The sequence below is a fragment of the Burkholderia sp. Tr-20355 genome (genome assembly GCF_017104685.1).
Taxonomy (GTDB): domain Bacteria; phylum Pseudomonadota; class Gammaproteobacteria; order Burkholderiales; family Burkholderiaceae; genus Burkholderia; species Burkholderia seminalis.
This window is the reverse complement of the sequence record NZ_JAAGPK010000017.1, coordinates 1-55,694: the sequence shown is the minus strand read 5'-3', so window position 1 is coordinate 55,694 and position 55,694 is coordinate 1. Positions and strand designations below refer to the sequence as shown.

Below are 55,694 nucleotides of genomic sequence, written 5' to 3'. Positions count from 1 at the left end.
GTGTGGACGGGCAGCGCGGGCCACCAGCGCAACCCGTTTCGGCGCGTCGGGCTCGAGCGCTATGCGGACGCGTTTCGCGGGATCGACGGCGTCGCGTTTTATTCGCTGCAGCCGGGCGCGTACGCGGATGTCGCGGCGGCGCGCGCGGCCGGTTTCGCGATCGAGGATTTCACGGCGGAGCTGACGAGCTTCGACGATACGGCCGCATTCATCGGCGCGCTGGATCTGGTGATGACCGTGTGCACGTCGGTCGCGCACCTGGCGGGCGCGCTCGGGGCGCGCACGTGGGTGCTGCTCGACGTGAATCCGCACTGGCCGTGGATGCTCGAACGCACGGACAGCCCGTGGTATCCGAGCGCGACGTTGTACCGGCAGCCGGCGTTCGACGCGTGGCAGCCGGTGATGGAGGCGGTGAGTCGCGACCTGCGCAGCCTCGTCGCGCAGCCGGATCGACCGGGTCAGCCGGCCCGGCAGGCCTGAACGGCCGGCAAGCGGTCACCGGCCGCCGCTTGCGTCATTCGGGTTGATCGCCGCCGTTGTTGCGGCCATTGCGCCGGCGCAGCCCCGGCCCGAACGTGAAGCCGAACGCGAGCAGCACGAACGACACCGCGAGCACGATGTTGTTGCCGCTCGTCACGTAAGGCGTGAAGCCGCTCGTGCCTTCGATCCGCACGTCGAGCGAGCCGATCGTGAACGGCTTCAATTGGCCGAGCACGCGCCCGTGCGCGTCGATCGCGGCGGTCATCCCCGTGTTGGTCGAGCGCAGCATCGGCCGGCCCGTTTCGAGCGAGCGCATCCGCGCGATCTGCAGGTGCTGGTCGAGCGCGATCGTGTCGCCGAACCACGCGAGGTTCGTCACGTTGACGAGCACGCCGGGCGGCTGCGGGTTGTCGCGGATCGTCGCGGCGATTTCCTCGCCGAACAAGTCCTCGTAGCAGATGTCGGCCATCACGGGCTGGTTGTGCACGAGGAACGGCTTCTGCACCGGCGCGCCGCGCGCGAAATCGCCGAGCGGCATCTTCATCAGGTCGACGAACCATCGGAAACCCCACGGGATGAATTCGCCGAAGGGCACGAGATGGTGCTTGTCGTAGTGATAGATGTCGCGCGAGTTCGGCGTCACGCCGTACAGGCTGTTCGTATAGTCGACGTAGTGGCCGTCCTCGGTCACCGACGCGCCGACTGCGCCGAACAGCACGGCCGAGCCCGTCGTGTCGCTGAACTTGCGGATCGCGACGGCGAACGGCTCGGGCAGTTCCTGGATCATCACGGCGATCGCGGTCTCCGGCGTGACGATCAGGTCGGCCGGCTTCTCGATGATCATCCGCTGGTACATCTTGATCGCCGCGTCGATGCCTTCCTGCTCGAACTTGATGTCCTGCTTCACGTTGCCCTGCAGCAGCCGCACGGTGAGCGGCGCATTCGCGGGCACCGTCCACGTGACCTGCGACAGCCCGAGGCCGGCCGCGACGAGCGCGACCGCCGCGCCGGCCGGCGCGGCGATGCGCACGCGCGGGTTGCCGCCGGCACTCCCGGCGCCGTTGTCACGCGCGGGCGCCGGGCGCGCGGCGACGAGCGCCTGCACGACCAGCGCCGCGAACAGCGCGAGTACCCACGCGATCCCGTATACGCCGACCACCGGCGCGAAGCCCGCGAACGGGCCGTCGACCTGCGGGTAGCCGCTGGCGAGCCACGGAAAGCCGGTAAACAGCGTGCCGCGCAGCCATTCGCCGAAGGCCCACGCGCTCGCGAACGCGAACGCGCCGTGCCAGGTCGGCGAGAACGGACGTGGATCGGGGGTACGGCGATGCCACGCATGGCCCGCGCAGAACGACCACAGCCCGGCCGAGAACGCCGGGTACAGCGACAGGTACAGCGCGAACAGCACGAGCGCGCCGCCCGCGAGCGGCGCGGCCATCTCGCCGTACACGTGCATGCTGATGTAGAGCCACCAGATGCCGCTGATGAAGTTGCCGAAGCCGAATGCGCCGCCGGTGAGCGCGGCGCCGCGCCAGCTCGACGTGCGCGTCAGTTGCGCGAAAAACCAGACGAATACGACGAGTTGCAGCCAGCCGCCGTGCGGCGTCGGTGCGAAGCTGAGCGTATTGGCCGCGCCCGCGAGCAGCGCGGCCGGGTAGTGCCAGCGCGGCAGCGCGCGACCGGGCGCCGGCGCGAGGAGGCCGCCAGCCGGGCGGGACGGGATCGGATCGTCCATGTGAAGCGGAAGTGGGCGAGCGGTTGAAGGAAACGCGGCTGGCGCGGAACGGTCAGTCTTCGTGCGAGGTTTCGGCGCGACGGCTGGCGAGCGGGTTGCGGCGCACCAGCAGCACATGCACCTGGCGTGCATCGCCGCGCTGGATCTCGAACACGAGGTTGCCGAGCTGCAGCTTCTCGCCGCGATGCGGCACGCGTCCGAAATGATGGGTGATCAGGCCGCCGATCGTGTCGACTTCGTCGTCGGGGAAATCGGTGCCGAACGCCTCGTTGAACTGTTCGATCTCGGTGAGCGCACGCACGCGGAAGCGGCCGTCCGGCCCCGAGATGATGTTGCCGGCTTCTTCGTCGAAGTCGTATTCGTCCTCGATGTCGCCGACGATCTGTTCGAGCACGTCCTCGATCGTGATCAGGCCCGCCACGCCGCCGTATTCGTCGACGACGATCGCGAGGTGGTTGCGGTTCACGCGGAAGTCGTGCAGCAGCACGTTCAGGCGCTTCGATTCCGGAATGAACACGGCCGGGCGCAGCATCCCGCGCACGTCGAACTCTTCTTCGGCATAGAAGCGCAGCAGATCCTTCGCGAGCAGCACGCCGATGACGTTGTCGCGGTTCTCCTCGTACACGGGGTAGCGCGAGTGCGCCTTTTCGAGGACGAACGGGATGAAATCCTCGGGCTTGTCGGCGATGTTGATCGCGTCCATCTGCGCGCGCGGCACCATGATGTCGCGGGCGCACAGATCGGAGACCTGGAACACGCCTTCGATCATCGACAGCGAGTCGGCGTCGATCAGGTTGCGTTCGTGGGCGTCCTGGAGGATTTCCAGCAGCTCGCCGCGGGATTCGGGCTCGGGCGAGATGAAGTCGGTCAGGCGCTCGAGCAGCGAGCGCTTTTCTTGCGGTTTGTCGGTTGGCTTACGACTGGGATACGAATCGTTCATGGTGGTGCGCCCGGGTCATGCCGGGGCGCGCTGTCACGGAGTAGGCAAGGATACACCAAGGGCACGACGCGACCGTGTCACCCCGGCCGCACGGCCAGGGCGGGCGGCTCGCGGGCCCCGCTCGCGGACGGCCGCGCCGGGCGCGACCTCGTCCTCGGGTCCATCCTATCCCAGAAAAGGGCGAAGGCGCAGCAGCGCAAAAAACAGGTTCGGGCAGGACGGGGCGGCGCAACGGGGAAAACGACCGGCCGGCCGGTTGGCATCGGCGGCAATCCGCCGCATGCGATCGCGGTCGAAGACGGGGGCGAAAGGGGGCTCAGAAGCGCATGCCGGCCGAGCAGCCGCCGGCGGCCGCTCCGTTGGTCGCGGCGCCGCCGCAGCCCAGGATCCCGCAGCCGGACAAGGCGACGCTCGCGGCGACGAGCAGCGCGGCGACCTTGCAGCGCGACCAGCGTGACGGTTTCATCGGTGGGCGCCTCGTTCGAATGCGCGGGCGGTGCGGGATCGCGTCACTTGCATCGTGCGAGCAACCCTTCCAGCGCGCGATCGGGAATGCCGCTCGCGCGCAGCGCGTCGACCGTGCGGCTCACGTAGTCGAGCGTCGTGCCGTAGCGGCCGGCCGCGCAGCTGAACACTTCCTTCACGACGGTGTCGGACAGCTTGCCCGTATAGGTCGGTACGTCGCGGCGCATCACGAACGCGAGCGCGTTCACGCGTTCGCCGCTCTCGAGCGTGCAGGGCAGCCACGCGGGCCGGTACGACCCCATCGGCATCTCGCGCTTCCACAGTGTCTCGAGGTGCGGCTGCGCGGTCGGGCCCGACAGCCGGAACGCGATGCCCGAGCACGAGCCGCCGCGATCGAGCGCGAGCACGAGGCCCGGGCGTTCGGGCGTGCCGCGGTTCACGCGCGACCACAGGTAGAGCCCGCGGTGGTAGCCGTGTACCTTGCCGCGCACGGCGGCGACGGTCGGGAGACCGGGGTTCCAGATCAGCGAGCCATAGCCGAACAGCCAGAGATCCTGCCGGCCGTCCCAGTCGCGCATCGTGTGCGCGAGCGAGGCCGCGAGCTCGTCTTCCGTCAGCAGGCGCCCGTCGCCGATCGACGGCGGGTAGGCGGGCGGGAGCATCGCGGCGTTGCGCATCGTGCGAAAGGCTTACTGGTACGGGTTCGGGAAGCCCAGCTTCGCGAGGATGTCGACTTCGAGCGCTTCCATTTCGGCCGCGTCCTCGTCGCTCGTCTCGTGGTCGTAGCCCTGCGCGTGCAGCGCGCCGTGCACCAGCAGGTGCGCGTAGTGGGCCAGGAGCGGCTTGCCCTGCTCGTGCGCTTCCTTCTCGATGACCGGGCAGCACAGCACGAGGTCGCCGATCACGGTGCCGTCGGGCGCCGCGTCGTACGCGAAGGTCAGCACGTTGGTCGGATAGTCCTTGTGGCGGTAGCCGGCGTTCAGCGTGCGCCCTTCGCCTTCGCCGACGAAGCGCACGGTGAGCTGCGCGCTCGCGAACAGCGCCGGCTCGATCCATTCGGCGATCAGCTTGCGCTTGGGCAGCGTCTTGCGCACGTCGCTCGTGATTTCGTCGCCATACTGCACGGACAGGTCGAGTTCCAGCGCGCGCGGTGCGTCGTCGTGGTCGTCCTCGCGCGGCGCGAGCTCGGCCCCCACGTGCAGCGTTACGCTGTCGTAGTGCTCCGGCTGCAGCGCGAGCTTCGCGCGCATCGCCGGATCGTTGTGCTGCGCGACGATCGCGACGGCCGCGTCGCCGGAGCTGCCCGACAGGTCGAACATCAGGCTGCGGCCGTCCGGGAAGTCGATCCGCAGGCCCTGTGCGTTGACGGTGCGGGCCTTGCCCTTCGCGTCGAACAGCGAAAGACGGGGGGATTCGGGCGCGGCGGACTGGGCGCGACCGGACTTGCGGGAACGGGAAGATTTCATGACGCGTACGGCGATTGGGACGCGTCGAGGATACACCAAACGGCCGATCCCACCCGAATTCGACCGGGCAAAAAAAGCCCGGCGCGCCGTGTGGCGGGCCGGGCCGGCAGGGTGGGGGCAGGGCAGGCTGCCGCTCAGCCGTCCTGATGCTGTGCGTGGAACTCGTCGTACGCCTCGACGATGCGGGCGACGAGCGGATGACGCACGACGTCCGCGCTCGTGAAGCGCGTGAGCGCGATGCCGCGCACGCCGCCGAGCACCTGCTGCGCCTCGACGAGGCCGCTCTTGTGGCCGCGCGGCAGGTCGACCTGGCTCGTGTCGCCGGTCACGACGGCCTTCGAGCCGAAGCCGATCCGCGTGAGGAACATCTTCATCTGCTCGGGCGTCGTGTTCTGCGCCTCGTCGAGGATGATGAACGCGTGGTTCAGCGTGCGGCCGCGCATGTACGCGAGCGGTGCGATCTCGATCATCTGGCGCTCGAACATCTTCGCGGTCTTGTCGAAGCCGAGCAGGTCGTACAGCGCGTCGTACAGCGGGCGCAGGTACGGGTCGACCTTCTGCGCGAGATCGCCCGGCAGGAAGCCGAGCCGCTCGCCGGCCTCGACGGCCGGGCGCGTCAGCACGATCCGCTTGACCTGGTCGCGCTCGAGCGCATCGACCGCGCACGCGACCGCGAGGTAGGTCTTGCCGGTGCCGGCCGGCCCGATGCCGAACGTCACGTCGTGCGACAGGATCTGCTTCAGGTACTCGCGCTGCGCGGGCGTGCGGCCGCGCAGGTCGGCGCGCCGCGTGTACAGCTTCGGCGCGGGTTCCTCGTCTGGCTCGCTGGCGTCGAGCTGCACGACGGGCTCGTCGAACGGATGGTCGGGGTCGCCGCGGAAGCGCACGTCGAGCGTGTCCTGGCGGCCGTTGCCGGTCGTGTGGCGCACCTCGACCAGCGCGAGCTGGATGTCGTCGACCGACAGCGGATCGCGCGCGCGGTTGTAGAAGTTCTCGAGCGCGGCGAGCGCGAGCTTCGCGCCGCGCCCGCGGATCGTGATCCGGTGGCCGCGCCGCGCGAGCGTGACGTCGAGCGCCTGTTCGATCTGCCGCAGGTTCTCGTCGAGCGGGCCGCAGAGGTTGGCGAGGCGCGCGTTGTCGTCGCGCGGGGCAGTGAATTCCAGTGCTTGGACGGTCTTCAAAGTAGCGTCGGGCTCCTGTTGAGCGTCAATCAGTGGGTGGCCGCGCTCGCATCGCCGCTGACGAGCACGAGCTCGCCGCGCAGCGAATGCGGGTACGCATGGTTGATCCGCACGTCGATCATCTGGCCGATCAGGCGCGGGTGCGCGGCGAGCGGCGCCGGGAAATTCACGACCCGGTTGTTCTCGGTGCGGCCCGCGAGTTCGTTCGGGTCCTTGCGCGACGGGCCCTCGACGAGGATCCGCTCGACCTTCCCGACCATCGACTGGCTGATGCGTGCGACGTTCTCCTCGATGGTCGCCTGCAGATGTTGCAGGCGTTTGAGCTTCACGTCGCGCGGCGTGTCGTCGTGCAGGTTCGCGGCCGGCGTGCCGGGGCGCGGGCTGTAGATGAACGAGAAGCTCGTGTCGTAGCTCATCTCGTGCACCAGGGCCATCATCTTGTCGAAATCGTCCTCGGTCTCGCCGGGGAAACCGACGATCATGTCGGTCGACAGCGACAGGTCGGGGCGGATCGCGCGCAGCTTGCGGATCACCGACTTGTATTCGAGCACCGTGTAGCCGCGCTTCATCGCCATCAGGATGCGGTCGGAGCCGTGCTGGACCGGCAGGTGCAGGTGGCTCACGAGCTTCGGCACCTTCGCGTAGGTGTCGATCAGGCGCTGCGTGAATTCCTTCGGGTGCGACGTCGTGTAGCGGATCCGCTCGATGCCCGGGATGTCGGCGACGTATTCGATCAGCGTCGCGAAATCGGCGATGTCGGACGAGCCGGCCGCCAGCGCGCCGCGGTACGCGTTCACGTTCTGGCCGAGCAGCGTGACTTCGCGCACGCCCTGGTCGGCGAGGCCGGCCACTTCGGTCAGCACGTCGTCGAGCGGGCGCGACACTTCATCGCCGCGCGTGTACGGCACCACGCAGTAGCTGCAGTACTTCGAGCACCCTTCCATGATCGACACGAACGCGCTCGGCCCCTCGACGCGCGCGGGCGGCAGGTGGTCGAACTTCTCGATTTCCGGGAACGTGATGTCGACCTGCGCGCGGCCGCTCGCGCGGCGCGCGTCGATCATCTGCGGCAGGCGGTGCAGGGTCTGCGGGCCGAACACGAGGTCGACGTACGGCGCGCGCGACACGATCGACGCGCCTTCCTGGCTCGCGACGCAGCCGCCGACGCCGATCAGCAGGCCGGGCTTCGCTTCCTTCAGCTCGCGCACGCGGCCGAGGTCGGAGAACACCTTCTCCTGCGCCTTTTCACGCACCGAGCAGGTGTTGAACAGGATGATGTCCGCGTCTTCGGGCGTATCGGTCTTCTCGAGGCCTTCGGCGGCGTTGAGCACGTCCACCATCTTGTCCGAGTCGTACTCGTTCATCTGGCAGCCGAAGGTCTTTACGTAAACTTTCTTGGTCATGGGGATTCGCCGTTCGCAGTGGTTGACCTGGGGGCGTCGTCAAGGGTGAATCGGGACGGCCGTGCGCGGCACGCGGATGCGCGCGGCGAGCAGGAAAGGCCGTCGGAAAAGCCTTCCATTATAGCTTTTCGCGCCGCCCCGGACGGGCGGCGGGTTGCGGCCGCGCGACGCCGGGTGTCAGGTTCCGACCCCTGAAAGGCCGGGAACCGGCCGTCAGCGGCACGCGTTCAGCAGGTCGTCGAGCGCGGTTTCCTCGCGCGCGAAGCGTTCGGCGAGGAAGTCGAGCAGCACGCGCACGCGCGGCGCCATGTAGCGCTTGCTGTGATAGATCGCGTGCAGCGGCGCGTCCTGGTGCCGCCAGTCGGGCAGCAGCACGCGCAGGCGGCCCGCGCGGACGTCGTCGGCGATGTCCCACAGCGACTTCAGCGCGATGCCGTGGCCGCGCAGCGTCCATTCGCGCGTGAGGCCGCCGTCGTTGGTCTCGAACGCGGTCGACACGGGCACCGTATGGATCTGCACCTCGTCGCCGCGCGTGAAATGCCAGGTGTTCATCGGCCCGGACGCGATCGTGATCACGTTGCATGGAAAACGGGCCAGATCGTGCGGATCGGCCGGCGAGCCGTGACGCTCGACGAACGACGGCGCTGCGCACAGCACGCGCCGGTTGGTGGCGAGCCGGCGGGCGATCAGCGCGCCGTCCGGCGGCGCGGCGAAGCGGATCGCGAGGTCGATCTCGTCCTGCCACAGGTTCGACGACGAATCGGATGCCGTCAGCGCGAACGTGACGTCGGGGTGCAGCGTCGTGAATTCGTCGAGCCAGTCGAGCAGCTGGTTGCGGCCGAAATCGGACGTCGACGACAGCCGCACCTTGCCGCCGACGACGTTGCGGCCTTCCTGCAGCATGGCGTCCGCGTCGTCGAGCGCCTGCAGCGCCTGGCGGCAGCAGTTCAGGTACAGCCTGCCCTCGTCGGTGAGCCGCAACTGCCGCGTCGAGCGTTCGAACAGCCGCGTCGCGATCTTCGCCTCGAGCTTCGCGAGGCGCGCGCTCGCGGCGGCCGGCGTGAGGTTCAGCTTGCGCCCGGCGGCCGACAGGCTGCCTAGCTCCGCGGCTTCGACGAACAGCCGGATATCGCCCAGTCGGTCCATGCGATTTTCCAGAAATTTTTGAAAATGGTTCAAATGTCACGCCAATTATCAAATATAGGCGTCTTCGGGACAATGCGCGCACATCCCGCTTCTTGTGCGGTGCGGCACCGATCGGGCGCCGCGGCCGCCGCCTTCCGGAGAACGTCATGCCCATCCCGTTACTGGCGCTCGCGATCAGCGCCTTCGCCATCGGCACCACCGAATTCATCATCATGGGCCTGCTGCCCGAAGTCGCGCACGACCTCGCCGTGTCGCTGCCGTCGGCCGGCCTGCTCGTCACGGGCTACGCGCTCGGCGTGGCGGTCGGCGCGCCGCTGCTCGCGGTGCTCACGAGCCGCATGCCGCGCAAGGCCGCGCTGCAACTGCTGATGGCGATCTTCATCGTCGGCAACGTGCTGTGCGCGACCGCATCCGGCTACGCGATGCTGATGGTCGCGCGCGTCGTCACGTCGTTCGCGCACGGCTCGTTCTTCGGGATCGGCGCGGTGGTCGCCGCGTCGCTCGTGCCGGCCGACAAGCGCGCGAGCGCGATCGCGCTGATGTTCACGGGGCTCACGCTGTCGAACGTGCTCGGCGTGCCGTTCGGCACCTTCGTCGGCCAGTTGCTCGGCTGGCGCGCGTCGTTCTGGATCGTCGCCGCGCTCGGCGTGCTGTCGCTCGGCGGCGTGGCCGCGCTGGTGCCGAACCGCCACGACAGCGGGCCGGTCGGCCTCGGCCACGAAGTGCGCGTGCTGAAGGAGCCGCAGGTGTGGCTCGCGCTGCTGATGACGGTGCTCGGCTTCGGCGGCGTGTTCGTCGTGTTCACGTACATCGCGCCGATTCTCGAAACCGTGTCGGGCTACGCGCCGCGTTCGGTCGCGCTGATCCTCGTGCTGTTCGGCGCCGGGCTGACGATCGGCAATACGCTCGGCGGCAAGCTCGCCGACCGCGCGCTGATGCCGTCGCTGATCGCGATCCTCGTCGCGCTGATGGCCGTGATGGCCGTGTTCGCGAAGACGAGCCACCTGCCGGTCGCGGCCGCCGTCACCGTATTCGTGTGGGGGATCGCCGCGTTCGCGACGGTGCCGCCGCTGCAGGCGCGCGTGGTCGAGAAGGCCGCGAGCGCGCCGCATCTCGCGTCGACGCTGAACATCGGCGCGTTCAACGTCGGCAACGCCGGCGGCGCGTGGCTCGGCGGCCTCGCGCTGGAGCACGGCCTCGCGCTCGACGCGCTGCCGTGGGTCGCCGTCGCGGTCACGTTCGCGGCGCTGGTCGTCACGTGGCTCGCGATGCGGCTCGACGCGCGCGGCCCGGCACGCGGCGCGGCGCCGGCAGCGCAGTGAGCGCGTCACGGGGCCGGGCGGCGACGCGATAGCGGCAGGAAAAGGTTCGCGAGAAACGCATTCCTCCGCAATGCTGATAACGGTGTGAAGATAACTTCGTTTGCCCGTGCCAGGCCGGGTGATAGCGTCTCGATACGCGCCATGGCTGGCGCAACCCGATTCCGATCCCGGCTTACCCCCTACGCAGGGCCGCACGGCGGCCCGGAGGCAATGCTATGTCTTCATCCCTGGCGCTCGTGCGCGACGTGTCTTCCTTCGAGTCCGGCAACGCGGCCGACCTGCACGCGTCCGCGTCGCTCGACGCCCTCGAGCAGGTCGTCGGCGTGAACCTCGCGCGTTTGCGCGCCGAGCGGCAATTGTCGCTCGATGCGCTCGCGCGGCTGTCCGGCGTATCCCGCGCGATGCTCGCGCAGATCGAGTCGGCGCGCAGCGTGCCGTCGATCAAGGTGCTTTGCAAGATCGCCGCGGCGCTGAAGGTGTCGGTCGCCGCGTTCCTGCGCCGCCACGCGGTAAACGGCTTCGAGCACCTGGCGGCGGAGCGCGCGTCGCGCGTCGTCAGTTCGAACGGGCGTTTCTCCGCACGCGCGCTGTATCCGGAAGGCGAGCCGGCCGCGGCCGAATTCCACGAACTGCGGATCGCGCCGCTGCATACGGAGCCCGGCGCGCGCCGTGCCCCCGGCACGACGATCAACCTCGTCGTCAGCGAAGGCACGCTCGAAGTCAGCGTGCATGACCGCCGTCAGTTGCTGGCGACCGGCGACGCGATCGTGTTCGATGCCGACCAGCCGTACAGCCTGCGCAACCCCGGCGACAGCGAAGCGCGCGCGTTTCGCGTGACGGTGAGCCCCGAGGTGCCGCCGCGCTGGCTCGTGCCCGATGCGGCGCATGCGGCCCACTGACCGCGCGGGCGCGACGCAACGGCCGCTTTGCCGTTGTCTCGCGGGCGTGCGGCCGGAGAGTCGGCCGTTCGGACGATGCCGTTAGACGGAGTCGTCAGTAAGGTTTTAGGTGTGGTGCGCTGCGCTTCGTGCGCAGCTGTTGTATGCTTGGCCCGCCGTTGACGGGGAACCCCCGTCCGGCAATCAGTGCGTCTTCAGGGCGGGGCGAAAATCCCCACCGGCGGTAGGCTGGCGTAAGCCGGCGAGCCCGCGAGCGCCCGCGCATCCGCGCGGGGTCAGCAGATCTGGTCGAATGCCAGAGCCGACGGTCATAGTCCGGATGAGAGAAGATGTGCAGATAGTCATGTCCGTCAGGGCCGCTTCGCGATGCGTGCGAAGCGGGTTGTCGTTCTGTCTGTTTGCAATGCCCTGGAACGTTTTTCGCCCAAATCGTATTTGCGAGGAGCGTTTCACATGTCCTTGATGTCCCGTTCGTCGGCACCGGCCGACGCCTTTGCCGATCTCCCATTGCTGGATTCCGAACCGGTGCCGCTGCGCATCGCCGCTGCGCTCGACGCGATGCGCGCCGGCCGCGCGGTCGTGCTGCAGGACGACCACGACCGCGAGAACGAAGCCGACCTGATCGTCGCCGCCGAGCGCATCACGCCCGAGACGATGGCGCTGCTGATCCGCGAGTGCAGCGGCATCGTGTGCCTGTGCCTGACCGACGACACGGTGCGCGCGCTCGAGCTGCCGCCGATGGTGCAGACCAACGAGAGCCGCAACGGCACCGCGTTCACGGTGTCGATCGAAGCGCGCGAAGGCGTGCATACCGGTGTGTCGGCGGCCGACCGCGTGACGACGATCCGCGCGGCGATCGCGGAAGGCGCGAAGCCGCACGACATCGTGCGCCCCGGCCACGTGTTTCCGTTGCGTGCGCAACCGGGCGGCGTGCTCGCGCGCCGCGGTCACACCGAAGGCACGGTCGACCTGTCGATCCTCGCGGGCCTGAAGCCGGCCGGCGTGCTGTGCGAGCTGATGAATCCCGACGGCACGATGACGCGCGGCGACGACGTCGAGCGTTTCGCGCAACGGCACGGGCTGCCGATGCTGACGATCGCGGAACTCGTCGAGTTCCGCGAGGCGCTGGCGGCCGCGCGCGAGCGCTGCTGCGAGCCGGCCTGAGTGACGGGAAAGCGGGTGCGTTCGCGCACCCGTAGCGGGCCGGATCGACCTGATCCGGCCTGCATGAATCTCAGGACTGCACGTCGCCGAATTCGCCGCGCATGCCGGCCTCGACGAGCGACGGCAGTTCGTCCATCTTGCGCATGATCCGTGTGATGCCCATCGCGCGCAGCGCGTCCGCGTAATTGTCGGGGATGTGGCTCGCGCCGACGAACGCGATCGTCTTCATCCCGGCCGCCCGCGCGGCATTCAACCCCGATACGCTGTCCTCGACGACGATGCAGCGCGCCGGCGCGACGCCGAGCGTCTGCGCCGCGTGCAGGTAGACGTCGGGGTAGGGTTTCGGTCGTGCCACCTGTTCCGAGCTGAACACGCGCTCGCCGAAGATCTCGGTGAGCGACGCGCGCTTCAGCGAATTGCGCACCCGCACGAGCCGGCTGTTCGAGACGACCGCCGCCGGCAGCGTGACCTTCAGCAGCGCATCGCGCACGCCGGAGATCGGTGCGAGCGATTGCGCGAGCGCGACCTCGATGTTGTGTTCGATGGTCTCGATGAAGTTCGCGGGCATCTCGATGCCGAAGCGGGATTCGATCCCGGTGAGGAAGCGCGACGTCTGCTGGCCGAATGCCGATTTCGCGGCGGCTTCGAAATCGAGGTTCGGGAACGTGGCGGACAGCGTGTCGAGCAGCACGCGGTCGGCAATGACTTCGCTGTCGACGAGCACGCCGTCGCAGTCGCAGATGAGGTGATCGAGCATGATGGTGAACAAGCGGACAATCGGCGACGCCGATCAATTCGCCATCATACGTGCTTTCATGCGCGCGCCGCGTGACGTTTCGGCAAATTTGCCCGATGCGGCCGGGTCGTGCCGATCGGTGCGGAGGCCCGCCTGTCAGGCGCGCGGCCGCCGTTGTCGAAGGGCGTGCCGACGGGCGGGCGCGTGCTCGACGAGGACGCGGAAATCCACTCCCATCCGATGCGCATCGCGCGGCTCGCCGCCGCAAGCGGCTTCGGGCGTGCATCGGGATTCGTCTGGGAAATGCGGCTGGAGAGAATGCCGGTCGAGCGCGTGATCGACGTGACGCCGGCCGTCGTCATGGAGACGAACGTGAAGCGGAAATCGCGGGTGACGGCCGCGAGCGACCGGTAGCAAAAAGGGGGGGCGGGGCGAGAGAAGGACGAAGCGCGCGGCGCCGAACGCCACGCGCTTCGTTCAGGCCGCGATCAGATCGTGGCGTGCAGGTGCAGATACAGGCCGGCTGCCGCGGCGCCGCCGAGCAGCGGGCCGACGACGGGCACCCACGCATAGCGCCAGTCGCTGTCGCGCTTGCCGGGGATCGGCAGCAGCGCGTGCATGATGCGCGGCGACAGGTCGCGCGCCGGGCTCATCGCATAGCCGGTCGGGCCGCCGAGCGAGATGCCGATGCCCAGCACGAGCAGGCCGACGGGCAGCGCGTCGAGTGCGCCGAGGCCGACCTGCGGCGACGCGAGGTACAGCACGCCGAGGATCAGCACGAACGTGCAGATCGCTTCGGTCAGTACGTTGTGCGTGACGCTGCGGATCGCCGGCGCCGTGCAGAACACCGCGAGCTTCAGGTCCGCATCGGCTTCCTTCGCGAAGTGCTGGCGATACGCGAGCCACACGAGCAGCGCGCCGGCCATCCCGCCGAGCATCTGCGCGAGGACGTAACCGCCGACTTTCGACCACGCGAACTTGCCCGCGAGCGCGAGGCTGATCGTGACGATCGGGTTAAGGTGCGCGCCGCTGAACGACGCGGTCACGTACACGGCGACGAACACGGCCATCGCCCAGCCCATCACGATCACGATCAGGTCCGCGCCCTTGCCCTTGGTCTTTGCAAGCAGCACGTTTGCGACCGCGCCGTTGCCGAGCAGCACGAGGATCGCCGTGCCGATGAATTCTGCAATATAAGGTGACATGTTGTCTCTCGTATGTCGCGGCGGACTCGCGCGTGGCGCGGTCCGCCGGTGTTGTTGTATTTCGTTGGGATACCGGAGGATTACTGGGCGTCGTCGGCCCATGCCTTCGCGGCGCGCACCGCGCGTTGCCAGCCGGACATGCAGCGATCGACCTGCTCCTTCGGCATCGACGGCGAGAAGCGGCGATCGAGCTGCCACTGGTCGCGCACTTCGTCGAGGTTCTTCCAGTAGCCGATCGCGAGGCCCGCGAGGTAGGCCGCGCCGAGCGCGGTCGTCTCGGTGATCTGCGGGCGCACCGCATCGACGCCGAGCAGGTCGGCCTGGAACTGCATCAGCAGGTTGTTCGCGCTTGCGCCGCCGTCGACGCGCAGCTCGCCGATGCTGATGCCCGAATCGGCTTCCATCGCGGCCAGCACGTCGAGCGACTGGTACGCGATCGCGTCGAGCGCCGCGCGCGCGAGATGCGCGGAGGTCGTGCCGCGCGTGACGCCGAATACCGAACCGCGCGCCCGTGCGTTCCAGTGCGGCGCGCCGAGGCCTGCGAACGCGGGTACAAGGTAGACGCCGTCGGTATGCGGCACGCTCGCGGCGAGCGCTTCGATTTCCGCGGCCGTCTTGATGATGCCGACGCCGTCGCGCAGCCACTGCACGACCGCGCCCGCGATGAAGATGCTGCCTTCGAGCGCGTACTGCACGTCGTCGCCGATCTGCCACGCGATCGTCGTGACGAGGTTGTTCTTCGACTCGATCGGCTTGTTGCCGGTGTTCATCATCAGGAAGCAGCCGGTGCCGTAGGTGTTCTTCACCATGCCCGACGTCGTGCACATCTGGCCGAACAGCGCCGCGTGCTGGTCGCCGGCGATGCCCGCGAGCGGGATCTTCGACGCGAACACGGTGGTCTTCGTGTGGCCGTAGATTTCCGACGACGCCTTCACTTCCGGCAGCATGCTGCGCGGGATGTCGAGCAGCTCGAGCAGCTCGCTGTCCCACTCGCGCGTGTGGATGTTGAACAGCATCGTGCGCGATGCGTTCGTCACGTCGGTCACGTGCAGTTCGTGCTTCGTGAAGTTCCACACGAGCCAGCTGTCGACGGTGCCGAACGCGAGCTTGCCCTGGCGCGCCTTCTCGCGTGCGCCCGGCACGTTGTCGAGGATCCAGCGGATCTTCGTCGCGGAGAAGTACGAGTCGATCGGCAGGCCGGTCTTCGCGCGCACCTTCGCCTCGAGCCCCTGCTTCTTCAGCGAGTCGCAGAAGTCGGCCGTGCGGCGGTCCTGCCAGACGATCGCGTTGTAGACGGGCTGGCCCGTCTCGCGATCCCAGACGATGGTCGTCTCGCGCTGGTTGGTGATGCCGATCGCGGCGATCGACGTGCCGTTCAGGCCCGTGCGCGTGACGGCTTCCGCGGCGACGCCGGCTTGCGTCGACCAGATTTCCTGCGGGTCGTGCTCGACCCAGCCGGGTTGCGGGTAGATCTGTTCGAATTCCTTCTGGGCGATCGAAACGATATTGCCCTGGCGATCGAACAGCATCGCGCGGGAACTCGTGGTGCCCTGGTCAAGCGCGAGGATGTACTGGTCCTGCATGTCTCTCATCTCCATCCGTGGATTGGCGTAGTTGTGATGCGCGCCGCATGTGGGGCGGCGCGTCGGTGAATCAACGTCGGTACGGCAACTGCAACAGCATCCGGATCACGCGTGCGGCGCGTGCGCGGCGGCGAACCATGCGTCGACCGCGGCCGTCACCGCGTCGAGCGTGCCCGGCGTCACGTGCAGGCCGAGCTTCGAGCGGCGCCACAGCACGTCCTGCGCGCAGGTCGCCCATTCGGCGTCGCGCAGGTAGCGCAGTTCGGCTTCGTGGATGCCCGGCGCGATCTCGGCGCCGAGGTCGGCGAGCGACTTCGCGCCGTCGACCACGCGCTCGGCACGCGTGCCGTACGCACGCGCATAGCGGCGGGCGAGCGCGGCGGGCAGCCACGGATGGCGTTTGGCGAACGCGTCGGCGAATACGTCGAACTTCGCGTCCGCGATGTCGCCGCCCGGCAGCGCGACGCCGGCGGTCCAGGTTTTCGCGTCGCGGCCGAGCGCGCGGCACAGCATGTCGCCGGCTTCTTCCGCGAGCTTGCGGAACGTCGTGATCTTGCCGCCGAACACCGACAGCAGCGGGGCGCCCGCGCCGTCGTCCAGCTCGAGGCGATAGTCGCGCGTGACGGCCGACGCGTTCGCCGCGTTCTCGTCCTCGAGTAGCGGGCGCACGCCCGAGTAGGTCCAGTGCACGTCGGCCGGCGAGATCTTGCGCTTGAAGTAGCGGTTGATCGAATCGCACAGGTACTGCGTCTCGTCGCGATCGATCGCGACTTTCGCGGGATCGTTCGTGTACTCGACGTCGGTCGTGCCGATCAGCGTGAAGTCGTGCTCGTACGGAATCGCGAAGATGATCCGCTTGTCCGGGTTCTGGAAGATGTATGCGTGATCGTGATCGAACAGGCGGCGCGTGATGATGTGGCTGCCCTTCACGAGCCGCACGCTGTGATGCGCGCCGCGGCCGAGCGCGCCGTGCAGCACTTCGCCGACCCACGGGCCGGCCGCGTTCGCGATCGCGCGCGCATGCACGACCTGGATCGAGCCGTCGGCGTGCTGCAGCCGCGCTTCCCATTCGTCGCCGCGGCGTTCGGCGGAGACGAGCCGGGTGCGCGTCAGGATCTCGGCGCCGCGCTCCTTCGCATCCATCGCGTTCAGCACGACGAGGCGCGCATCGTCGACCCAGCCGTCGGAATAGACGAAACCGCGCTTGATCGAGTCGATCAGCGGCGCGCCGGCCGCGTGGCGGCGCATGTCGATGCCGCGCGAGCCGGGCAGCAGTTCGCGTTTCGCGAGGTGATCGTAGAGGAACAGGCCGATGCGGATCAGCCAGGCCGGGCGCAGGTTCGGCATGTGCGGCATCACGAAGCGCAGCGGCCACATGATGTGCGGCGCCGCGCGCAGCAGCGTTTCGCGCTCCTGCAGCGCCTTGCGCACCAGCCCGAACTCGTTGTACTCGAGGTAACGCAGGCCGCCGTGAATCAGCTTCGTGCTGGACGACGACGTGTGCGACGCGAGGTCGTCCTGCTCGCAGAGCAGGACCGACAGGCCGCGGCCGGCCGCATCGCGCGCGATGCCCGCGCCGTTGATGCCGCCGCCGACGACGAGCAGATCGTAGCGATTCGGTTGGATCACCTGCTGTCCTTATCGTCTGTTGAAATAGAGTGAACACAAAAATGTTCGAATTCGAAATTTAACGAACGAAATCGAAAAAGTAAAGTTCGAAAAAGCGGGGCCAGTAGCGCGTGGCGCGATCCCGGACGATACTGGCGGAATCGACCGTTTCGCGAGGTGAATCATGCGTATTGGGATGTGGACCGGCGTGTGCGCCGTCCTTCTGGCGGGCTGCAGCGCCGGCACGCCGCCGCTCGCCGGCAACTGGCGGGCGCCGTCGTTCGTCGACCTGCAGACGTCGTGCGGCGGTCCGGCGCGCGACTGGGGCGCGGACGCGCAGCCGGTCTACTCGACGCTGTACGACGCGTATGTGGCGAAGCGGTATCGCGGGCTGACCGAGGCGAACTATTGTGCGTTCGTAAACGAACTTTCGACCCACTATGTGGCGCCTGACGCGGCGGCGCGCGCCGGCTGGATCGCATATTTCAACGGGGCGCGCGCGCAGGCCATCAGCTGGCGGGCGGCGGTCGATCCGACGCTGCGCGGCGGTTGAAGCCGGCCGCGGCGAACGGGCGGGGCAAGCGGAAACGACCGCGCGGCCGGAGTCGGCCGCGCGGACGGGTCAGGTCAGGAACAGCGGAATGTCACGAATAGCGGTACTTGATGGATCGCAGCGCGGCGTCGCCGGTCTCGGTCACGCAGTATTTGCGTCCCGAGCCGAGCCCTTCCAAGCGAACGAGCTGCTGTTCGAGCAGGATGTCCAGTTCATCCCGATCCATATCGCGCTGATCAGGCGCGTCCTTCACAAGCAATAGCGTGGCGAATTCATGCGGACTCAGCATCGTTCTCTCCATGGCAATCGGACTGCCCGCGCAGCCGGCGCAAACGCCGGCGCGCGATACCCCGCGGGGTATGGCTTGGGGGGAAAAGCTGCATTCGCCGGCCCTGCAGTTCGCACCGCCCTGGCACAGGCGGATCAGGCGAACGGGCCGGGGAACTGGAGTCTAGTCGAGCGCGCGGGCAACGACAAATCGTGCCCCGTTAATTTTCCGTTTGACAGGAACGGGGGCCGCAAGCGGTTCGCGCGCGGCGCCAACTTCTTGATTTCACTTGAAGTTTCAGGTGCGGTGCAGCATCGCGATCGTCATTCCGCGACGTACACCTGGGTGCCGGCCGCGGCCACCGTGTCGGCCATCTCGGGCGGCAGCGGCTTGTCGGTGAAGAGCGCGTGCACCTGGCTCAGGTGGCCCTGGCGCACGAGCGCCGGGCGGCCGACCTTCGAATGATCGGTCACGAGGTAGACCGTGCGCGCATGCTGCATGATCGCCTCGGCCACGCGCACCTCGCGCGTGTCGAAGTCGCGCAGCGTGCCGTCGGCCTCGATCGCCGACGTGCCGATGATCGCGTAGTCGACCTTGAACTGCCGGATGAAGTCGATCGCGAGCTCACCGACGATGCCCTTGTCCCACGGCCGCACGATGCCGCCCGTGATCAGTACCTCGCAGTCGGGATAGCCGCTCATCATCGACGCGACGTTCAGGTTGTTCGTGATCACGTGCAGCCCGTGATGGCGATTCAGCGCGCGGGCGACTTCCTCGGTCGTCGTGCCGAGGTTGATGAACAACGACGCCTGGTCGGGAATGTGCGACGCCGCGAGCGCCGCGATGCGCCGCTTCTCGTCGTGGAACATCCGCTGGCGCGCGGTGTATGACACGTTCTCCGAACTGGTCGGCAGGCTCGCGCCGCCGTGGTAGCGGCGCAGCAGGTTCAGGTCGGCGAGCCAGTTCACATCGCGGCGGATCGTCTGCGGCGTCACGGCGAAGTGCGCGGCGAGATCGTCGACGGTCACGAAGCCGTCGCGCTGCACCCATTCGAGCAATTCCTGCTGGCGCGCGTTGAGGGTGAGGCGGGGATCTCGGGTCATGGCTCGATGGTCGTGTCGTGAGACGGAGCGGGTATTGTAAGGGCGGCAACGGCATTCGGCCGGCGCGGCGGGCGTCGCGGCGCGTAATTCATGCGGGAATAGCATGGATTCATGTGACAAATGAATTTGTGCGATCGCGCTGATCGCGCTGCAATGGCGGATTGCCTGCGCACGCGGGCGGGCGTTCACTCAGCTTTCGACGAGGTGGCATCGATGACTGGCTTCAACTGGCACAACCCGTATCCGACGACCCGCATTCCGGTATTCGCGCGCAACGTCGTGTCGACGTCGCACCCGCTGGCCGCGCAGGCCGGCCTGCGGATGCTGTGGAAGGGCGGCAATGCGGTCGACGCGGCGCTGGCCGCCGCGGCCGCGATCACCGTCGTCGAACCGGTGTCGTGCGGCCTCGGCGGCGACGCGTTCGCGCTCGTGTGGGACGGCGAGCGGCTGTCCGGGCTGAATGCGTCGGGCGTCGCGCCGGCCGCATGGAACGTCGACTACTTCCGCAAGCGCCACGGCGAGAACGCGCACGGCTTCGCGAACAAGCCGACGCGCGGCTGGGATACCGTGACCGTGCCGGGCGTGATCGCGGGCTGGGAAGCGCTGCACGCGAAATTCGGCTCGCTGCCGTTCGCGGACCTGCTCGAACCGGCGATCGAGATCGCGGAGCGCGGTTATGCGGTGCCGCCGATCGTCGCGCACAAGTGGGCCGCGGCCGTGCCCGAACTGCAGGGCCTGCCGGGCTTCGCGGACACTTTCATGCCGCACGGCCGCGCGCCGCACGTCGGCGAACGCGTGTGCCTGCCCGGTCATGCGCAGACGCTGCGCACGCTGGCGAAGGACGGCGCCCGGGCGTTCTACGAAGGCGCGCTCGCCGAGCGCATCGCCGCGTTCGCGCGCGAAGGCGGCGGCGCGATGACCGAAGCCGACCTGCGTGCGTACCGGCCGGAATGGGTCGAGCCGATCGGCAAGCGCTTCGGCCGCCACACGATTCACGAGATCCCGCCGAACGGGCAGGGCATCGCCGCGCTGATCGCGCTCGGGATCGCCGAGCAGGCGGGCGTGACCGAATGGCCGCTCGATTCGGTCGACTCGCAGCATCTGCAGATCGAGGCGATGAAGCTCGCGTTCGCGGACGTCTATCGTTACGTCGCCGATCCGCGCGCGATGGACGTCACGCCCGAGCAGATGCTCGACGACGCGTATCTCGCCGAACGCGCGAAGCTGATCGATCCCGCGCGCGCGACGCACTTCGGCGCCGGCCGGCCGCATTCGGGCGGCACGATCTACCTGTCGGCCGCCGACGAGCGCGGGATGATGGTGAGCTTTATCCAGTCGAACTACATGGGCTTCGGTTCGGGGCTCGTCGTGCCGGGCACCGGCATCGCGCTGCAGAACCGCGGGCACGGCTTCTCGATGGATCCGGCGTCGCCGAACGTCGTCGCGGGCGGCAAGCGGCCATTCCACACGATCATCCCGGCGTTCGTCACGGAGGAAGTCGACGGCCGCACCGAGGCCGTGATGAGCTTCGGCGTGATGGGCGGCGACATGCAGCCGCAAGGCCATCTGCAGACCGTCGTGCGGATGCTCGGCTACGGGCAGCAGCCGCAGGCGGCGTGCGATGCGCCGCGCTGGAAGGTCAACCGCGACTTCACGCTCGACGTCGAATCGACGATGAACCGCGCGACCGTCGACGCCCTGGCCGCACGCGGCCATACGATCCAGTCGATCGACGATCCTTACATGGATTTCGGTTCGGGGCAGTTCATCTGGCGTCTCGACCGCGACGATCGCGAGCGCGGCTACGTGGCGGCGAGCGACAGCCGGCGCGACGGCCTGGCGGCCGGTTTCTGACGGATCGCCGCCGTTTTGCGTGCTCGACGGGCGGCCGAACGGCCGCCCGTTTCGTTTGGCGCGGCCCCGTACCGTCGACCGGGCGCAAGCGGTTTGAAGGACTCATCTAACGAACGGCAACGGACGTCGCGGAACTGCGCCTGTCGGGTATGGTCAGTGCTCTGGAGCACGAACCGCAAAGTCCGGCTAAGATGCCAGCATGGTTCGGCCGGACCAATTCACTATAAACGACGTAAAACGCCGCCTGCGGGAAGGCGGGCGCCTGTGCCGAAGGCATGGGCCGGCCCCCGCGCGACGACTGGGAGCGCACCACCATGGACACGAAAACGACGCATGTCATGCCGTGGCGTATCGAGGACATCGACCTGAACCGGATCGATCGTCAGCGTGCCGCCGCGAACGAGGATCTGCTGCTGCTGCTGTGCGCGTCGTCGTTCATCGAAAGCGGCTCGGATCTCTACACGAGCAATCTGAGCACCTTCTTCAATGACGATCCGGAAGTCTCCGCATGGCTCAACAATGCATGGGAGCACGAAGAATTGCAGCACGGCCGCGCGCTGAAGGCGTACATCGCGCACGTGTGGCCCGAGTTCGACTGGGATACCGCGTTCGCGAATTTCTTCGCCGAGTATTCGAAGACCTGCTCGGTCGAGGCGTTCGAGAAGACCCGCGCGCTCGAGATGGTCGCGCGCTGCGTCGTCGAGACGGGTACCGCCACGCTTTATCGCGCGATCAACGAGTGCTCGGACGAGCCGGTGCTGAAGGAAATCACCGACAACATCCGCACCGACGAAGTGCGTCACTACAAGCACTTCTTCAAGTTCTTCAAGAAGTACAACCAGGTCGAGGGCAACGGCCGGCTCGCCGTGCTCGGCGCGCTGGCGCGCCGCGTGATGGAAATCAAGAACGAGGATTCCGAGATCGCGCTGCGCCATGTGTTCGCGATCCGCTATCCCGATCGCGTCGGCGACAATCAGTACAACCGCGAGCGTGCCGCGCGCATCAATTCGCTCGTGCGTCGCAACCTGTCGGCCGACATGTGCGTGAAGATGCTGCTCAAGCCGCTCGACCTGCCCGCGAAGATCCAGCCGGGCGTCCACTATCCGCTCACGAAGATCACGCGGCACGTTTTCCTGCGCTGATCGACGCGGTACGGCCCGTCGCGCGTACGCTAGCGCTTCCTCGTCCGATCCGCTCCAGGGCCACGCCATCATGACCGATACCCATCGCCACGCACTCGAACAATGGACGTTCGATGCGTGGCCGTCCGCCATCGTGGCGCTGTTCGACGGCACCGCGCTCGAGCGTCATGCCGACCTCGCCGCGTCGCTGATCGTCGCGACCGACGACGGCCAGTTGCGCACGACGCTGCTCGGCGTCGGCGAGATCTATGCGCACGATGCGCGTACGCTGCTGATCGCGCTTTGGCCGCAGTCGCGGGCCGCGCGCGCGATCGCGCAGCGGCGCACGGCCGCGTTGACGCTCGTCGCGGACGGAGCGTTCTTTCAGGCGCAATTGAAGATGACGCCGCTCGAAGGAGACTTCGGCGGCCTCGCCGGATTCGCCGCGACGATCGCGCGGGGCGATGCGCAGCGGGTCGGCTATGCGCGACTGGCGACGGGTGTCACGTTCACGCTGGAAGGGGAGCGCGCCGCGGTGCTCGCACGCTGGCAACGCCAGGTCGAGCACCTGCGGCGCGCAGCCGCGCGGCTTCAGTGACCGCGCTGGCCGCTGCGCGACGAACGATTGCGGTTCGGGTGCGCGGCGTTGCCGTTCGCCGGGCGGGCGCTGTTGCCGCCGCCCGCCGGACGTCCGCCGGTACCGCCGGCGCCGCCTTGCGTGCGCGGCTTCGCGGCCTTCTGCTGCGAGGCTTTCGGTTGCGCGTTGCCGTCGCGTTTCGCGGCCGGCTGGCCTGACCCGCCCGCCCGCGGCTGGCGATTGCCGCCGCCACCGCCGCCGCCATTACCACCACCGCGCGGCTGTTGCCCGCGACGCTGCTGGATCGGCTCCGGCTTCGCGTTCGGATCGGGTTCGAAGCCCGCGATCACTTCCTGCGGAATCTCGCGCTTGATCAGCCGCTCGATGTCGCGCAGCAACTGCTTCTCGTCGACGCACACGAGCGACACGGCTTCGCCGGTCGCGCCCGCGCGGCCCGTGCGGCCGATCCGGTGCACGTAATCCTCGGGCACGTTCGGCAGGTCGAAGTTGACGACGTGCGGCAACTGGTCGATGTCGATCCCGCGCGCGGCGATATCGGTCGCGACGAGCACCTGCAGCGTGCTGTTCTTGAACTCGGCCAGCGCGCGCGTGCGGGCCGACTGGCTCTTGTTGCCGTGGATCGCCATCGCGCTGATGCCGTCCTTCGTCAACTGCTCGGCGAGCCGGTTCGCGCCGTGCTTGGTGCGCGTGAACACGAGTACCTGGAACCAGTTGTGTTCGCGGATCAGGTGCGTGAGCAGCTCGCGCTTGCGATCGCGGTCGACCGGGTGGATCTTCTGCGCGACGCTTTCGGCCGTCGTGTTGCGGCGTGCGACCTCGATCAGCGCGGGCGAATCGAGCAGGTTGTCCGCGAGCGCCTTGATTTCGTCGGAGAAGGTGGCGGAGAACAGCAGGTTCTGGCGCTCCGGCGGCAGCTTCGCGAGCACGCGCTTGATGTCGTGGATGAAGCCCATGTCGAGCATCCGGTCGGCTTCGTCGAGCACGAGGATGTCGAGATCCGACAGGTCGATGGTCTTCTGCTGCATGTGGTCGAGCAGGCGGCCCGGCGTCGCGACGACGATGTCGACGCCGCGCTTGAGCGCATCGATCTGCGGATTGATGCTGACGCCGCCGAACATCACGGTCGAGCGCAGCTTCAGGTACTTGCTGTACGCACGGACGCTTTCCTCGACCTGCGCGGCGAGTTCGCGCGTCGGCGTGAGGATCAGCGCGCGCACCGCGCGCTTCGCCCCGCGATTGTCCGCGTAGAACGTATGCAGGCGTTGCAGGATCGGCAGCGTGAAGCCGGCGGTCTTGCCGGTGCCCGTTTGCGCGCCGGCGAGCAGGTCGCCGCCGCCGAGGACGGCAGGGATCGCCTGCTGCTGGATCGGGGTCGGCGATGTGTAGCCGAGCTCGTTGACCGCCTTGACCAGCGGTTCGGCCAAGCCGAGAGATTCGAAAGACATAGATACCACTCTTGAGTTTTATGATCGGCGACACCTCGCGCGGCCCGCGCGGGGACTGGCGTCGCAAAAAGCAAAGGGGCGCGGCTGCGGTTTCCCGCAGCCGCGCCCCGTTTGCGTCACGCGTTATTTAGTCAAGCGGCGCGGAACGCAGGTCACTCACCTGTTGCGGCGAGATCGGCGTACCGTTGTTGCCCCACGACATCCGGATGTACGTTACTACAGCTGCGACTTCCTGGTTCGACAGCGACTGCGCGAACGGCGGCATGCCGTACGGACGCGGGTTCTTGAACGTGCTCGGCGGATAGCCGCCATTCAGCACCATGCGGATCGGGTTGACCGCCGATTCCATCATGATCGAGTGGTTGCCCGCGAGCGGCGGATAAGCAGGCGGCTTGCCCGCGCCGGTTTCGGCGTGGCAGGTCGCGCAGTTGTCTGCGTAGATCTTCTTGCCCTGGTCGAACAGCGCGTTGCCGAATTGCTTCGACGGCTCGTACTGCATGTTCTTCGGCGCTTCAGCCTTCTGCGGGATCGACTTCAGGTACGTCGACATCGCGCGCGTATCTTCGTCGGTCATGTACTGCAGGCTGTTGTGGACCACGTCCGCCATCGGGCCGAACACCGCGCCCTTCTGCGACACGCCGGCCTGCAGCAGGTCGGACAGCTCCTGCACGTGCCAGTCGCCGAGGCCGAGTTCCTTGTCGTTCGTCAGCGACGGCGCATACCAGTTCTGCAGCGGGATCAGGCCGCCGGCGAACGCCGACGAACTCACCGGGCCGCCCATCATGTTGATCGACGTGTGGCACATCGAGCAGTGGCCGAGGCCTTCGACGAGGTACGCGCCGCGGTTCCATTCGACCGACTTCGTCGGATCCGGCTTGTATTCGCCTTCCTTGAAGAACAGCGTGCGCCAGCCGATCAGCAGGTTGCGGTTGTTGAACGGGAACTTCAGTTCGTGCGGACGGCTCGGCACCGACACCGGCGCGACCGAGCGCAGGTACGCGTAGATCGCGTCCGAATCCGCGCGCGTGACCTTCGTGTAGCTCGCGAACGGGAAGCCCGGGTAGAGCAGGCTGCCGTCCTTCGAGCGACCCGTGTGCATCGCGCGGTAGAAGTCGTCCGACGTCCACTTGCCGATACCGTTCTGGTCGTCCGGCGTGATGTTCGGCGTGTACATCGTGCCGAACGGCGTCGCCATCGGCAGGCCGCCCGCGAACGACTTGCCGCCGCGCACGGTGTGGCACGCGATACAGTCGCCGACGCGCGCGAGGTATTCGCCCTTCTTGATCAGCGCGGCCTGGTCGGCCGGCGTGGCCGCGACGGCGGAAGCGCCGTGCAGCGTGTCGTTGCCCGGCCACAGGACCGGCACGAGGGCGGCGGCCGCGACGATCGCGGCGGCCGAGAGTGCAAACAGGGACTTGCGTTTCATTGTGTCTGTCTCCCTTGCCTTATTGCGGTTCGCTGCCGCAGGCGAGCGGAGTCTTCATCGAACGCGCCGGGGCCGGCACGGGGTTGGCGGGCGCCGGTTGCGCGGCGAGCCATGCGGTCACGGCCGTCACGTCTTCGTCGGAAAGCTTCGACGCGATGTCGTGCATGCAATCCGGTGCCTTCGCGTGACGGTTGCCCGAGCGCCAGGCGCCGAGCTGCGCGCTCAGGTAATCGGCGTGCAGGCCGACGAGGCCCGGGATCGCCGGCTGCATGCCGGTCAGCCCTGCGCCGTGGCAGGCCACGCAGGCCGGCAGCTTGCGGGACGGATCGCCCTGCGTGACGAGCTGCTTGCCGCGTGCGAGCGTCGCAGCCGGCAGCGTCGGCTTCGCCGGCGTCGGATACGGCGGACGTTCGGCCGAGAAGTGCTCGGCGATTTCGCGCAGGTAGTCGTCGTTCAGGTACGTCAGCAGGTAGTTCATCGGCGGGTACTTGCGCCGGCCGTCACGGAAGTTGACGAGCTGGTTGTACAGGTACTCGGCCGGCTTGCCGGCAAGACGCGGGAAATAGTCGTTGTCGGTGCCCTGGCCGTGGACGCCGTGGCATGCAGTACAGCCGCGCACACGCTCGGCCATGGTATCGGGTGCCTTGAGCGGCGCCTGCTGGGCGTGCGCTTGCTCCGTGGGCTTGGTCTGCGCTTGGGCAGCGCTCATAAGGCCCGCGCCGCCGATCATCAGAACGGCGAGCAGCGGACGGAAGAGGCGTCTTGAAGACACACGAGACTCCATGATTATTCGTCGGGGACCTTGTCCGGGCTACGATCGGCTCGGCGCATGGACGGCAGGACAGCCGGGCTGCTGCGACGCGGCATTCTATCATCGATGGGTAATGACGGCTATTTGGCAAAAGGACATCGGTTCCTGTCTGTTTGCGACTTGCGACAATTTGACGCGTATTGCGACGCCGCTGTGTGAACCGGCGTGCGTTTTCCCCATCGAAGACCGTACACTCGCGGGTCGCGCGGCGCCGCCTCCGCCGCTGGTCCAGTCATTTCTCCCGTTTCCGGATTCATCAATGACGTTTTCTACCGTGCAGTTGCCTTCCTCACGCCGTCCGTCCCGTTGCCGCCTCGCCGGCCCGTCGCTTTCGGGAGGGTGCGCGCGATGAAGTTCGACAGCTTGTGGATCGGTCAGGTCGCGCTCGCGGCGCTGATGGACGCCGCGTTCGCGATGGCGGTCGGCTCGGCGCTGCTCAAGGCGTGGCTCGGCAAGGACGGCGCACGGCCGGTCATCTCGCCGTCGCATCCGGCGTGGCTGCGCGCGCAACATTCGCTGGTCGCGGCGGCGCTGGCGCTGGTGCTCGCGGATCTCGGCTGGCTCGTCTACGAGGCCGCGACGATGAGCGGCGCGGGGCTTGGCGGCGCGTTCGCCGCGATCCCGGTCATGCTGATGCAGACGCATACGGGCTTTGCGTGGAGCGTCGCGTTCGCCGGCGCCCTGGTGCTCGCGATCGTCGCGCTCGCGAAGCCGGACGGCCCCGTCGCACACGCGGTGCTGTGGTTCGCGGTGATCGTGATCGCGGCCGGCAAGGCTTCCCTCGGCCATGCGGCCGATACGGGCGCACTGTCCGCGGCGGTCGGCGTACAGACGCTGCACCTGCTCGCGACGGCGGTGTGGGGCGGCCTCGTGCTCGCGGGCGGGCTCGCGGTGCTGCCGGCACTCGGCTCGTCGGTCGCGCGCGGCGCGCTGATCCGCATCGGCCAGCACCTGTCGCGCACGTCGATCGCCGCGGTCGTGTTCGTGCTCGGCACGGGCGCGCTCAACGCGATCCGCGGGCTCGGCGGCTCGCTCGCGCCGCTCGACGGCAGCACGTGGGGGCGCGTGCTGTTGCTGAAGCTGCTGCTCGTCGCGCTCGCGCTCGTGCTCGGCGGCCTGAACCGCTTCTCGGCGCTGCCGCGCCTGCGCCGCACCGCGTCGACCGAGGACGCGCACACGTTCCGCAATATCCTGCATCTCGAGGGGATGACGATGATCGGCGTGTTCGTCGCGGCAGCCGTGCTGTCGTTCAGCGTGCCGGGCTTCGCGGCGCTCGGCTGACGGCCCGTTGCGCGCGGCGCCACGCAACGGTGCCGCGCATGCAGGCACGGCCGCCTGTCGGGCGGCCGTGCCGACATCGGGGCGTACCGCGCGGGCCTCGGCCGCGCGCGGTGGGCGTCGCGCTTACCACTCGGCGACACTGCCGTCCGCATGGCGCCACACCGGATTGCGCCAGCGGTGGCCGGTCTTCGCCATCTCGCGCACCTTCTCCTCGTTCACGTCGATGCCGAGCCCCGGGCCCTGCGGGATCGCGACGAAGCCGTCCTCGTAGCGGAACACCTCGGGGTTGCGCAGGTAGTCGAGCAGGTCGTTGCCCTGGTTGTAGTGGATGCCGAGGCTTTGTTCCTGGATGAATGCGTTGTAGCTGACCGCGTCGAGCTGCAGGCACGCGGCGAGCGCGATCGGGCCGAGCGGGCAGTGCAGCGCGAGCGCGACGTCGTAGCTTTCCGCGAGCGTCGCGATCTTGCGGCACTCGGTGATGCCGCCCGCGTGCGATGCGTCGGGCTGGATGATGTCCACGTAGCCGCCCGCGAGGATGTGCTTGAAGTCCCAGCGCGAGTACAGCCGTTCGCCGAGCGCGATCGGCGTGTTGGTCTGGTTGACGATGTCGCGCAGCGCCTCGGCGTTCTCCGACAGCACCGGCTCCTCGATGAACATCAGCTTGTACGGGTCGAGCTCCTTCGCGAGCACCTTCGCCATCGGCTTGTGCACGCGGCCGTGGAAGTCGACGCCGATCCCGACGTGCGGGCCGACCGCGTCGCGCACGGCCGAGACGTTCGCGATCACCTGCTCGACCTTGTCGTAGGTATCGACGATCTGCAGTTCCTCGGAGCCGTTCATCTTGACGGCCTTGAAGCCGCGCTCGACGACCGCGCGCGCATTGTTCGCGACGTCGCTCGGCCGGTCGCCGCCGATCCACGAATACACCTTGATGCGGTCGCGCACCTGGCCGCCCAGCAGCGCGTGCACCGGCACGCCGTGATGCTTGCCCTTGATGTCCCACAGCGCCTGGTCGACGCCGGCGATCGCGCTCATCGTGATCGGGCCGCCGCGGTAGAAGCCCGCGCGGTACATCACCTGCCAGTGGTCTTCGATCAGCAGCGGGTCGCGGCCGACGAGGTAGTCGGCCAGCTCCTGCACGGCGGCCTCGACCGTGTGCGCGCGGCCTTCGACGACCGGCTCGCCCCAGCCGACGATGCCCTCGTCGGTTTCGATCTTGAGGAACAGCCAGCGCGGCGGGACGACAAAGGTTTCGAGGCGGGTGATTTTCATGACGCGAGTCTCCATGGTTGACCGGCGCGGCCGCTCGGGCGCGGCGCACGGTCGCGTGCTTTCACGGTTATCCTAGCGTAGCCCGATAAAAAATAGTATTAATAGCATTATTGTGCAGATAGTGGGCAGCCGGCCTGCCGGATCAACGGAGAACGACCATTCAACGCGACCTGCATGGACAGACGGCCTTCCAGCTGGCGACGGCGATCCTGCGCGGCGACCATCCGCCCGAATCGCTGCTGCCGAGGGAGCCCGACCTGATGGAGAGGTACGGCGTGAGCCGCACGGTGATGCGCGAGGCGTTGCGCACGCTGACGTCGAAGGGGCTCGTCGAGTCGCGGCCGAAGGTCGGCACGCGCGTGCGGCCGCGCCGTGCGTGGAACCTGCTCGATGCCGACCTGCTCGACTGGTATGCGCGCGTCGCGCCGCCGCTCGCCTTCGCGCTGAAGCTGCAGGAGATGCGCGAGATGATCGAGCCGTACGCGGCCGCGCTGGCCGCGCGCGCGCATACGCCGGAAGCGTTCGCCGCGATCGACGGCGCGGCGCGCGCGATGGCCGCCGCACGCACCGTCGACGAATGGGTGCGCGCCGACCTGCGCTTTCACCTGAGCGTGCTCGAGGCCGGCGGCAACGAACTGCTGGTGCCGCTCGGCACGCTGATCGACCGCACGCTCGAGGCGCAACTGCACCTGAATGCGCGCCGGGCCGACGTCTACAACGCGTCGCTCGCCGAGCACCTGGCCGTCAGCGACGCGATCCGCGTGCGCGACGAGGACGGTGCGCGCCGCGCGATGGCGTCGCTGCTCGCGGTGACGCGCGCGCGGATCGAGATGTCGTGACGGAAAGAGGCGGGCGGCGCGGCGCCGTCAGGCGTTCGCGCAGCCGCCCGGCTTGACGACGCGTTCCGTCGACGCCGGGTATTTCGCGAGCAGGCTCGCCGGCCGGCGCGGGCGCGCGACCAGGTCGCCGCCGCAGTTCGGGCAGCGACCCTTCAGCACGTCGTCGGCGCAGGTCGCGCAGAACGTACATTCGAACGTACAGATGCGCGCCTCCGCCGAATCGGGCGGCAGGTCCTTGTCGCAGCATTCGCAGCCGGGACGCAGTTCGAGCATGATGGTTTTTCCTGGGTCGACGAGGGGCGGGACGCGTGCCGCCCGACGTCGCGGGCGGCGCATGCGAGCGCTACTGTACGCGTTTGGATCGGCCTGGCCAACGGTGTTCGCCCTGATGTCGTGCGAGGCGCGCGCCGCTCCGGGAGACGGACGTGCTGGATCGCGGAAACCGCCGCCGTGCGGCGGCGGCCAACGTCTGCCGTCTCGAGAATGTCTACCTCGACGCGCCGCCCGCCGGGCACGACGATGGCCGCCCGCGCCGAGCTGCGCGCGGCGGCGCGACCGGTCGTGCAGTCATCGGGAATCAGGACGGTTGCGCCGACGCGGCGTCCGGCGCGGGCGTTTCCGCTTGCGGCGCCGGGCCGGCCGTCCGCGTGCCGGTGCCGGCCGGGCGCTCGATCAGCGGCGCGAGCGCCGGTGCCATCGACTTCAGCAACTGAACGGCCATCGCGCTCGTGAAGTCGTAGCGGGCCGCGTACGGCTCGTGCGCGGTTGCCGTCAGGACCCCGAAGAACCGGTCGCCGATCACGAACACGAACGTGCCGCTGCGGTTGACCTTGCGCGACTCGATCAGCCGCGCGCCGCGCGCGTAGACGTTGAAGCGCTGGTCGCCCGTCCCCGTCTTGCCGTACACCGGGAGCGTCTTGCCGTCGGGTAGCGTGAGGCCGCCCGCGAGGCGGCGCGCGGTGCCGTTCAGCACGACGTCGCGCAGCAGCGTGTGCGCCACGTTGACGACCTCCGGCGGCAGCATCGGCTGCGGTTGCGCGGCCGCGCGCACGAAGCGCGTTTCGTACGGCGTGCCCTTCGCGAAGTCGAGCCGCGTGATCGTCTCGGTCGGCGCCTTCTGGCCGCCGTTCGCGATCAGGCCGATCAGTTTCGCGAGTGCGTCGGGCTGGTCGCCCGACGCGCCGATCGCCGCCGCATAGGACGGCGTGACTTCCGCGAACGGGTAGCCGAGGGCGCGCCACGACTTCGTGATCTCCGCGTACGCGCGCAGCTCGACCATGCGGCGGATGCGCCGATCCTGTGTCGCGTGGTAGCGCGTCTTGTACAGCCACGAGTACGTGTAGAAACGCGCATCGCGGCTGTCGCGCTGGACCTCGGCGAGCGACGCCGCCGGGTGCGCGCGCAGGTAGTTGAGCGTCCACAGCGCGAGCGGATGCACGCTTGCGATATAACCGCGGTCGTTGAGGTTGAAGCGGCCGATCGCGTACTTCGCGTAGAGCGCGGCAAGATCGTCGTCGGACAGCGTCGCGGCCGGCGTGCCCTTCAGCTGCGCGCGCATCTGCGCATCGAACCAGGCGAGCGATTCGTTCGGCGCGACGCTGCGCAGTACGGTCGCGATCTTCGGCGGCGACTTGCGCACGTCGCGCAGCAGCAGCGCGAGCGCATCGTCGGGTGCCTTGCCCGCGTAGCGCGTGTAATAGCGCCTCACGTAGACCTGGCTTTCGCCGTCGACGAACTGCTGCAGGTAACGCCGGCGCTGGTCGGGATCGCCGAGCCACGACGACGAGGGGCCGGCCGCCTGCAGCATCTCGTAGTGGACGATGTCGCGCATCAGCCGCACGAACACGAGGTTGACCGAGTGCTCGAACGCCGCGTGCAGCGTCAGGATGCGGCCGTTGTCCGACTTTTCGAAGTTCGAGAACACCTGCGCGCCGCCACCCGTGTAGAACACGTCGGGGCTCGCCGAGTACTTGCGTTCGACGGCCGCGTCGAGCATCGCCTGCAGCGAGCGGTCGCGCGTATGCGACAGGTAGTCGAGCGCCCAGCGCGACAACTGGTCGATCGGGTCGGGCTTCACGCGCGCGAGCTCGGCGTTCGACAGGCTCGCGTAACGCGCATGCAGGTCGGACACGATCTGCAGGTACGTGATCAGCGTGCGCAGCTTCGCGGTCGAGCCGAGGTTGATGCGGCCGCCGCGATTCACGTCGAACGGCTGGTTCACGCTGTCGGTCTGCACGCGCAGCAGGTTCGCGCCGTTGCGGTGTTCGTACAGCGTGAAGCTGTACGTGAGGTGCGACGGGTCGTCCTTCGGCGCGAGCATCTCGAAACCGTACAGGCCGGCGGCCTGCGCGCCGTCGCGCGTCGACGCCTGCGCGAGCCGTTCGGCGACGGCCTGCTGCACGCCGTTGTCGAGCGTGCTGGTCGCCTGCAGGTCGAGCTGGTCGAGCTGGTACAGGTCGCTGATGCCGAGCGCCGACAGCAGCGATGCGCGCGCGGACGTCACGGCCTTGCGCGACACGAACGACTGCACGTGCGCGGCGGCGGGCGGCGCGCTGCGCTCGATCTGCGCGGCGAGCGCGGCATCGCGCAGCGCGGGAGAAATCACGCCGCCGTTCGACAGCAGCCGCAGATAGCTGTCGGTCAGCTTCTGCAGCGCCGGATAACCGCGGTTGAGGAAATACGACGGCGCGCGCTGCGCGATGATCAGCGACAGCACCTCGCGGAACGTCTTGCCCTGTTCGTCGATGTTGTCGCCGGTCGTCGGCGCGGACAGGATCCGGTTCACGTCGTTGAAGTCGCGGCCGTACCACGCGGCGAGACCGTCGCCGATGCCGGTGATTTCGCCGACATGCGGCCGGGCGGCGAGCGGCACCGAGTTCAGGTAGCGCACGACGATCGTGCGGCGCGCGAGCATCGTCTGCGGGCCGTTCAGGTACGCGCGCACCGACGCGGACGCGATCTGCCGCAGCTTTTCGGGCGGCGTCGCGGTGCGGCCTTCGGGCGAATGGCGGAACTTCTCGATCTGCGTCGCGAGCGTGCTGCCGCCCGGGCGCGCCTGGTGACGGTTGACGACGTGCAGCGCCTGGTCGGCGAGCGCGCGGCTGAAGCGGCCCCAGTCGATCGCCGGGTTGCGGTTCGGCTCGTTCGCGTCGAGCAGATAGCGATCCTCGATGAACAGCAGCGAATCGACGACCACACGCGGCACCGTGTCGAAGTCGGCGTACACGCGCTGCGGGAACACGGTCGCGAACAGCGGTGCGCCGGTCGAATCGAACAGCATCAGGCCGGCCTGGTCCTTCTCTTCGTAAGGGAGGAACAACCCGCGATCGCCGAGCGACAGCATCCGCTGCGAATCGCGCGCCTGCTTGCCGACGACGAAACCGCGCGCGAGCAGCCGCTGCTGGAATGCCGGAAGCAGCGCGTAGCCGAGGCGCTGGTCGTAGGGGCCGTTCGCGGGGAAGCGGATGTGATCGCTCGGGCCCGTTTCGATCGTGTAGCCGACGTCGCGGGTGAGTTCGGACAGGTAATGCGCCTGCATCCGGGACGTTTCGATCTCGGTCTGCACGAGCCGCGCAACGATCGCCACCGCGATCAGCAGTGCGGCGAGCAAAGACCACTTGACCCACGTCCAGACCGATGCGGGACCGGTCACGCGCGGCAGGATACGATTCAGCGGCCGATTCATGGCGGCGTCTCCCTGAGGGCGCGGTTGTCCGGCCGCACCCCATTAAGGATTAGTGTAGTCCTCCGCAGCGGGCTGCCAAGGGCGTCGACTACCGAGATGCGCCGATGCAACGCGCGTGCCCGCGAGGCGCGGCAACGGGCGCCGCGCCGCGATGGTGCGCGCCACCGCGGCGTAACGTTTGCGCGTGGCGCGCGGCGCAGCCCGCGCGGCAGGAAGCGGCGGCGGGCAGGCCCGCGTGGCCGGGCCGCCGGACGATGCACGGATTTCGTGCGTTGCGGTGCCGCTGCAATTCGGGCCGGAACCCGCGTGTGGAACGCGCGCCGTCGCCCGGCGACGCTACGGGTTTCCGCGATAGCCGCGCGCGCCGGCGGCGAGTACGATCGCCGGAGGTACGGCGCATTTCCGCTTACGCCCGGCGTCCCATGACGATCCATCCCGTCCGCCCGTGTGCGCGGCCATCCTCGGGCTACTGCCGTTCGGCGGGCTCGGGCTCGTCGTGTCCGTCACGCGCTTTCGGCACACCCATTGGAGCCGGGTATGCGCCCGACCCGACGAACGGGCTCCACAAGGTCGCGCGCGCATGGCAAGACAGCCGAATATGCGCCGTTTCTCCATGTCGGCGCGCATGATCCGTCGCGCGTGATCCTCGCGCTGATCGTCGCGGCAACCGTGTGCCGCTGCCTGCTGGTCGTCTTATTGCTCGCCTGGCCGACGATGGCCGACCCGAATCCCGTGCGGTTCACCGGCGCGCTCGGCACCTATCCGTGCGGAGCCGCGCCGTGCATCGCGCTGTTCGCCTGAGCGGCGCCGCTACCGCCACAGCAGCGCCGCGCGATCGTGCCGGCGCACGGCTTCGACGAAGCAGTGGATCAGGTAGTCGCAGGCCAGCGTGTTCAGCGCATCGCGGCGCGTGAGCACGCCGACCGACACGGACGGAATCGTTTCCGCCACGTCGATCGCGACCATCCGCTCGCGGATCCAGTCGACTTCCATGAAGCGCTTCGGCACGCACGACACGGTGTCGGTGTGGACCGACAGCGAAAACGCCGCGCTGAACGACGTGCATTCGACGATCGGCCGCGGCGCCGGATAGCCGTGCGCGACGAACATGTCCTGCAGCAGCCGGCCGATGCTTTCCGGCGACGTGTTGAGGATCCATTGCGCGTCCTGCAACTGCGCGAGCGACGTGCAGTGACGCAGCGGATTGCTCGCGCGCGTCATCAGGATCAGTTCCGATTCGAGCAGCGGGCGGAACGTGAATTCCGGCGACAGCCGTGCCGCATCGACGATCGCGATCACGAAGTCGAGCGAGCCGTCGCGCAGCCGCGGCAGCGCGGTGTCGAGAAACCCTTCCCGCACGTCGAGGCGGATCGTCGGCATCCGCTGGCGAAAGGCGTCGAGCGCGGCCGGCAGGAAGCCGAGCGACACCAGCGGCGTCAGCGCGCATGCGAGCGCGCCTTCCTTGCCGCCCGACAGCTGGATCACGTCGTCGCGCGCGTGCTGCATCTCCGCGAGGATCAGCCGCGCGCGTGCGTAGACGGCCTGCCCGAAACGCGTGAGCTGCGCGCCGCGCGCATTGCGCGTGACGAGCGGCACGCCGAGATCGAGTTCGAGTTCGCGAATCGCCTTCGTCAGCGCGGGCTGAGACAGATGGATCGCGCGCGCGGCCGCGCGCAGGCTGCCGTGTTCGGCGATGGCGGCAAGCGCCCGGAGCTGGTGGTGTTTCACGGCGAGGCGGGGCGCGGCGGCAGTGGCGACGTTCGTATCCTACACCGCGTCGCGGCGGGGAAAGCACGCGATAACCGTGCGTTATCACGATCGAAAAATGTCGCTCCGGGCTGCGTATTTTGAATGCCTAGACTGCGTGCGCAGGCCGTCGAACGGGCCGGGCACACGACACGCGTAACCAGTACGGAGACATACCTTCATGAAGGCGCCCCGAGCAGACAGCATGTTCGGCGGGCATGTCGGCGACGTTGCCGCATCCCCGTCCAATCGTCAGCTGATTGTCGCGATCACGATCGGCAACGGCCTCGAATTCTTCGATCTCACCGTGTTCAGCTTCTTCGCGGTGCTGCTCGGCAAACTGTTCTTTCCCGCGGTCTCCGCGCAGCAGCAATTGCTGATGTCGGTCGCGACCTTCGGCGTCGGCTTCATCGCGCGGCCGGTCGGCGGCGTCGTGATCGGGCTCGTCGCCGACCGCTTCGGCCGCGTGCCCGCGATGAACCTCACGCTCGTCACGATGGCGATCGGCACCGGGATGATCGGTGTGCTGCCGACCCATGCGCAGATCGGCCTCGCGGCGCCCGTGCTGGTCGTCGTCGCGCGGCTGCTGCAGGGCTTTTCGGCCGGCGGCGAGGTCGGCGTGTCGACGTCGCTGCTCGCCGAGCGCGCGCCGGCCGGCGAACGCGGCTACTACACGAGCTGGCAGTTCGCGAGCCAGGGTGCCGCGGCGCTCGCCGGCTCGTTCGTCGGTTTCCTGCTGTCGCATTTCCTCGATACCGCCTCGCTCGAAACGTGGGGCTGGCGCGTGCCGTTCTTGCTGGGCGTGCTGATCGCGCCGATCGGCCTCTACCTGCGCGCACGCTTCAGCGCGATCGAGCAGCACGCGCCGGCCGCGGCCGCGCGGCGTTCGTCGGCGGTGCTCGGCACCGTGCTGCGGCGCGACGGCGGTGCCGTGCTGACCGCGCTCGGCCTCGTGGTCGGCGGCACGGCCGCGCACTTCATCGTGCTGTATTACATGTCGACGTACGCGATCAAGGTGCTGCACCTGCCGATGGATACCGCGCTGTGGTGCGGGATCCTCTCCGGCGCGGTGATGTTCGTCGCCGCGCCGATCGGTGGGCGGCTGTCCGACCGCACCGGCAGCAAGCGCGTCGCGCTGTGGTCGCGCGTCGCGCTGACCGTGCTGATCCTGCCGGGCTTCTGGCTGATCCGCGCGGTGCCGTCGATCGCGACGATGTATGCGGTCGTGATGCTGCTCGCCGCACTGCACTCGATCAACGCCGGCGCGAACGGCGTGATCCTCGCCGAGCTGTTCCCGAAGAGCACGCGCGCCACCGCGCTGTCGATCGCGTATGCGGGCGGCGTGTCGATCTTCGGCGGCTTCGCGCAGTTCATCGTCACGTGGATGATCGGCGCGACCGGCAATCCGGCTGCGCCCGCGTGGTACGTGATCGTCTGCGGCGTGCTGTCGCTCGTCGCGCTCGCGTTCGCGTCGGATCGCAGCGAACACGATGCGTGATTGCCGCCGTCTCCTTCTTTCCTCCTCGCGCCGAACCGTATGACCGCCACCGTTTCGCTTTCCTCACCGCCCGCCGACGTCACGGCCGGCGAACTGTGCGACCTGTCCGCCCGCACGATGCTCGACCTGCTGATGACCCGGCAGATCAGCGCGTGCGACCTGCTCGACGCGCATCTCGCCCGGATCGCGACGGTGAACCCTCGGGTGAACGCGCTCGTGACCGTCGTCGATCCCGACCTGCTGCGTGCTCGTGCGCGCGACATCGACGCCGGCTGGATGCGCGGCGCATGGCAGGGGCCGCTGCACGGTCTGCCGGTGTCGCAGAAGGATCTCACCGCGACGCGCGGCGTGCGCACGACGTACGGCTCGGCGTTGTTCGCCGCTCACGTGCCGCAGCATGACGCGCTCGTCGCGCGCCGCTGCGCGAGCGCCGGCGCGTTGATGATCGGCAAGTCGAACACGCCCGAATTCGGCGCCGGGTCGCACACGTTCAACGACGTGTTCGGCGCGACGCGCAACCCGTGGGACCTGACGCGTTCGGCGGGCGGCAGCAGCGGCGGCGCGGCCGCCGCGCTCGCGTGCGGGATGAATCCGCTCGCGTGCGGCAGCGACATGGGCGGGTCGCTGCGCAATCCGGCCGCGTGGAACAACGTGGTCGGATTGCGGCCGTCGCCGGGCCGCGTGCCGCGCGCGCCGGACCTGAACGGTTGGGCGACGCTCGGCGTCGACGGGCCGATGGCGCGCGACGTGGCCGATACCGCGCTGCTGCTGTCGGCGATCGCCGGGCCGAGCGGCGAGACCGCGACCGAACTCGCGGAACCGGGCGTACGCTTCGCGCAGCCGCTCGAACGCGACTTCCGCGGCACTCGCATCGCGATGTCGCGCGGCTTGCCTGGCGTGCCGGTCGATCCGGAGATCGGTCGGGCGGTCGATGCGCAGGCGCGTGTGTTCGCGGCGCTTGGCTGCGAAGTCGAATTCGACGATCCCGACCTGTCCGATGCGGAGGACGTGTTCCGCATCGAGCGCGCATGGATGATCGGCACGCTGGTCGACGGATTCGACGAAGCGCAGCGTGCGGCGCTGAAGCCCGAGATTCACGATGAATACCGGCTGCATCGGTCGCTGACGGCCGCCGATCTCGGCCGCATGTTCGTGCGCAAGACGCGGCTGTTCGAGCGGATGCGCGCGTTCATGCAGCGCTACGCGTTCTACGTGCTGCCGGCCACGCAGATGATGCCGTTCGACGTCGACCTGCGCTCGCCTGCGCACGTGCAGGGTGTCGCGAGCACGTCGTACATCGACTGGATGCGTGTGTGCTGGTACCTGTCGTCGACCGAGGCGCCGATCCTGTCGGTGCCGTGCGGCTTCGGCGCGACCGGTTTGCCGATCGGCATGCAGATCGTCGGCCGCTACCGCGACGACTGGGGCGTGCTGCAGTTCGGTCACGCGTACGAAGTCGCGGCCGGCCGCCGCCGGGTTTCGCCCGCCGTCGTCGCCGACGCGATGCGCTAGCCGTCTTCCCCGATTCACCGCTGACCGTTCCGGTGTGCACCGGAGCAGGCCGCGCGCCTGCGGGGGACGCGCACGCCTGCGTTTTGCCATTCGACCCGCGCAATGGAGACCTTCCGATGAAAAAACGGCTGTTGGCAGGCGCGGGCGTCGCGCTGATCGCGGGTGCGGCGCACGCACAGAGCAGCGTGACGCTGTACGGCATTGTCGACGAGGGGCTGACCTACACGAGCAATCTCGCGGTCGCCGGCCCGAACGGTGCCGTGAGCGGCAAGCCGGCGTGGCGGATGCTCGGTGGCGTGCAGCAGGCGAGCCGTTGGGGGCTGCGCGGCGTCGAGGATCTCGGCGGCGGGCTGGCGGCCGTCTTCACGCTCGAGAACGGTTTCGACCCGAGCACCGGCAAGCTCGGGCAGGGCGGGCTGATCTTCGGCAAGAAGGCGTTCGTCGGGCTGTCGGGGCCGTTCGGCACCGTCACGCTCGGGCGTCAGTATGACACCAACGTCGATTTCCTCGGGCCGCTCGAGGCCGCCGCGCTGTTCGGCGGCTACATGGTTGCGCACCCCGGCGATCTCGACAACGTGAACAACGCGAACTCGACCAACAACGCGATCAAGTTCACGAGCCGCGACTACGGCGGATTCCGCTTCGCGGCCATGTACGGCGTGGGCGGCATCGCGGGCGCGGCGACGCGCAACCAGGTGTGGTCGATGACGGCCGGCTACGCGCGCGGGCCGCTCGTGGTCGCGGCCGGTTACCTGAATGCGCGCAATCCGAACGTGTCGTTCTTCGGCACGACCGGCAGCCCCGCGCCGGTCGTCGGCGGCGTGCCGGGCAACAACATGCTGTCGCCCGTGTATGCCGGTTATGCGTCGGCGCGCACGCTGCAGGTGGCGGCGGCGGGCGGCACCTACGCGATCGGCGCGGTGACGCTCGGCGCGATGTACACGAACACGTCGTTCCGTCGACTCGGCGACCTGTCGTCCGGGCCGAACCCCGGCGGCGTGTCCGGCAACGCGGTGTTCAACAACGTCGAGGCCAGCGTGCGCTACCAGTTCACGCCTTACCTGTTCGGCGGCGTCGCGTACGACTACACGCGCGGCGGTGGCGTGAACGGCCGCGACGGTGCGACGTACCACCAGGCCGCGGCCGGGCTCGACTACTTCCTGTCGAAGCGCACCGACGTGTACCTGACCGCCGTTTATCAGCGCGCATCGGGCACCGACTCGACGGGGCGCGCGGCGGTCGCCGCGATCAACGGCCCCGGCGCGTCGGCGAACGACCGCCAGTTCGAGGCGCGGATCGGCATCCGGCACAAGTTCTGACGGGGGCGGGCGCGGCAACCGGCAGGCGGCCGCCGCGCGCGGTGATATGCTCGCGGAACGCCCGCGACCGACGGGCGGAATCCGATTGCCCGCATGCGGCCGCGTTGCCGCGCCGCGCGGCGTTTCCGAGGGAAGAACCGACACATGAGCCGCAAATTCATTCTGAAAGGCGACACGACCGACCACGGTGGCGTGGTGCTCGAAGGGATCGCCAACTCGTCGTTCGACGGACGCGAACTCGCCTATCTCGGCGCACCGGTGCTCTGCGCCGCGTGCAAGACCACCGGCGTGATCGTGTCGGACGGCGGCGAGCGGACGATGACCGTGATGGGCAAGGTCGTCGCGCTCGAACACGACCTGTGCCAGTGTCTGTGCACGCCGCAGCCGAAGCTGATTCCGTCGCAGGCAACGGGGACGATCACCGGCTGAAGCCCGCCTTCGTCGTACGTCGTCGTCGCGCGGCTGCAGGCCGCCGTCAGACGCTGCCTTCCGTTTCGATCACGAGGATGCGCGCTTCGCCGAGCGGGTGCGCGACATGCTCCATGCCGGCCGTCGCGTGGAAGACATCGCCCGTTTCCAGCACCGCCGCATGCTCGACGCCCGCTTCGCGATAGCGCATCTCGACGCGGCCGTCGAGTACCGCGAACACCTCCTCGCCGTCGTTCACGTGCCATCGATAGGGCGCGTCGGTCCAGTGCAGCCGGACCGTGATGCCGTTCAGTTTCGCGATGTCGAGCGCGCCCCATGCGCGGTCCGCCGTGTAGTCGGCACTCCGGACAATGTTCATCGATGCGTGCTCCGGCGCGAATGCGCGTCGTGTTTCCGTCATTTCATTGGTATCCGCATTCAGCGCGACGTCGCGCGCAGCGCTTGCTCGACGATCGCCTTGCGCTTCGCGAAGCCGGCGGCCGACCGTTCGGTGACGCGCTTCACGACCGCTGCCGGCGCGGTGTCGGGCGAGCCGGCAGCGAACGGCGGCGCGGGCGCGTATTCGAGCTGCAACTGGATCGCCTGCGCTTCTTCGTCGCCCACCAGCTCGGCGGCGATCGTCAGCGCGAAGTCGATGCCGGCCGTCACGCCGCCGCCCGTGATCAGGTTGCCGTCGCGCACCACGCGCTCGCGCACGGGCACCGCACCCAGCGGTTCGAGCAGCGCGTGGAACGCCCAGTGCGTCGTCGCGCGCCGCCCGTGCAGCAGGCCGGCCACGCCGAGCAGCAGCGCACCCGTACAGACCGACGTCACATAGCGTGCGGCGGCCGCGCGCTGTTGCACGAACGCGATCGTTTCGGCGTCGAGCAGCAGTTCGTTGATCCCGATGCCGCCCGGAATGCAGATCACGTCGAGCGGCGGACAGTCGTCGAACGTGCAGGTCGGCGTGAGGGCGAGGCCGCTGCTCGACGCGACGGCGTCGCGCGACTTCCAGACCAGGTGGACGGCTGCGTCGGGCAGCGACGCGAGCACGTCGTGCGGGCCGGTGAGGTCGAGTTGCTGGACGCCCGGAAATACGAGAAGGCCGATATGCAGGGTCATGCGAAGACTCCGAGTGGAAGTGGAGCGCGCCGTTGCCGGCACGGGATGGACAGATCGATTCTAGGCGCGTAGTGTTTGGCGAAATTGCCATATCACCCACGTTTTCAGCCAATCGCCATGCCTGCCGCTCCGCGTTCGATCCTGGTCCTCGCGTTCCCGCGCGCGCAACTGCTCGACGTGTCGGGGCCGCTGCAGGTGTTCGCCTCCGTCAACGAGCTCGCGCTGGAGCGCGGGCAGCCGGCGCCGTATGCGCCGCGCGTCGTGGCGGTCGACGCGGGGCCCGTCGAGACGTCGTCGGGCCTTGTCGTGATGGCCGAGTCGCTGCGCTCGGCTGCCCGCCCTCCCGATACGCTGATCGTCGCCGGCGGCAAGGGTGTGCATGCGGCGTCGAAGGATGCGCGGCTGGTGCGCTGGGTGCGGCAGCAGGCCGGGCGCGCGCGGCGTGTGGCGTCGGTCTGTACCGGCGCATTCCTGCTCGCCGAGGCCGGGCTGCTCGACGGGCGGCGCGCGGTCACGCACTGGGCGCGCTGCGACGAATTCGCGGCGCGCTACCCGAACGTGCGCGTCGAGTCCGATCCGATCTTCATCCGCGAAGGCGCGCTGTGGACGTCGGCCGGCGTGACGGCCGGCATCGATCTCGCGCTCGCGCTGGTCGAGGAGGATCTCGGGCGCGCGACCGCGCTCGACGTCGCACGCGAACTCGTCGTGTTCCTGAAGCGTCCGGGCGGGCAGGCGCAGTTCAGCGCGATGCTGTCGATGCAGCGCACCGACGACCGGTTCGGCGAACTGCATGCATGGATGGCCGAGCACCTGACGGCCGACCTGTCGGTGCCCGCGCTGGCCGAGCGCGTACGCATGAGCGAGCGCAGCTTCGTGCGCCACTATCGCGCGGGAACGGGCCGTACGCCCGCACGCGCGGTCGAGCAGATCCGCGTCGAGGCCGCGCAGCGCCTGCTCGGCGAAACGGCGTGGCCCGTCAAGCGGATCGCCGCGCGCTGCGGCTTCGGTTCGGAGGAGACGCTGCGGCGCAGTTTCGTGCGCGTGCTCGGTGTGTCGCCGCAGGGCTATCGCGAACGCTTCGTGCGATGACGTGCGGGGCGTGATCGAGGACGGAGCGGCTGCTGTCCGGAACTGAACGGAAACCGGTCGGTTTCGAATCCGAAATGCCAAAACTATTCAGGATCGGAGAACAATAGGCGGGGGCTTGTGCCGCGCCCGTCGCGCGCTCTATTCTGTTCTGTTGGCGATTCGAAGGGGGAAGCAGGATGGACCGAATCCAGGCAATGGAAGTTTTTACCCGTGTGGTCGACGCGAACAGCTTCACGCGCGCGGCCGATACGCTCGCGATGCCGCGCGCGTCGGTGACGACCATCATCCAGAATCTCGAGGCGCTGCTCGGCGTGCGCCTGATGCACCGGACGACGCGCCGGCTGTCGCTGACGCCGGAGGGCGCCGCGTACTACGAGCATTGCACGAAGATCATCTCGGAGATCGCGGAAGCCGACGCGAGTTTCCAGGCCGGCAACCGCAAGCCGAGCGGCGTGTTGCGCGTTCACATGCCGAGCTCGCTCGGGCGGCGCATCGTGCTGCCGTCGCTGTCGATTTTCCGGCAGCGCTATCCGGACATCACGCTCGAGCTGGGGCTGTCCGATCGCTATGTGGATCCGGTCGAGGAGGGCATCGACTGCATGATCCGCGTCGGGCCGCTCGAGGATTCGTCGATGGTCGCGCGGCGCATCGGCATGCTCAAGCGCGTGACCTGCGCGTCGCCGGAATATCTGGAGCGTCACGGCGAGCCGCACGAGATCGCCGATCTCGCCGAGCACCATGCGGTGAATTTCCGTTCGAGCCACGGCGCGCGGGCGATTCCGTGGGTGTTCATGATCGACGGCAAGCCGTTCGAGGTGCGGATGAACGGCAGCGTGACGGTCAACGATTCGGATGCCTACGTGACGTGCGGGCTCGAAGGGTTCGGGATGATCCAGCCGACGCTGTTCATGGTGCTGCCGAACCTGCTCGACGGTTCGCTGGTCGAGGTGCTGCCGGACTGCAATCCGAAGCCGAAGCCGATTTCGATCGTCTATCCGCACAACCGGCATCTGTCGCAGAAGGTGCGGGTGTTCGCCGACTGGATCGCGGAGGTGTTCGAGTCGACGCCGGCGCTGGAGGGCGGGGAGAACTGGCGGGGGCGGGTGGGGGCGCAGGCGGCGAAGCAGCAGAGAGGGGCGGTAGCGGCGTAAGGCGACGAGACTTGCCGTGAATGCCTCATCCGTCGATCGTCGGGCAGCTGAACCGTCACGTCTTATGGCGGGCCTACCAGCGGATCGCGTACGGATTTTCTCCGAGCGTCCAGTGCCCGTTGTCGTCCCGTTCGAGGAGAATTCCCTTGTGCGCCCAGCCGTCCTCTTCGGGATAAAACGTCAGCGAGCCCAGCAGGTCCGGGTCGGCCAGCCACGGTGTGGCTGGCCGACCCGGCTTCCACAGGAAATTGACCCACGAGACCAGGTGCGGATTGTCGTCGAACGGATTCTTGGACGGCTCCATGAATTTTTCGACGCCACCATAGGTCACGTGCGCGCAGAACAGGTTCACCATGAGCAGCGCCCGTCCACCGGGAACCGACCCGTCGGTCGTCTCGAGTTCCACGTACCGATAGAACGACTTTCCGACGGGGGTGAGCGCGATGTGGCTCAACGGGACATGGGTGTCGCGTGATTCGTAGTCCGGATTTCTCACGGTCGGTCGTCCTTTGCCTGCATTGAATTTCACGGTAATCAGTCCGCGGTTGATCAATGCCTGCACGTCTGATCTCACTACGCCGTCGACCCTCGGCAAATCCTTCGCATTGACTCCGCAGGAAGTTCGGCGCCGGCCAGGCTGACGCAGGCGTCGGTCGGAGCGGTGTTCTTGTCCGCGAGCGCGGCCTTCAGGATTGCGTCGATCTTGCTTTTGTCCAGGTCGTCTCGCGGTGAAACGACGCGCATGCCAACCAGCACGGCCACCACGCCTGCCACCGATCTCGACCGGATTTCGTCGTGGCCGGTTCGCGATCTTGCCTACAGCCGGCGGATGCTGGCGGAGACCGGAGCGGTCGACGCGATGTGATTTCGCCGCGGGAGCGACGAACGTCGGGAAAAAAACGGGATGGGTGGGCGGTCGCGACACGCCGGAACGGGTCATGCTGGCGGATGCCAATAAGCGCATGGCGGATCCCGATTGCGGAACCCGCTGGACCGGGCGTACGCGATGTTTATCGGCGGGGGCTGCTGCCGGAGCCACACAGCAATGAAAAAAGCCGCTGTTTCTTTCGAAACAGCGGCTTTTCGCATTTGGTGGCGAATCAGGGATTCGAACCCCGGACCTGCGGATTATGATTCCGTCGCTCTAACCGACTGAGCTAATTCGCCGTGAAGAATTGAATTATGTCGGTCGGCCGCCTGGCTGTCAACAGCTTTTTCCATCTCCCGTGAAAAAAGTTGCCGGATGACCCGCGACGCCCTCGCGGCAGGGCGGTTTGCCGGTCGCCGGAACACCCGTCCGGCAACCCGCATCCGCCCGCCCGGACAACCTCAATCCTGCGCGTAGATGTTCGAGTCCTTCGTCTCCTTGACGAACAGCAGGCCGATCACGAAGGTGGCCAGCGCGATCACGATCGGATACCAGAGGCCCGAATAGATGTCGCCCTTCGCCGCGACGATCGCGAACGCGGTCGCCGGCAGGAAGCCGCCGAACCAGCCGTTGCCGATGTGATAGGGCAGCGACATCGACGTGTAGCGGATCCGCGTCGGGAACATCTCGACCAGCATCGCGGCGATCGGGCCGTACACCATCGTCACGTAGATCACGAGGATCGTCAGGATCACGATCGTCATCGGCCAGTTGAGCTGCGCCGGGTCGGCCTTCGCCGGGTAGCCGGCCCCCTTCAGCGTCGATGCGAGCGTCTTGTCGAACGCCGCGCCCTGCGCCTTCGCGTCGGCCGCCTTGCCGTCGTAGGTCTGGATCACTGTGTCGCCGACCTTGATCTGGGCCAGCGTGCCGGCCGGTGCCGCGACGTTCTCGTAGTTCAGGCCGGCCTTCGAGAGCGCACTCTTCGCGATGTCGCACGAGCTGGTGAACTTCGACGTGCCCACCGGGTTGAACTGGAACGAGCAGGTGGCCGGGTCGGCCAGGACCGTGATCGGCGCCTTCTGCGTCGCGAGCTCGAGCTGCGGGTTCGCGTAGTGCGTGAGCGCCTTGAACAGCGGGAAGTAGGTCAGCGCCGCGATCAGGCAGCCCGCGAGGATGATCGGCTTGCGGCCGATCTTGTCCGACAGCGAACCGAAGAACAGGAAGAACGGCGTGCCGATCAGCAGGGCGATCGCGATCAGGATGTTCGCGCTGGCCCCGTCGACCTTCAGCGTCTGCGTCAGGAAGAACAGCGCGTAGAACTGGCCCGTGTACCACACGACGGCCTGGCCGGCCGTCAGGCCGATCAGCGCGAGGATCACGATCTTCAGGTTCTTCCACTGGCCGAATGCTTCGGTCAGCGGCGCCTTCGACGTCTTGCCTTCCGCCTTGATGCGCAGGAACACCGGCGATTCGTTCAGCTGCATCCGGATCCACACCGACACGGCGAGCAGCAGGATCGACGCGACGAACGGCACGCGCCAGCCCCAGCTGCCGAACGCTTCCTCGCCGATGAACGTACGCACGCCGAGGATCACGAGCAGCGACAGGAACAGGCCGAGCGTGGCGGTCGTCTGGATCCACGCGGTGTAGAAGCCGCGACGGTTCGCCGGCGCATGTTCGGCGACGTAGGTCGCCGCGCCGCCGTACTCGCCGCCGAGCGCGAGGCCCTGCAACAGCCGCATCGCGATGAAGATCACGGGCGCGGCGATGCCGATCGACGCGTAGCCGGGCAGGAAGCCGACCACGAACGTCGAAACGCCCATGATCACGATCGTCACGAGGAACGTGTGCTTGCGGCCGACGAGGTCGCCGAGCCGGCCGAACACGATCGCGCCGAACGGCCGCACCGCGAAGCCGGCTGCAAAGCCGAGCAGCGTGAAGATGAACGCGGCGGTCGGATTGACGCCGGAGAAGAAGCTCTTGCTGATGTAGGCCGCGAGCGAGCCGGCCAGGTAAAAGTCGTACCACTCGAACACGGTGCCGAGCGACGACGCGAAGATCACCTTCTTCTCTTCGCCCGTCATCGGCGAGTGCGAAATTTGCCCGCCTAACGTTGCCATGAATCGTCTCCAAGTCCCTTGATATAGATATGCGGCCGCCTTGGGAGGGGCGGGCCTGACGACGATTATTGGCACGGAAACTTACGGCGGACTGACTCGCGCGCACAAAACGACTGCACGTTAACCCGTGCCGAATCGGCCGCTACACGCGTCGATTGTGGTGCGATCGTCCGGTAAATCGCCGGTTTCGACGCATTTGCGCCGGCTGCCGGCGGCGCGCGTCAGGGTTAATCCGGGGCCGTGCCGGTCAGCGGCAGGCTGACACGCACGAGCGTGCCGGCCAGGCGGGGCGCCTGCTGGTAGACGTGATCGTCGAGCGTCAGCGTGCCGCCGTGCTGGGTGGCGATCTCGCGCACGATCGCGAGCCCCAGGCCGCTGCCGTCGCCTTCGCGGCCGAGGATCCGGTAGAAACGCTCGACGACGCGTTCGCGTTCGGCGGCCGGGATGCCGGGGCCCGTATCCTCGACTTCGAGATGCACGAGCCGCGCCGCCGGGTCGGCATGCACGCGTACGGTGATGCGGCCGCCTTCGGGCGTGTAGCGGATCGCGTTGTCGATCAGGTTGCCGAGCATCTCGCGCAGCATGACCGGATTGCCGTCGACGTCGAGCGGCGCGTCGTCCGGCGGCCCTTCGTAGCCGAGATCCATCCGCTTCGCGAGCGCGGCCTGCACCCAGTCGCGCACCGCGCGCCGCGCGAGCGCGGCGATCTCGACCGGCTCGAACGTGAGGCCGCTCGCGCGGTTCTCGGCGCGCGCGAGCGCCAGCAGCTGCGTGACGAGCCGCGCGGCCTGCTCGGAACTCGTCGCGATCTGTTCGAGCGAGCGCTGCACGTCGGGCGGGACCGGGTGGCGCAGCGCGAACTCGGCCTGCGTGCGCAGGCCCGCGAGCGGCGTCTTCATCTGGTGCGCGGCGTCGGCGATGAAGCGCTTTTGCAGCGCCATGTTCTGTTCGAGGCGCGCGAGCAGGTCGTTGAACGACGTGACGAGCGGTTCGATCTCGGGCGGCGCGCGCTGCGCCTCGACGGGCGACAGGTCGTCGGGCCGCCGCGCGCGGATGTGCGCCTGCAGCGCGTTGAGCGGCGCGAGCCCGCGCGACAGCCCGAACCACACGAGCAGGATCGCGAGCGGCAGGATCACGAACTGCGGCAGGATCACGCCCTTGATGATGTCGTTCGCGAGCGCGTTGCGCTTGTCGAGCGTCTCGCCGACCTGCACGAGCACGGGCTGCGCGCCGCTGGATTGCGGCAGGGCGACCGTCGTATAGGCGACGCGTACGTCGTTGCCGCGCAGCAGGTCGTCGCGAAACACGACGACGCCGGGCGGCGGGCGGTCCTCGTCGCGCGGCAGCGGCATGTCGGCTTCACCGGCGACCAGTTCGCCGCGCGTGCCGAGCACCTGGAAGTAAACGCTGTCGACGTTGTCCGCGCGCAGGAAGTCGCGCGTCTGCTCCGGCAGCGTCAGCTCGGCGACGCCGTTGACCGGATGAATCTGCCGGGCGAGCACGTACGCATTGGTTTCGAGCGCACGGTCGAACGGGCCGTTCGCGATCGTCTTCGCGACGAGGTAGGTGACGGCGATGCTCATCGGCCACAGCAGCAGCAGCGGCGCGAGCATCCAGTCGAGGATCTCGCCGAACAGCGAGCGCGGACGCGGCGCCTCGGGCGATTCGGTTTCGTCGGGCGGCGCGAACGGGTTCTCGTAGCGCGCGTCGCGCGCCTCGTCGGCGGCCGACGACGGCGCGCCGGTCGGATGGCGGGAATGGGCCGGCGTGGCCATCGCGGCGCCGCCCGCCGTCAGCGCAGCGGCGTGCCGGCCGTCGCGGGCTGGGGCGCTGCCGTATCGGCCGGCGCGGCGGGCGCGGCCTTCTCGAGGCAATAGCCGAGGCCGCGCACGGTCGAGATCCGCACGCCGCTCGGTTCGATCTTCTTGCGCAGCCGGTGCACGTAGACTTCGATCGCGTTGTTGCTGACTTCCTCGCCCCATTCGCACAGGTGATCGACGAGCTGCTCCTTCGACACGAGCCGGCCGATCCGCTGCAGCAGCACTTCGAGCAGGCCGAGTTCGCGCGCGGAGAGATCGAGCACGTGATCGTTCGCGTACGCGATGCGGCCGACCTGGTCGAACGCGAGCGAGCCGTGGCGCACGACGGTCGGGCCGCCGCCCGCGCCGCGCCGGGTCAGCGCGCGCACGCGCGCCTCGAGCTCGTTGAGCGCGAACGGCTTGGCCATGTAGTCGTCGGCGCCGAGGTCGAGCCCCTTCACGCGTTCGTCGACGCTGTCGGCGGCCGTCAGGATCAGCACGGGGAGGTTGGAGTTGCGCGCGCGCAGGCGCTTGAGCACTTCGAGCCCGGACATTTTCGGGAGCCCGAGATCGAGGATCAGCAGGTCGAAAGTCTGCATCGACAGCGCGGTGTCGGCATCGACGCCGCTCTTCACGTGATCGACCGCATAGCCCGATTGGCGGAGTGACCGGGTGAGGCCGTCCGCGAGTATGCTGTCATCTTCGGCGATGAGGATTCGCATGTTGCTGACCGATGGCCGGCGAGGCGTTCGCGCCGACGCGGCTGTCTCCGGAGTTATTCGTGTACAACGCCCCGCATTGCGGGCTTGCATAAACTACTGTTTTTTTATACAGTGTCTGCATTCGTGGGCGGCGCTTGGAAGCGGGCGCGCCTTTAACAGACGCTGCTCATCATAGCAAAGGACGATTCATGGAAGATAGCAAGAAGGGCTCCGGGATGACCGCCGAGAAGAGCAAGGCGCTGGCGGCCGCACTCGCGCAGATCGAGAAGCAGTTCGGCAAGGGGTCGATCATGCGGATGGGCGACGGCGAAGCGGCCGAGGACATCCAGGTCGTCTCCACGGGCTCGCTGGGTCTCGACATCGCGCTGGGCGTCGGTGGCCTGCCGCGCGGCCGGGTGGTCGAGATCTACGGTCCGGAATCGTCGGGTAAAACCACGCTCACGCTGCAGGTCATCGCCGAACTGCAGAAGCTGGGCGGCACCGCGGCGTTCATCGACGCCGAGCACGCGCTCGACGTCCAATACGCGTCGAAGCTCGGCGTGAACGTGCCGGAACTGCTGATCTCGCAGCCGGACACCGGCGAGCAGGCGCTCGAAATCACCGACGCGCTGGTGCGCTCGGGCTCGATCGACATGATCGTCATCGACTCGGTCGCGGCGCTCGTGCCGAAGGCCGAAATCGAAGGCGAGATGGGCGATTCGCTGCCGGGTCTGCAGGCCCGCCTGATGTCGCAGGCGCTGCGCAAGCTGACCGGCACGATCAAGCGCACGAACTGCCTCGTGATCTTCATCAACCAGATCCGGATGAAGATCGGCGTGATGTTCGGCAACCCGGAAACCACGACGGGCGGCAACGCGCTGAAGTTCTATGCGTCGGTGCGTCTCGACATCCGCCGGATCGGCTCGATCAAGAAGAACGACGAGGTGATTGGCAACGAAACCCGCGTGAAGGTCGTCAAGAACAAGGTGTCGCCGCCGTTCCGCGAAGCGATTTTCGACATCCTGTATGGCGAAGGCATTTCGCGCCAGGGCGAGATCATCGATCTCGGCGTGCAGGCGAAGATCGTCGACAAGGCGGGCGCCTGGTACAGCTACAACGGCGAGAAGATCGGCCAGGGCAAGGACAACGCGCGTGAATTCCTGCGTGAAAATCCGGAAATCGCACGCGAGATCGAGAACCGCATCCGTGAATCGCTCGGTGTCGCCAGCATGCCCGATGGCGTAGTCGGCAACGAAGCCGAGGCGGTGGACGAAGAAGAGTGATGGTTGCGCGCCGAGGTCAGGCTGGCGAGCCGGCGGAGAGCGACGCGCCCGAAGCGGCGGGTCGCTCCGGCCGGCGAGCCGGATCCTCGGGCACCGACCGGCGGGCCGCGGGCAGCGATGCCGCGAACCGCACCGCGACGAGGGCATCCGGCGATGCCCTCGTTTCGTTTGAGATTGCCGCGCCCGACGATCCGTTCGACGACGACGAATCGTTCGACGCGCACGACCGGTCACGCCGTCGCGTGTCCGGTGTCCGCTTCCCGGGCGATCGCGCAGCCGATGCATCGGCGCCGGCACGGGAAGACGTCTATACCCGCAGCAGCCAGCATCCGCGCCGCACGCGCCGTGCGTCCGGTGCGTCTTCCGGTACTTCATCCGGCGACACGCCGGGCACCGCCGAACGCAAGTCGTCGAAACCGCCACGTTCATTGAAGGGCCGTGCGCTCGGCTATTTGTCGAGGCGTGAATACAGTCGCGTGGAACTCGCGCGCAAGCTCGCGCCTTACGTCGGCGAAGAAGAATCCGTCGAGCCGGTGCTCGATGCGCTGGAAAAGGACGGCTGGTTGTCCGATGCGCGCTTCGCCGAGAGCCTCGTGCATCGCCGCGCATCGCGCGTCGGCGTCGCGCGCATCGTCAGCGAGCTGAAGCGTCACGCAGTTGGCGACACGCTCGTCGAGGAAGTGAACGCGCAGTTGCGCGAGACCGAATGGGCCCGTGCGCAGGCCGTCTGGCGCAAGAAATTCGGTGCACTGCCGCAAACGCCGGCCGAGCGTGCGAAGCAGGCCCGCTTTCTTGCCGCGCGCGGCTTCTCGAGCTCGACCATCGTGAAGTTGCTGAAGGTCGGCGACGATTTCCCGATCGACGACTGACCGGCCGGTCGCGCGCGTGGCGCGCGATTTTGCTGCAATGCAACCGCCTCCGGACAGGCGGGAATACCCGCCGTCGCGTCAAACTGTCTCAAATACCCAATATGCTAAAATCCATGGGTTTTCCTCTTCGGCCTCAACCTCCAGCATGCCGCTATCCGAGCCCGTGCCCCGTCAGTTGCGACATCGACGCGCAATCCGAGCGGAAGCTTACGAGCGCGGCGACGGCTTGTGGGACATCGAAGCCTGCCTGACCGACCACAAGCCGCGCGATGTCGCGCTTGCGTCGGGCATCCGGCCCCAAGGCCTGCCGATCCACGAACTCTGGCTGCGCGTGACTATCGATCGTGAACTCAATGTCGTCGACGCCGAAGCGTCTTCGGAATGGGTGCCGTATCCCGGTCACTGTCAATCCGCCCCGCCTGCCTACCGGGCCCTCATCGGGCTCAATCTCTTCCGCAATTTCCGCCGCAACGCGAACCGGCTGCTCGCCGGCGTCGCAGGCTGCTCCCATCTCACCGAACTGTGCGCCGTGCTGCCGACGGCGGCGATCCAGGCGTTCGCCGGTGACGTGTGGAACGTGCGCGAGGAGGGCGGCGAAGGGCCGGATCACGACGGCGCGCCCGCCGAACCGCCGTTCCAGCTCGGCCGCTGCCGTGCGCTGCGGTTCGACGGCGAGGTCGTGCGGCAGTACTACCCGCGCTGGTACGGCCCGATTCGGCCGGATATGCCCGGTGACGGCAGCACGAAGGAATGAACGGAAATCATTCGAAGAAGCGTCTTAAGCGACTTTTCATCCAACTCTCAGACTGAAGGGAATCACGCATGAAGATTCACGAGTACCAGGGTAAGGAAATCCTGCGGAAATTCGGAGTCGCGGTACCGCGCGGCAAGCCGGCGTTCTCGGTTGACGAAGCCGTCAAGGTGGCGGAAGAGCTCGGCGGCCCGGTATGGGTCGTGAAGGCTCAGATCCACGCGGGCGGCCGCGGCAAGGGCGGCGGCGTGAAGGTGGCGAAGTCGATCGAGCAGGTGCGCGAATACGCGAACCAGATCCTCGGCATGCAGCTCGTCACGCACCAGACCGGTCCGGAAGGCCAGAAGGTCAACCGTCTGATGATCGAAGAAGGCGCGGACATCAAGCAGGAACTGTATGTCAGCCTCGTCGTCGACCGCATCTCGCAAAAGATCGTGCTGATGGGTTCGAGCGAAGGCGGCATGGACATCGAGGAAGTTGCCGAAAAGCACCCGGAACTGATCCACAAGGTCATCGTCGAGCCGTCGACGGGCCTGCTCGACGCCCAGGCCGACGACCTCGCCGCGAAGATCGGCGTGCCGGCTGCTTCGATCCCGCAAGCGCGCGCGATCCTGCAAGGCCTGTACAAGGCATTCTGGGAAACCGACGCATCGCTGGCTGAAATCAACCCGCTGAACGTCTCCGGCGACGGCAAGGTCACCGCACTCGACGCGAAGTTCAACTTCGACTCGAACGCGCTGTTCCGCCACCCGGAAATCGTCGCTTACCGCGATCTGGACGAAGAAGATCCGGCTGAAATCGAAGCGTCGAAGTTCGACCTCGCGTACATCTCGCTCGACGGCAACATCGGCTGCCTCGTGAACGGCGCAGGCCTCGCGATGGCCACGATGGACACCATCAAGCTGTTCGGCGGCGAGCCGGCGAACTTCCTGGACGTCGGCGGTGGCGCGACGACCGAGAAGGTCACGGAAGCATTCAAGCTGATGCTGAAGAACCCGGACCTGAAGGCGATCCTCGTGAACATCTTCGGCGGCATCATGCGCTGCGACGTGATCGCGGAAGGCGTGATCGCCGGTTCGAAGGCCGTGAACCTGAACGTGCCGCTCGTCGTGCGCATGAAGGGCACGAACGAAGACCTCGGCAAGAAGATGCTGGCCGATTCGGGCCTGCCGATCATCTCGGCCGACAGCATGGAAGAGGCTGCGCAGAAGGTCGTCGCGGCTGCCGCAGGCAAGTAAGCACGCGCTAATGAACACGTAGGGCGGCGCGGTTTGCACGCGACGCCCATCGAACAGAGGTCAAAATACATGTCGATTCTGATCAACAAGGACACGAAGGTCATCACGCAGGGCATTACCGGCAAAACCGGTCAGTTCCATACGCGCGCCTGCCGTGAATACGCAAACGGCCGCGAAGCATTCGTCGCGGGCGTGAACCCGAAGAAGGCCGGCGAAGACTTCGAAGGCATTCCGATCTACGCGAGCGTCAAGGAAGCGAAGGCGGAAACCGGCGCGACCGTGTCGGTCATCTACGTTCCGCCGGCAGGCGCGGCGGCTGCGATCTGGGAAGCGGTCGAAGCCGACCTGGATCTCGCGATCTGCATCACGGAAGGCATCCCCGTGCGCGACATGATCGAAGTGAAGGACCGCATGCGTCGCGAAGGCCGCAAGACGCTGCTGCTCGGGCCGAACTGCCCGGGCACGATCACGCCGGACGAGCTGAAGATCGGCATCATGCCGGGCCACATCCACCGCAAGGGCCGCATCGGCGTCGTGTCGCGTTCGGGCACGCTGACGTATGAAGCGGTCGCGCAGCTGACGGCACTGGGCCTCGGCCAGTCGTCGGCGGTCGGTATCGGCGGCGACCCGATCAACGGTCTGAAGCACATCGACGTGATGAAGATGTTCAACGACGATCCGGACACGGATGCGGTCGTGATGATCGGCGAAATCGGCGGTCCGGACGAAGCCAATGCGGCGGAGTGGATCAAGGACAACATGAAGAAGCCGGTGGTCGGCTTCATCGCGGGCGTCACGGCGCCTCCGGGCAAGCGCATGGGCCACGCCGGCGCGCTGATCTCGGGCGGTGCGGATACGGCCGAAGCGAAGCTGGAAATCATGGAAGCGTGTGGCATCACCGTCACGCGCAACCCGTCGGAAATGGGCCGTCTGCTGAAGAAGGCGCTGTAATATTTCCCCGGGGTTCGTCCTGCAGAAAACGCCGGCTTTGCCGGCGTTTTTTGTTATGCTCGCGCAATGAATTCGTAAGCACCGGGCATGCGTCGCGCATGTGCCGGCGATGAACCGGGCCGCCTGCGACGCGGCCGCTGTCCTGTCCTCACCGCCATGCTCGAATTCCTGACATCGCTGCACTGGGGCGCCATTCTCCAGATCATCGTCATCGACATCCTCCTCGGCGGCGACAACGCGGTCGTGATCGCGCTCGCCTGCCGCAACTTGCCGGCCAACCAGCGGTTGCGCGGCGTCGTCTGGGGTACCGCCGGCGCGATCCTGCTGCGCGTCGCGCTGATCACCTTCGCGGTCGCGCTGCTCGACGTGCCGTTCCTGAAGCTCGGCGGCGGGCTGTTGCTGCTGTGGATCGGCATCAAGCTGATGGCGCCGGCCGCCGACGCGCACGACGACATCAAGCCGGCCAGCCGGCTGTGGGACGCCGTGAAGACGATCGTGATCGCCGATGCGGTGATGAGCCTCGACAACGTGATCGCGATCGCCGGCGCGGCCGAACAGGCCGATCCGTCGCACCGGATCGCGCTGGTGATCTTCGGGCTCGTCGTCAGCGTGCCGATCATCGTGTGGGGCAGCACGCTGGTGCTGAAGCTGCTCGACCGCTTCCCGATCGTCGTGGCGTTCGGCGCCGGACTGCTCGGCTGGATCGCGGGCGGGTTGATCGTCAACGACCCCGTCGGCGACCGCTGGGCGGTGCTGGATACGCAGCCGGTGCTCTACGGCGCGAGCATCGCGGGCGCGCTGTTCGTCGTGGCGATCGGTTACGCACTCAGGAAGCGCCACGGCGCGCCGCACGCGCGCTGACTGGCCGTCCGGCCGACTGCCGGCTTCACGGCCCGCTGGCTACGATCGAAACGCCTGCCTTGATCGGCAGGCGTTTTTCGTTTCCGGAGCCTGCCATGTTCGAAGCCTTTTCCGTTTCCCTGTTCCGTCGCGTGGCCGCCGATCTGCGGCGCGCGAACCGGCCCGCGCCGCGCTGGCGGCCGGCCGGCTTCACGCTGATCGAATTGATGATCGTGCTGGCGATCGTCGGCGTCGTCGCGGCCTATGCGATTCCCGCGTATCAGGATTACCTCGCGCGTTCCCGGGTCGGCGAGGGGCTTGCGCTTGCGTCGTCCGCTCGGCTCGCGGTGGCCGACAACGCGGCGAGCGGCGCGAGCCTCGATGGCGGTTACGGCCCGCCGGCCGCGACCCGCAACGTCGAATCGGTGGCCATCGACGGCAACACCGGCCAGATCACCGTCGCGTTTACCCCCCGCGTCGCCGCGGCCGGCGCGAATACGCTGGTGCTCGTGCCGTCCGTACCCGACAAGGCCGATGCGCCCACCGCGCGCGTGGCGCTTAAAAAGGGTGCGATGCAGGCCGGTGCGATTGCGTGGGAGTGCTTCGCCGCCGGCAAGGACGCGTCGTCGCTGCCGGCGCCGGGGGCCGGGCCGTTGCCGAGCGCCACCGCGACGCTGCCCGCGAAATTCGCGCCCGCGGAGTGCCGCGCATAGCGCCGGAGGCGAGATCGGCAGAGCACCAGCCTGAACTCCAGTCACGAACCGCGACCACGTAGGCCGTCGCCTGCTTCAAAAAGACACAAGACCACCGACCACCATACTGCGATGCGCCGGATGGTAC

General features: G+C 68.0%; 51 protein-coding genes, 1 tRNA gene, 2 pseudogenes and 1 riboswitch (1 of these 55 running past the window's edge). Of the genes and pseudogenes, 26 read left to right on the top strand and 28 right to left on the bottom strand.

Annotated features, from left to right (window positions below; translation table 11 throughout):
• A protein-coding gene (locus G3N62_RS07125; protein ID WP_124671109.1) for a hypothetical protein crosses the window boundary here: on the top strand, nt 1–480 show its final stretch. Its footprint begins 1,176 nt before the window's first position; only the last 480 of its 1,656 coding nucleotides appear in the window; its start codon lies beyond the left edge, outside the window; its stop codon occupies nt 478–480.
• 34 nt (nt 481–514) lie between these two features.
• Here G3N62_RS07125 and lnt read toward each other — a convergent pair whose 3' ends face one another.
• From lnt to G3N62_RS07085, 8 genes are all read right to left on the bottom strand, one after another.
• On the bottom strand, nt 515–2,215 hold the full coding sequence (gene lnt / locus G3N62_RS07120) for an apolipoprotein N-acyltransferase (protein WP_124671110.1): 1,701 nt from the start codon (nt 2,213–2,215) through the stop codon (nt 515–517).
• A 52-nt stretch (nt 2,216–2,267) separates the two neighbouring features.
• Nucleotides 2,268–3,155, bottom strand: a complete 888-nt coding sequence (locus tag G3N62_RS07115; protein WP_034189026.1) for a transporter associated domain-containing protein — start codon at nt 3,153–3,155, stop codon at nt 2,268–2,270.
• A 316-nt stretch (nt 3,156–3,471) separates the two neighbouring features.
• Complete coding sequence (locus tag G3N62_RS07110; protein ID WP_167361875.1) at nt 3,472–3,621, bottom strand: hypothetical protein; 150 nt, start codon at nt 3,619–3,621, stop codon at nt 3,472–3,474.
• 43 nt (nt 3,622–3,664) lie between these two features.
• Nucleotides 3,665–4,297 carry a gamma-glutamylcyclotransferase gene (locus G3N62_RS07105; RefSeq protein ID WP_034189027.1) on the bottom strand — a complete coding sequence of 211 codons (633 nt, stop codon included), beginning with the start codon at nt 4,295–4,297 and terminating at the stop codon, nt 3,665–3,667.
• A 12-nt stretch (nt 4,298–4,309) separates the two neighbouring features.
• The gene (ybeY, locus tag G3N62_RS07100) at nt 4,310–5,086 is read right to left on the bottom strand and encodes an rRNA maturation RNase YbeY (protein ID WP_124671111.1); all 777 of its coding nucleotides are present in this window, start codon (nt 5,084–5,086) and stop codon (nt 4,310–4,312) included.
• A 134-nt stretch (nt 5,087–5,220) separates the two neighbouring features.
• Nucleotides 5,221–6,267 (bottom strand): PhoH family protein, encoded by a 1,047-nt coding sequence (locus G3N62_RS07095; RefSeq protein WP_034189029.1) that lies wholly within the window; start codon nt 6,265–6,267, stop codon nt 5,221–5,223.
• Between the two features lie 29 nt (nt 6,268–6,296).
• Complete coding sequence (miaB, locus tag G3N62_RS07090; protein ID WP_034189030.1) at nt 6,297–7,670, bottom strand: tRNA (N6-isopentenyl adenosine(37)-C2)-methylthiotransferase MiaB; 1,374 nt, start codon at nt 7,668–7,670, stop codon at nt 6,297–6,299.
• Between the two features lie 213 nt (nt 7,671–7,883).
• Nucleotides 7,884–8,816 carry a LysR family transcriptional regulator gene (locus G3N62_RS07085; protein ID WP_034189031.1) on the bottom strand — a complete coding sequence of 311 codons (933 nt, stop codon included), beginning with the start codon at nt 8,814–8,816 and terminating at the stop codon, nt 7,884–7,886.
• A 146-nt stretch (nt 8,817–8,962) separates the two neighbouring features.
• Between G3N62_RS07085 and G3N62_RS07080 the strand changes: the two genes are divergently transcribed.
• The 3 genes from G3N62_RS07080 to ribB all read left to right on the top strand — a co-directional run bounded on the left by G3N62_RS07080 (nt 8,963) and on the right by ribB (nt 12,201).
• Complete coding sequence (locus tag G3N62_RS07080) at nt 8,963–10,138, top strand: MFS transporter (RefSeq protein WP_069706293.1); 1,176 nt, start codon at nt 8,963–8,965, stop codon at nt 10,136–10,138.
• A gap of 215 nt (nt 10,139–10,353) precedes the next feature.
• Nucleotides 10,354–11,037, top strand: coding sequence for an XRE family transcriptional regulator (locus tag G3N62_RS07075; RefSeq protein ID WP_049031911.1), 684 nt, complete (start codon nt 10,354–10,356; stop codon nt 11,035–11,037).
• Between the two features lie 186 nt (nt 11,038–11,223).
• Nucleotides 11,224–11,372, top strand: a riboswitch (FMN riboswitch).
• A 118-nt stretch (nt 11,373–11,490) separates the two neighbouring features.
• Nucleotides 11,491–12,201, top strand: a complete 711-nt coding sequence (ribB, locus tag G3N62_RS07070) for a 3,4-dihydroxy-2-butanone-4-phosphate synthase (RefSeq protein WP_124671112.1) — start codon at nt 11,491–11,493, stop codon at nt 12,199–12,201.
• A gap of 70 nt (nt 12,202–12,271) precedes the next feature.
• On the opposite strand, the gene G3N62_RS07065 is transcribed toward ribB, so the two are convergent.
• A complete protein-coding gene (locus tag G3N62_RS07065; protein ID WP_034189103.1) occupies nt 12,272–12,958 on the bottom strand; it encodes an HAD family hydrolase in 687 nt (228 codons plus the stop codon).
• A 180-nt stretch (nt 12,959–13,138) separates the two neighbouring features.
• Here G3N62_RS07065 and G3N62_RS07060 point away from each other — a divergent pair.
• A pseudogene (locus tag G3N62_RS07060) lies at nt 13,139–13,351 on the top strand (pyridine nucleotide-disulfide oxidoreductase); the annotation flags it as partial.
• Nucleotides 13,352–13,425: 74 nt separating this feature from the next.
• Here G3N62_RS07060 and G3N62_RS07055 read toward each other — a convergent pair.
• The 3 genes from G3N62_RS07055 to glpD all read right to left on the bottom strand — a co-directional run bounded on the left by G3N62_RS07055 (nt 13,426) and on the right by glpD (nt 17,354).
• The gene (locus G3N62_RS07055; RefSeq protein ID WP_027785355.1) at nt 13,426–14,142 is read right to left on the bottom strand and encodes an MIP/aquaporin family protein; all 717 of its coding nucleotides are present in this window, start codon (nt 14,140–14,142) and stop codon (nt 13,426–13,428) included.
• 80 nt (nt 14,143–14,222) lie between these two features.
• Nucleotides 14,223–15,725 (bottom strand): glycerol kinase GlpK, encoded by a 1,503-nt coding sequence (gene glpK / locus G3N62_RS07050; RefSeq protein ID WP_034189035.1) that lies wholly within the window; start codon nt 15,723–15,725, stop codon nt 14,223–14,225.
• Nucleotides 15,726–15,830: 105 nt separating this feature from the next.
• On the bottom strand, nt 15,831–17,354 hold the full coding sequence (gene glpD / locus G3N62_RS07045) for a glycerol-3-phosphate dehydrogenase (RefSeq protein ID WP_069706276.1): 1,524 nt from the start codon (nt 17,352–17,354) through the stop codon (nt 15,831–15,833).
• A 163-nt stretch (nt 17,355–17,517) separates the two neighbouring features.
• On the opposite strand from glpD, the gene G3N62_RS07040 reads away from it, so the two are divergent.
• A complete protein-coding gene (locus G3N62_RS07040) occupies nt 17,518–17,886 on the top strand; it encodes a hypothetical protein (protein ID WP_034189037.1) in 369 nt (122 codons plus the stop codon).
• Nucleotides 17,887–17,977: 91 nt separating this feature from the next.
• Here the strand turns inward: G3N62_RS07040 and G3N62_RS07035 are convergent, their stop codons facing one another.
• Together G3N62_RS07035 and G3N62_RS07030 are read right to left on the bottom strand one after the other, a co-directional pair.
• A complete protein-coding gene (locus G3N62_RS07035) occupies nt 17,978–18,175 on the bottom strand; it encodes a hypothetical protein (protein ID WP_006477892.1) in 198 nt (65 codons plus the stop codon).
• Nucleotides 18,176–18,477: 302 nt separating this feature from the next.
• The gene (locus G3N62_RS07030) at nt 18,478–19,257 is read right to left on the bottom strand and encodes a DeoR/GlpR family DNA-binding transcription regulator (protein WP_006493999.1); all 780 of its coding nucleotides are present in this window, start codon (nt 19,255–19,257) and stop codon (nt 18,478–18,480) included.
• A gap of 213 nt (nt 19,258–19,470) precedes the next feature.
• On the opposite strand from G3N62_RS07030, the gene G3N62_RS07025 reads away from it, so the two are divergent.
• From G3N62_RS07025 to G3N62_RS07015, 3 genes are all read left to right on the top strand, one after another.
• On the top strand, nt 19,471–21,111 hold the full coding sequence (locus G3N62_RS07025; RefSeq protein WP_034189038.1) for a gamma-glutamyltransferase family protein: 1,641 nt from the start codon (nt 19,471–19,473) through the stop codon (nt 21,109–21,111).
• 314 nt (nt 21,112–21,425) lie between these two features.
• The gene (locus G3N62_RS07020; RefSeq protein ID WP_034189104.1) at nt 21,426–22,253 is read left to right on the top strand and encodes a ferritin-like domain-containing protein; all 828 of its coding nucleotides are present in this window, start codon (nt 21,426–21,428) and stop codon (nt 22,251–22,253) included.
• Between the two features lie 70 nt (nt 22,254–22,323).
• The gene (locus tag G3N62_RS07015) at nt 22,324–22,830 is read left to right on the top strand and encodes a hypothetical protein (protein WP_059560475.1); all 507 of its coding nucleotides are present in this window, start codon (nt 22,324–22,326) and stop codon (nt 22,828–22,830) included.
• Here the strand turns inward: G3N62_RS07015 and G3N62_RS07010 are convergent.
• The 3 genes from G3N62_RS07010 to G3N62_RS07000 all read right to left on the bottom strand — a co-directional run bounded on the left by G3N62_RS07010 (nt 22,824) and on the right by G3N62_RS07000 (nt 26,485).
• Nucleotides 22,824–24,275 (bottom strand): DEAD/DEAH box helicase, encoded by a 1,452-nt coding sequence (locus G3N62_RS07010; protein ID WP_034189040.1) that lies wholly within the window; start codon nt 24,273–24,275, stop codon nt 22,824–22,826. The genes G3N62_RS07015 and G3N62_RS07010 overlap by 7 nt on opposite strands.
• 127 nt (nt 24,276–24,402) lie before the next feature.
• On the bottom strand, nt 24,403–25,701 hold the full coding sequence (locus tag G3N62_RS07005) for a cytochrome c (protein ID WP_034189041.1): 1,299 nt from the start codon (nt 25,699–25,701) through the stop codon (nt 24,403–24,405).
• 19 nt (nt 25,702–25,720) lie between these two features.
• The gene (locus G3N62_RS07000; protein ID WP_034189042.1) at nt 25,721–26,485 is read right to left on the bottom strand and encodes a c-type cytochrome; all 765 of its coding nucleotides are present in this window, start codon (nt 26,483–26,485) and stop codon (nt 25,721–25,723) included.
• A 375-nt stretch (nt 26,486–26,860) separates the two neighbouring features.
• On the opposite strand from G3N62_RS07000, the gene G3N62_RS06995 reads away from it, so the two are divergent.
• Complete coding sequence (locus G3N62_RS06995) at nt 26,861–27,793, top strand: CopD family protein (protein ID WP_034189043.1); 933 nt, start codon at nt 26,861–26,863, stop codon at nt 27,791–27,793.
• Nucleotides 27,794–27,916: 123 nt separating this feature from the next.
• Here G3N62_RS06995 and dgoD read toward each other — a convergent pair whose 3' ends face one another.
• Nucleotides 27,917–29,065 (bottom strand): galactonate dehydratase, encoded by a 1,149-nt coding sequence (gene dgoD / locus G3N62_RS06990; protein ID WP_034189044.1) that lies wholly within the window; start codon nt 29,063–29,065, stop codon nt 27,917–27,919.
• Between the two features lie 134 nt (nt 29,066–29,199).
• On the opposite strand from dgoD, the gene G3N62_RS06985 reads away from it, so the two are divergent.
• A complete protein-coding gene (locus G3N62_RS06985) occupies nt 29,200–29,904 on the top strand; it encodes an FCD domain-containing protein (protein ID WP_034189045.1) in 705 nt (234 codons plus the stop codon).
• Nucleotides 29,905–29,931: 27 nt separating this feature from the next.
• Here the strand turns inward: G3N62_RS06985 and G3N62_RS06980 are convergent, their stop codons facing one another.
• Nucleotides 29,932–30,177, bottom strand: a complete 246-nt coding sequence (locus G3N62_RS06980) for a DUF1272 domain-containing protein (RefSeq protein ID WP_034189046.1) — start codon at nt 30,175–30,177, stop codon at nt 29,932–29,934.
• Between the two features lie 304 nt (nt 30,178–30,481).
• Nucleotides 30,482–33,589 carry a biosynthetic peptidoglycan transglycosylase gene (locus tag G3N62_RS06975; RefSeq protein ID WP_124671114.1) on the bottom strand — a complete coding sequence of 1,036 codons (3,108 nt, stop codon included), beginning with the start codon at nt 33,587–33,589 and terminating at the stop codon, nt 30,482–30,484.
• Between the two features lie 445 nt (nt 33,590–34,034).
• On the opposite strand from G3N62_RS06975, the pseudogene G3N62_RS06970 reads away from it, so the two are divergent.
• Nucleotides 34,035–34,390: pseudogene (locus G3N62_RS06970) on the top strand (MAPEG family protein).
• Between the two features lie 9 nt (nt 34,391–34,399).
• Here G3N62_RS06970 and G3N62_RS06965 read toward each other — a convergent pair.
• Nucleotides 34,400–35,317, bottom strand: a complete 918-nt coding sequence (locus G3N62_RS06965) for a LysR substrate-binding domain-containing protein (protein WP_124671115.1) — start codon at nt 35,315–35,317, stop codon at nt 34,400–34,402.
• Between the two features lie 199 nt (nt 35,318–35,516).
• Between G3N62_RS06965 and G3N62_RS06960 the strand changes: the two genes are divergently transcribed.
• The 4 genes from G3N62_RS06960 (at nt 35,517) to G3N62_RS06945 (ending at nt 40,093) form a co-directional block, all read left to right on the top strand.
• Complete coding sequence (locus G3N62_RS06960; RefSeq protein ID WP_051701003.1) at nt 35,517–36,833, top strand: MFS transporter; 1,317 nt, start codon at nt 35,517–35,519, stop codon at nt 36,831–36,833.
• Between the two features lie 39 nt (nt 36,834–36,872).
• Nucleotides 36,873–38,345 carry an amidase gene (locus G3N62_RS06955; protein WP_082744749.1) on the top strand — a complete coding sequence of 491 codons (1,473 nt, stop codon included), beginning with the start codon at nt 36,873–36,875 and terminating at the stop codon, nt 38,343–38,345.
• A gap of 116 nt (nt 38,346–38,461) precedes the next feature.
• Nucleotides 38,462–39,664 carry a porin gene (locus G3N62_RS06950; protein WP_124671116.1) on the top strand — a complete coding sequence of 401 codons (1,203 nt, stop codon included), beginning with the start codon at nt 38,462–38,464 and terminating at the stop codon, nt 39,662–39,664.
• A 144-nt stretch (nt 39,665–39,808) separates the two neighbouring features.
• Nucleotides 39,809–40,093, top strand: coding sequence for a PAAR domain-containing protein (locus G3N62_RS06945; protein ID WP_034189051.1), 285 nt, complete (start codon nt 39,809–39,811; stop codon nt 40,091–40,093).
• Nucleotides 40,094–40,139: 46 nt separating this feature from the next.
• On the opposite strand, the gene G3N62_RS06940 is transcribed toward G3N62_RS06945, so the two are convergent.
• Nucleotides 40,140–40,451: a cupin domain-containing protein gene (locus tag G3N62_RS06940; protein WP_034189052.1), complete on the bottom strand. Its 312-nt coding sequence runs from the start codon at nt 40,449–40,451 to the stop codon at nt 40,140–40,142.
• A gap of 59 nt (nt 40,452–40,510) precedes the next feature.
• Nucleotides 40,511–41,194 (bottom strand): DJ-1/PfpI family protein, encoded by a 684-nt coding sequence (locus tag G3N62_RS06935; RefSeq protein WP_049034669.1) that lies wholly within the window; start codon nt 41,192–41,194, stop codon nt 40,511–40,513.
• Nucleotides 41,195–41,311: 117 nt separating this feature from the next.
• Between G3N62_RS06935 and G3N62_RS06930 the strand changes: the two genes are divergently transcribed.
• Nucleotides 41,312–42,283 carry a GlxA family transcriptional regulator gene (locus G3N62_RS06930; protein ID WP_049034671.1) on the top strand — a complete coding sequence of 324 codons (972 nt, stop codon included), beginning with the start codon at nt 41,312–41,314 and terminating at the stop codon, nt 42,281–42,283.
• A gap of 176 nt (nt 42,284–42,459) precedes the next feature.
• Nucleotides 42,460–43,434, top strand: a complete 975-nt coding sequence (locus tag G3N62_RS06925; RefSeq protein ID WP_049034673.1) for a LysR family transcriptional regulator — start codon at nt 42,460–42,462, stop codon at nt 43,432–43,434.
• Between the two features lie 73 nt (nt 43,435–43,507).
• Here the strand turns inward: G3N62_RS06925 and G3N62_RS06920 are convergent, their stop codons facing one another.
• The gene (locus tag G3N62_RS06920; protein WP_206141215.1) at nt 43,508–43,996 is read right to left on the bottom strand and encodes a hypothetical protein; all 489 of its coding nucleotides are present in this window, start codon (nt 43,994–43,996) and stop codon (nt 43,508–43,510) included.
• A 180-nt stretch (nt 43,997–44,176) separates the two neighbouring features.
• Here G3N62_RS06920 and G3N62_RS36260 point away from each other — a divergent pair, with 180 nt between their 5' ends.
• Nucleotides 44,177–44,299, top strand: coding sequence for a hypothetical protein (locus G3N62_RS36260; RefSeq protein ID WP_260435850.1), 123 nt, complete (start codon nt 44,177–44,179; stop codon nt 44,297–44,299).
• Nucleotides 44,300–44,524: 225 nt separating this feature from the next.
• On the opposite strand, the gene G3N62_RS06915 is transcribed toward G3N62_RS36260, so the two are convergent.
• The 4 genes from G3N62_RS06915 to G3N62_RS06900 all read right to left on the bottom strand — a co-directional run bounded on the left by G3N62_RS06915 (nt 44,525) and on the right by G3N62_RS06900 (nt 48,943).
• Nucleotides 44,525–44,601: transfer RNA gene (locus G3N62_RS06915), tRNA-Met, on the bottom strand.
• Between the two features lie 162 nt (nt 44,602–44,763).
• Complete coding sequence (locus G3N62_RS06910; protein WP_049029339.1) at nt 44,764–46,422, bottom strand: MFS transporter; 1,659 nt, start codon at nt 46,420–46,422, stop codon at nt 44,764–44,766.
• A 227-nt stretch (nt 46,423–46,649) separates the two neighbouring features.
• Nucleotides 46,650–48,197 (bottom strand): sensor histidine kinase, encoded by a 1,548-nt coding sequence (locus G3N62_RS06905; RefSeq protein ID WP_034189062.1) that lies wholly within the window; start codon nt 48,195–48,197, stop codon nt 46,650–46,652.
• A gap of 17 nt (nt 48,198–48,214) precedes the next feature.
• Nucleotides 48,215–48,943 (bottom strand): response regulator transcription factor, encoded by a 729-nt coding sequence (locus G3N62_RS06900; protein WP_034189063.1) that lies wholly within the window; start codon nt 48,941–48,943, stop codon nt 48,215–48,217.
• A 188-nt stretch (nt 48,944–49,131) separates the two neighbouring features.
• Here G3N62_RS06900 and recA point away from each other — a divergent pair, with 188 nt between their 5' ends.
• From recA to G3N62_RS06865, 7 genes are all read left to right on the top strand, one after another.
• Nucleotides 49,132–50,205, top strand: a complete 1,074-nt coding sequence (gene recA, locus G3N62_RS06895; protein WP_034189064.1) for a recombinase RecA — start codon at nt 49,132–49,134, stop codon at nt 50,203–50,205.
• Nucleotides 50,205–51,074, top strand: a complete 870-nt coding sequence (gene recX, locus G3N62_RS06890) for a recombination regulator RecX (RefSeq protein WP_124671207.1) — start codon at nt 50,205–50,207, stop codon at nt 51,072–51,074. Before recA ends, recX begins: the two co-directional genes overlap by 1 nt.
• A gap of 145 nt (nt 51,075–51,219) precedes the next feature.
• Entirely contained in the window at nt 51,220–51,828 is a 609-nt protein-coding gene (locus G3N62_RS06885) for a DUF2889 domain-containing protein (RefSeq protein ID WP_034189066.1), read from the top strand.
• A 68-nt stretch (nt 51,829–51,896) separates the two neighbouring features.
• Complete coding sequence (sucC, locus tag G3N62_RS06880; RefSeq protein WP_006477915.1) at nt 51,897–53,063, top strand: ADP-forming succinate--CoA ligase subunit beta; 1,167 nt, start codon at nt 51,897–51,899, stop codon at nt 53,061–53,063.
• Nucleotides 53,064–53,132: 69 nt separating this feature from the next.
• Nucleotides 53,133–54,014, top strand: coding sequence for a succinate--CoA ligase subunit alpha (gene sucD, locus G3N62_RS06875; RefSeq protein WP_006477916.1), 882 nt, complete (start codon nt 53,133–53,135; stop codon nt 54,012–54,014).
• Nucleotides 54,015–54,170: 156 nt separating this feature from the next.
• Entirely contained in the window at nt 54,171–54,875 is a 705-nt protein-coding gene (locus G3N62_RS06870; protein WP_034189067.1) for a TerC family protein, read from the top strand.
• A gap of 95 nt (nt 54,876–54,970) precedes the next feature.
• Nucleotides 54,971–55,567, top strand: coding sequence for a pilin (locus G3N62_RS06865; RefSeq protein ID WP_034189068.1), 597 nt, complete (start codon nt 54,971–54,973; stop codon nt 55,565–55,567).
• Nucleotides 55,568–55,694: the final 127 nt, after the last annotated feature.

Bases quoted from the DNA above. Each gene is read 5' to 3' on its own strand.
- lnt (WP_124671110.1), bottom strand. From the start codon at position 2,215: ATGGACGATCCGATCCCGTCCCGCCCGGCTGGCGGCCTCCTCGCGCCG.
- G3N62_RS07115 (WP_034189026.1), bottom strand. From the start codon at position 3,155: ATGAACGATTCGTATCCCAGTCGTAAGCCAACCGACAAACCGCAAGAA.
- G3N62_RS07110 (WP_167361875.1), bottom strand. From the start codon at position 3,621: ATGAAACCGTCACGCTGGTCGCGCTGCAAGGTCGCCGCGCTGCTCGTC.
- G3N62_RS07105 (WP_034189027.1), bottom strand. From the start codon at position 4,297: ATGCGCAACGCCGCGATGCTCCCGCCCGCCTACCCGCCGTCGATCGGC.
- ybeY (WP_124671111.1), bottom strand. From the start codon at position 5,086: ATGAAATCTTCCCGTTCCCGCAAGTCCGGTCGCGCCCAGTCCGCCGCG.
- miaB (WP_034189030.1), bottom strand. From the start codon at position 7,670: ATGACCAAGAAAGTTTACGTAAAGACCTTCGGCTGCCAGATGAACGAG.
- G3N62_RS07085 (WP_034189031.1), bottom strand. From the start codon at position 8,816: ATGGACCGACTGGGCGATATCCGGCTGTTCGTCGAAGCCGCGGAGCTA.
- G3N62_RS07080 (WP_069706293.1), top strand. From the start codon at position 8,963: ATGCCCATCCCGTTACTGGCGCTCGCGATCAGCGCCTTCGCCATCGGC.
- G3N62_RS07075 (WP_049031911.1), top strand. From the start codon at position 10,354: ATGTCTTCATCCCTGGCGCTCGTGCGCGACGTGTCTTCCTTCGAGTCC.
- ribB (WP_124671112.1), top strand. From the start codon at position 11,491: ATGTCCTTGATGTCCCGTTCGTCGGCACCGGCCGACGCCTTTGCCGAT.
- G3N62_RS07065 (WP_034189103.1), bottom strand. From the start codon at position 12,958: ATGCTCGATCACCTCATCTGCGACTGCGACGGCGTGCTCGTCGACAGC.
- G3N62_RS07055 (WP_027785355.1), bottom strand. From the start codon at position 14,142: ATGTCACCTTATATTGCAGAATTCATCGGCACGGCGATCCTCGTGCTG.
- glpK (WP_034189035.1), bottom strand. From the start codon at position 15,725: ATGCAGGACCAGTACATCCTCGCGCTTGACCAGGGCACCACGAGTTCC.
- G3N62_RS07040 (WP_034189037.1), top strand. From the start codon at position 17,518: ATGCGTATTGGGATGTGGACCGGCGTGTGCGCCGTCCTTCTGGCGGGC.
- G3N62_RS07035 (WP_006477892.1), bottom strand. From the start codon at position 18,175: ATGCTGAGTCCGCATGAATTCGCCACGCTATTGCTTGTGAAGGACGCG.
- G3N62_RS07030 (WP_006493999.1), bottom strand. From the start codon at position 19,257: ATGACCCGAGATCCCCGCCTCACCCTCAACGCGCGCCAGCAGGAATTG.
- G3N62_RS07025 (WP_034189038.1), top strand. From the start codon at position 19,471: ATGACTGGCTTCAACTGGCACAACCCGTATCCGACGACCCGCATTCCG.
- G3N62_RS07020 (WP_034189104.1), top strand. From the start codon at position 21,426: ATGGACACGAAAACGACGCATGTCATGCCGTGGCGTATCGAGGACATC.
- G3N62_RS07015 (WP_059560475.1), top strand. From the start codon at position 22,324: ATGACCGATACCCATCGCCACGCACTCGAACAATGGACGTTCGATGCG.
- G3N62_RS07010 (WP_034189040.1), bottom strand. From the start codon at position 24,275: ATGTCTTTCGAATCTCTCGGCTTGGCCGAACCGCTGGTCAAGGCGGTC.
- G3N62_RS07005 (WP_034189041.1), bottom strand. From the start codon at position 25,701: ATGAAACGCAAGTCCCTGTTTGCACTCTCGGCCGCCGCGATCGTCGCG.
- G3N62_RS07000 (WP_034189042.1), bottom strand. From the start codon at position 26,485: ATGGAGTCTCGTGTGTCTTCAAGACGCCTCTTCCGTCCGCTGCTCGCC.
- G3N62_RS06995 (WP_034189043.1), top strand. From the start codon at position 26,861: ATGAAGTTCGACAGCTTGTGGATCGGTCAGGTCGCGCTCGCGGCGCTG.
- dgoD (WP_034189044.1), bottom strand. From the start codon at position 29,065: ATGAAAATCACCCGCCTCGAAACCTTTGTCGTCCCGCCGCGCTGGCTG.
- G3N62_RS06980 (WP_034189046.1), bottom strand. From the start codon at position 30,177: ATGCTCGAACTGCGTCCCGGCTGCGAATGCTGCGACAAGGACCTGCCG.
- G3N62_RS06975 (WP_124671114.1), bottom strand. From the start codon at position 33,589: ATGAATCGGCCGCTGAATCGTATCCTGCCGCGCGTGACCGGTCCCGCA.
- G3N62_RS06960 (WP_051701003.1), top strand. From the start codon at position 35,517: ATGAAGGCGCCCCGAGCAGACAGCATGTTCGGCGGGCATGTCGGCGAC.
- G3N62_RS06955 (WP_082744749.1), top strand. From the start codon at position 36,873: ATGACCGCCACCGTTTCGCTTTCCTCACCGCCCGCCGACGTCACGGCC.
- G3N62_RS06950 (WP_124671116.1), top strand. From the start codon at position 38,462: ATGAAAAAACGGCTGTTGGCAGGCGCGGGCGTCGCGCTGATCGCGGGT.
- G3N62_RS06945 (WP_034189051.1), top strand. From the start codon at position 39,809: ATGAGCCGCAAATTCATTCTGAAAGGCGACACGACCGACCACGGTGGC.
- G3N62_RS06940 (WP_034189052.1), bottom strand. From the start codon at position 40,451: ATGAACATTGTCCGGAGTGCCGACTACACGGCGGACCGCGCATGGGGC.
- G3N62_RS06935 (WP_049034669.1), bottom strand. From the start codon at position 41,194: ATGACCCTGCATATCGGCCTTCTCGTATTTCCGGGCGTCCAGCAACTC.
- G3N62_RS06930 (WP_049034671.1), top strand. From the start codon at position 41,312: ATGCCTGCCGCTCCGCGTTCGATCCTGGTCCTCGCGTTCCCGCGCGCG.
- G3N62_RS06925 (WP_049034673.1), top strand. From the start codon at position 42,460: ATGGACCGAATCCAGGCAATGGAAGTTTTTACCCGTGTGGTCGACGCG.
- G3N62_RS36260 (WP_260435850.1), top strand. From the start codon at position 44,177: ATGCCAACCAGCACGGCCACCACGCCTGCCACCGATCTCGACCGGATT.
- G3N62_RS06910 (WP_049029339.1), bottom strand. From the start codon at position 46,422: ATGGCAACGTTAGGCGGGCAAATTTCGCACTCGCCGATGACGGGCGAA.
- G3N62_RS06905 (WP_034189062.1), bottom strand. From the start codon at position 48,197: ATGGCCACGCCGGCCCATTCCCGCCATCCGACCGGCGCGCCGTCGTCG.
- G3N62_RS06900 (WP_034189063.1), bottom strand. From the start codon at position 48,943: ATGCGAATCCTCATCGCCGAAGATGACAGCATACTCGCGGACGGCCTC.
- recA (WP_034189064.1), top strand. From the start codon at position 49,132: ATGGAAGATAGCAAGAAGGGCTCCGGGATGACCGCCGAGAAGAGCAAG.
- recX (WP_124671207.1), top strand. From the start codon at position 50,205: ATGGTTGCGCGCCGAGGTCAGGCTGGCGAGCCGGCGGAGAGCGACGCG.
- G3N62_RS06885 (WP_034189066.1), top strand. From the start codon at position 51,220: ATGCCGCTATCCGAGCCCGTGCCCCGTCAGTTGCGACATCGACGCGCA.
- sucC (WP_006477915.1), top strand. From the start codon at position 51,897: ATGAAGATTCACGAGTACCAGGGTAAGGAAATCCTGCGGAAATTCGGA.
- sucD (WP_006477916.1), top strand. From the start codon at position 53,133: ATGTCGATTCTGATCAACAAGGACACGAAGGTCATCACGCAGGGCATT.
- G3N62_RS06870 (WP_034189067.1), top strand. From the start codon at position 54,171: ATGCTCGAATTCCTGACATCGCTGCACTGGGGCGCCATTCTCCAGATC.
- G3N62_RS06865 (WP_034189068.1), top strand. From the start codon at position 54,971: ATGTTCGAAGCCTTTTCCGTTTCCCTGTTCCGTCGCGTGGCCGCCGAT.